51 protein-coding genes and 1 riboswitch (2 of these 52 running past the window's edge) are annotated in these 56,559 nt (G+C 71.2%); of the genes, 36 read left to right on the forward strand and 15 right to left on the reverse strand.

What is annotated here, in order from left to right; translation table 11 throughout:
- The 3 genes in view from ACZ9QC_RS30845 to ACZ9QC_RS30855 are tightly spaced (each overlapping or abutting the next) and all read left to right on the forward strand, a layout consistent with a single transcriptional unit that may run on beyond the window.
- Positions 1 to 222, forward strand: the final stretch of a protein-coding gene (locus ACZ9QC_RS30845) for a hypothetical protein (RefSeq protein WP_472916103.1). The gene continues 1,284 nt to the left of window position 1, outside the view; only the last 222 of its 1,506 coding nucleotides appear in the window; the start codon falls outside the window, past its left edge; it ends in the stop codon at positions 220 to 222.
- On the forward strand, positions 219 to 923 hold the full coding sequence (locus ACZ9QC_RS30850) for a spherulation-specific family 4 protein (protein ID WP_472916104.1): 705 nt from the start codon (positions 219 to 221) through the stop codon (positions 921 to 923). Before ACZ9QC_RS30845 ends, ACZ9QC_RS30850 begins: the two co-directional genes overlap by 4 nt.
- Positions 920 to 1,726, forward strand: a complete 807-nt coding sequence (locus ACZ9QC_RS30855; protein WP_472916105.1) for an endo alpha-1,4 polygalactosaminidase — start codon at positions 920 to 922, stop codon at positions 1,724 to 1,726. The genes ACZ9QC_RS30850 and ACZ9QC_RS30855 overlap by 4 nt, the downstream gene beginning before the upstream one ends.
- Positions 1,727 to 1,752: 26 nt before the next feature.
- On the opposite strand, the gene ACZ9QC_RS30860 is transcribed toward ACZ9QC_RS30855, so the two are convergent.
- Positions 1,753 to 2,562 carry an adenosylcobinamide-GDP ribazoletransferase gene (locus ACZ9QC_RS30860; protein WP_472916106.1) on the reverse strand — a complete coding sequence of 270 codons (810 nt, stop codon included), beginning with the start codon at positions 2,560 to 2,562 and terminating at the stop codon, positions 1,753 to 1,755.
- A gap of 70 nt (positions 2,563 to 2,632) precedes the next feature.
- On the opposite strand from ACZ9QC_RS30860, the gene ACZ9QC_RS30865 reads away from it, so the two are divergent.
- Positions 2,633 to 3,388, forward strand: a complete 756-nt coding sequence (locus tag ACZ9QC_RS30865) for a hypothetical protein (RefSeq protein ID WP_472916107.1) — start codon at positions 2,633 to 2,635, stop codon at positions 3,386 to 3,388.
- Here ACZ9QC_RS30865 and ACZ9QC_RS30870 read toward each other — a convergent pair.
- Together ACZ9QC_RS30870 and cobT are read right to left on the reverse strand one after the other, a co-directional pair.
- Positions 3,340 to 4,044, reverse strand: coding sequence for a hypothetical protein (locus ACZ9QC_RS30870; RefSeq protein WP_472916108.1), 705 nt, complete (start codon positions 4,042 to 4,044; stop codon positions 3,340 to 3,342). The genes ACZ9QC_RS30865 and ACZ9QC_RS30870 overlap by 49 nt on opposite strands.
- Positions 4,045 to 4,304: 260 nt before the next feature.
- Positions 4,305 to 5,417, reverse strand: coding sequence for a nicotinate-nucleotide--dimethylbenzimidazole phosphoribosyltransferase (gene cobT / locus ACZ9QC_RS30875; RefSeq protein ID WP_472916109.1), 1,113 nt, complete (start codon positions 5,415 to 5,417; stop codon positions 4,305 to 4,307).
- A gap of 162 nt (positions 5,418 to 5,579) precedes the next feature.
- On the opposite strand from cobT, the gene ACZ9QC_RS30880 reads away from it, so the two are divergent.
- Positions 5,580 to 6,491 carry a class I SAM-dependent methyltransferase gene (locus ACZ9QC_RS30880; protein WP_472916110.1) on the forward strand — a complete coding sequence of 304 codons (912 nt, stop codon included), beginning with the start codon at positions 5,580 to 5,582 and terminating at the stop codon, positions 6,489 to 6,491.
- Here the strand turns inward: ACZ9QC_RS30880 and ACZ9QC_RS30885 are convergent.
- Entirely contained in the window at positions 6,480 to 7,682 is a 1,203-nt protein-coding gene (locus ACZ9QC_RS30885; RefSeq protein ID WP_472916111.1) for a bifunctional adenosylcobinamide kinase/adenosylcobinamide-phosphate guanylyltransferase, read from the reverse strand. The genes ACZ9QC_RS30880 and ACZ9QC_RS30885 overlap by 12 nt on opposite strands.
- Before the next feature lie 304 nt (positions 7,683 to 7,986).
- Here ACZ9QC_RS30885 and ACZ9QC_RS30890 point away from each other — a divergent pair, with 304 nt between their 5' ends.
- Positions 7,987 to 8,199: a hypothetical protein gene (locus ACZ9QC_RS30890; protein WP_033528198.1), complete on the forward strand. Its 213-nt coding sequence runs from the start codon at positions 7,987 to 7,989 to the stop codon at positions 8,197 to 8,199.
- Between the two features lie 236 nt (positions 8,200 to 8,435).
- Here the strand turns inward: ACZ9QC_RS30890 and ACZ9QC_RS30895 are convergent, their stop codons facing one another.
- Both ACZ9QC_RS30895 and ACZ9QC_RS30900 read right to left on the reverse strand, forming a co-directional pair.
- Positions 8,436 to 9,080 (reverse strand): class I SAM-dependent methyltransferase, encoded by a 645-nt coding sequence (locus tag ACZ9QC_RS30895; protein WP_472916112.1) that lies wholly within the window; start codon positions 9,078 to 9,080, stop codon positions 8,436 to 8,438.
- Positions 9,081 to 9,238: 158 nt separating this feature from the next.
- Complete coding sequence (locus ACZ9QC_RS30900) at positions 9,239 to 9,868, reverse strand: DUF3043 domain-containing protein (RefSeq protein WP_184895086.1); 630 nt, start codon at positions 9,866 to 9,868, stop codon at positions 9,239 to 9,241.
- Between the two features lie 313 nt (positions 9,869 to 10,181).
- On the opposite strand from ACZ9QC_RS30900, the gene ACZ9QC_RS30905 reads away from it, so the two are divergent.
- The 6 genes from ACZ9QC_RS30905 to ACZ9QC_RS30930 all read left to right on the forward strand — a co-directional run bounded on the left by ACZ9QC_RS30905 (position 10,182) and on the right by ACZ9QC_RS30930 (position 19,241).
- Positions 10,182 to 10,982, forward strand: coding sequence for a PspA/IM30 family protein (locus ACZ9QC_RS30905; RefSeq protein ID WP_060884980.1), 801 nt, complete (start codon positions 10,182 to 10,184; stop codon positions 10,980 to 10,982).
- Positions 10,983 to 11,010: 28 nt separating this feature from the next.
- Positions 11,011 to 11,289, forward strand: a complete 279-nt coding sequence (gene pspAA / locus ACZ9QC_RS30910; protein ID WP_045555382.1) for a PspA-associated protein PspAA — start codon at positions 11,011 to 11,013, stop codon at positions 11,287 to 11,289.
- A gap of 227 nt (positions 11,290 to 11,516) precedes the next feature.
- Complete coding sequence (locus ACZ9QC_RS30915; RefSeq protein WP_472916113.1) at positions 11,517 to 12,758, forward strand: sensor histidine kinase; 1,242 nt, start codon at positions 11,517 to 11,519, stop codon at positions 12,756 to 12,758.
- A 57-nt stretch (positions 12,759 to 12,815) separates the two neighbouring features.
- Positions 12,816 to 13,505 carry a response regulator gene (locus ACZ9QC_RS30920; RefSeq protein WP_472916114.1) on the forward strand — a complete coding sequence of 230 codons (690 nt, stop codon included), beginning with the start codon at positions 12,816 to 12,818 and terminating at the stop codon, positions 13,503 to 13,505.
- Positions 13,506 to 13,707: 202 nt separating this feature from the next.
- On the forward strand, positions 13,708 to 16,854 hold the full coding sequence (locus ACZ9QC_RS30925; RefSeq protein WP_472916115.1) for an efflux RND transporter permease subunit: 3,147 nt from the start codon (positions 13,708 to 13,710) through the stop codon (positions 16,852 to 16,854).
- Positions 16,855 to 16,988: 134 nt separating this feature from the next.
- Positions 16,989 to 19,241: a protein kinase domain-containing protein gene (locus tag ACZ9QC_RS30930; RefSeq protein WP_472916116.1), complete on the forward strand. Its 2,253-nt coding sequence runs from the start codon at positions 16,989 to 16,991 to the stop codon at positions 19,239 to 19,241.
- A 61-nt stretch (positions 19,242 to 19,302) separates the two neighbouring features.
- Here the strand turns inward: ACZ9QC_RS30930 and nadA are convergent, their stop codons facing one another.
- The gene (nadA, locus tag ACZ9QC_RS30935) at positions 19,303 to 20,487 is read right to left on the reverse strand and encodes a quinolinate synthase NadA (RefSeq protein ID WP_472916117.1); all 1,185 of its coding nucleotides are present in this window, start codon (positions 20,485 to 20,487) and stop codon (positions 19,303 to 19,305) included.
- Between the two features lie 313 nt (positions 20,488 to 20,800).
- Between nadA and ACZ9QC_RS30940 the strand changes: the two genes are divergently transcribed.
- Positions 20,801 to 21,157, forward strand: coding sequence for a HesB/IscA family protein (locus ACZ9QC_RS30940; RefSeq protein ID WP_059080740.1), 357 nt, complete (start codon positions 20,801 to 20,803; stop codon positions 21,155 to 21,157).
- A 113-nt stretch (positions 21,158 to 21,270) separates the two neighbouring features.
- Here the strand turns inward: ACZ9QC_RS30940 and ACZ9QC_RS30945 are convergent, their stop codons facing one another.
- Positions 21,271 to 23,061, reverse strand: a complete 1,791-nt coding sequence (locus tag ACZ9QC_RS30945; protein WP_472916118.1) for a hypothetical protein — start codon at positions 23,059 to 23,061, stop codon at positions 21,271 to 21,273.
- 84 nt (positions 23,062 to 23,145) lie between these two features.
- Positions 23,146 to 23,355 (reverse strand): hypothetical protein, encoded by a 210-nt coding sequence (locus ACZ9QC_RS30950; protein ID WP_472916119.1) that lies wholly within the window; start codon positions 23,353 to 23,355, stop codon positions 23,146 to 23,148.
- Positions 23,356 to 23,490: 135 nt separating this feature from the next.
- Here ACZ9QC_RS30950 and ACZ9QC_RS30955 point away from each other — a divergent pair, with 135 nt between their 5' ends.
- On the forward strand, positions 23,491 to 24,465 hold the full coding sequence (locus ACZ9QC_RS30955; RefSeq protein WP_472916120.1) for a carbohydrate kinase family protein: 975 nt from the start codon (positions 23,491 to 23,493) through the stop codon (positions 24,463 to 24,465).
- Positions 24,466 to 24,626: 161 nt separating this feature from the next.
- On the opposite strand, the gene ACZ9QC_RS30960 is transcribed toward ACZ9QC_RS30955, so the two are convergent.
- Positions 24,627 to 26,009 (reverse strand): aminotransferase class V-fold PLP-dependent enzyme, encoded by a 1,383-nt coding sequence (locus tag ACZ9QC_RS30960; RefSeq protein ID WP_472916121.1) that lies wholly within the window; start codon positions 26,007 to 26,009, stop codon positions 24,627 to 24,629.
- 313 nt (positions 26,010 to 26,322) lie between these two features.
- Between ACZ9QC_RS30960 and ctaC the strand changes: the two genes are divergently transcribed.
- The 4 genes from ctaC to ACZ9QC_RS30980 all read left to right on the forward strand — a co-directional run bounded on the left by ctaC (position 26,323) and on the right by ACZ9QC_RS30980 (position 30,903).
- Positions 26,323 to 27,282: an aa3-type cytochrome oxidase subunit II gene (gene ctaC / locus ACZ9QC_RS30965; RefSeq protein WP_472916122.1), complete on the forward strand. Its 960-nt coding sequence runs from the start codon at positions 26,323 to 26,325 to the stop codon at positions 27,280 to 27,282.
- Positions 27,279 to 29,021: an aa3-type cytochrome oxidase subunit I gene (gene ctaD / locus ACZ9QC_RS30970; RefSeq protein ID WP_033528183.1), complete on the forward strand. Its 1,743-nt coding sequence runs from the start codon at positions 27,279 to 27,281 to the stop codon at positions 29,019 to 29,021. The genes ctaC and ctaD overlap by 4 nt, the downstream gene beginning before the upstream one ends.
- Positions 29,018 to 29,416: a cytochrome c oxidase subunit 4 gene (locus tag ACZ9QC_RS30975; RefSeq protein WP_033528182.1), complete on the forward strand. Its 399-nt coding sequence runs from the start codon at positions 29,018 to 29,020 to the stop codon at positions 29,414 to 29,416. Before ctaD ends, ACZ9QC_RS30975 begins: the two co-directional genes overlap by 4 nt.
- 143 nt (positions 29,417 to 29,559) lie before the next feature.
- Positions 29,560 to 30,903 (forward strand): L,D-transpeptidase, encoded by a 1,344-nt coding sequence (locus ACZ9QC_RS30980; RefSeq protein WP_472916123.1) that lies wholly within the window; start codon positions 29,560 to 29,562, stop codon positions 30,901 to 30,903.
- A gap of 7 nt (positions 30,904 to 30,910) precedes the next feature.
- On the opposite strand, the gene ACZ9QC_RS30985 is transcribed toward ACZ9QC_RS30980, so the two are convergent.
- Positions 30,911 to 31,312, reverse strand: a complete 402-nt coding sequence (locus tag ACZ9QC_RS30985) for a response regulator (RefSeq protein WP_472916124.1) — start codon at positions 31,310 to 31,312, stop codon at positions 30,911 to 30,913.
- A 145-nt stretch (positions 31,313 to 31,457) separates the two neighbouring features.
- On the opposite strand from ACZ9QC_RS30985, the gene ctaE reads away from it, so the two are divergent.
- The 6 genes from ctaE to ACZ9QC_RS31015 all read left to right on the forward strand — a co-directional run bounded on the left by ctaE (position 31,458) and on the right by ACZ9QC_RS31015 (position 38,768).
- Positions 31,458 to 32,078, forward strand: coding sequence for an aa3-type cytochrome oxidase subunit III (gene ctaE, locus ACZ9QC_RS30990; protein WP_033528179.1), 621 nt, complete (start codon positions 31,458 to 31,460; stop codon positions 32,076 to 32,078).
- 97 nt (positions 32,079 to 32,175) lie between these two features.
- Positions 32,176 to 32,985, forward strand: coding sequence for a cytochrome bc1 complex diheme cytochrome c subunit (qcrC, locus tag ACZ9QC_RS30995; protein WP_472916125.1), 810 nt, complete (start codon positions 32,176 to 32,178; stop codon positions 32,983 to 32,985).
- Positions 32,982 to 34,040: a cytochrome bc1 complex Rieske iron-sulfur subunit gene (qcrA, locus tag ACZ9QC_RS31000; protein ID WP_472916126.1), complete on the forward strand. Its 1,059-nt coding sequence runs from the start codon at positions 32,982 to 32,984 to the stop codon at positions 34,038 to 34,040. Before qcrC ends, qcrA begins: the two co-directional genes overlap by 4 nt.
- Complete coding sequence (qcrB, locus tag ACZ9QC_RS31005) at positions 34,037 to 35,677, forward strand: cytochrome bc1 complex cytochrome b subunit (protein WP_472916127.1); 1,641 nt, start codon at positions 34,037 to 34,039, stop codon at positions 35,675 to 35,677. The genes qcrA and qcrB overlap by 4 nt, the downstream gene beginning before the upstream one ends.
- 154 nt (positions 35,678 to 35,831) lie before the next feature.
- Positions 35,832 to 36,896, forward strand: coding sequence for an anthranilate phosphoribosyltransferase (gene trpD, locus ACZ9QC_RS31010; RefSeq protein ID WP_472916128.1), 1,065 nt, complete (start codon positions 35,832 to 35,834; stop codon positions 36,894 to 36,896).
- Between the two features lie 267 nt (positions 36,897 to 37,163).
- A riboswitch (SAM riboswitch) is annotated at positions 37,164 to 37,279 on the forward strand.
- A gap of 127 nt (positions 37,280 to 37,406) precedes the next feature.
- Positions 37,407 to 38,768, forward strand: a complete 1,362-nt coding sequence (locus tag ACZ9QC_RS31015; RefSeq protein WP_472916129.1) for an aminotransferase class V-fold PLP-dependent enzyme — start codon at positions 37,407 to 37,409, stop codon at positions 38,766 to 38,768.
- Positions 38,769 to 38,928: 160 nt separating this feature from the next.
- Here ACZ9QC_RS31015 and ACZ9QC_RS31020 read toward each other — a convergent pair whose 3' ends face one another.
- Both ACZ9QC_RS31020 and ACZ9QC_RS31025 read right to left on the reverse strand, forming a co-directional pair.
- Positions 38,929 to 39,210, reverse strand: coding sequence for an Lrp/AsnC family transcriptional regulator (locus tag ACZ9QC_RS31020; RefSeq protein WP_033528170.1), 282 nt, complete (start codon positions 39,208 to 39,210; stop codon positions 38,929 to 38,931).
- Positions 39,207 to 39,962: a rhomboid family intramembrane serine protease gene (locus ACZ9QC_RS31025; protein ID WP_472916130.1), complete on the reverse strand. Its 756-nt coding sequence runs from the start codon at positions 39,960 to 39,962 to the stop codon at positions 39,207 to 39,209. Before ACZ9QC_RS31025 ends, ACZ9QC_RS31020 begins: the two co-directional genes overlap by 4 nt.
- 197 nt (positions 39,963 to 40,159) lie before the next feature.
- Between ACZ9QC_RS31025 and ACZ9QC_RS31030 the strand changes: the two genes are divergently transcribed.
- The 5 genes from ACZ9QC_RS31030 to ACZ9QC_RS31050 all read left to right on the forward strand — a co-directional run bounded on the left by ACZ9QC_RS31030 (position 40,160) and on the right by ACZ9QC_RS31050 (position 45,873).
- Positions 40,160 to 40,399 carry a hypothetical protein gene (locus ACZ9QC_RS31030; RefSeq protein WP_033528168.1) on the forward strand — a complete coding sequence of 80 codons (240 nt, stop codon included), beginning with the start codon at positions 40,160 to 40,162 and terminating at the stop codon, positions 40,397 to 40,399.
- A gap of 71 nt (positions 40,400 to 40,470) precedes the next feature.
- Positions 40,471 to 41,814, forward strand: coding sequence for an NYN domain-containing protein (locus ACZ9QC_RS31035; protein ID WP_472916131.1), 1,344 nt, complete (start codon positions 40,471 to 40,473; stop codon positions 41,812 to 41,814).
- A gap of 259 nt (positions 41,815 to 42,073) precedes the next feature.
- The gene (locus ACZ9QC_RS31040) at positions 42,074 to 43,111 is read left to right on the forward strand and encodes a C40 family peptidase (protein WP_472916132.1); all 1,038 of its coding nucleotides are present in this window, start codon (positions 42,074 to 42,076) and stop codon (positions 43,109 to 43,111) included.
- A gap of 310 nt (positions 43,112 to 43,421) precedes the next feature.
- Positions 43,422 to 44,453 (forward strand): C40 family peptidase, encoded by a 1,032-nt coding sequence (locus ACZ9QC_RS31045; protein ID WP_472916133.1) that lies wholly within the window; start codon positions 43,422 to 43,424, stop codon positions 44,451 to 44,453.
- A 142-nt stretch (positions 44,454 to 44,595) separates the two neighbouring features.
- Positions 44,596 to 45,873 carry a Cif family virulence factor gene (locus ACZ9QC_RS31050; protein WP_472916134.1) on the forward strand — a complete coding sequence of 426 codons (1,278 nt, stop codon included), beginning with the start codon at positions 44,596 to 44,598 and terminating at the stop codon, positions 45,871 to 45,873.
- A 192-nt stretch (positions 45,874 to 46,065) separates the two neighbouring features.
- On the opposite strand, the gene ACZ9QC_RS31055 is transcribed toward ACZ9QC_RS31050, so the two are convergent.
- Positions 46,066 to 47,319 (reverse strand): glycosyltransferase 87 family protein, encoded by a 1,254-nt coding sequence (locus ACZ9QC_RS31055; RefSeq protein ID WP_472916135.1) that lies wholly within the window; start codon positions 47,317 to 47,319, stop codon positions 46,066 to 46,068.
- Positions 47,320 to 47,515: 196 nt separating this feature from the next.
- Between ACZ9QC_RS31055 and ACZ9QC_RS31060 the strand changes: the two genes are divergently transcribed.
- A complete protein-coding gene (locus ACZ9QC_RS31060; RefSeq protein ID WP_472916136.1) occupies positions 47,516 to 48,769 on the forward strand; it encodes a glycosyltransferase family 4 protein in 1,254 nt (417 codons plus the stop codon).
- 47 nt (positions 48,770 to 48,816) lie between these two features.
- Entirely contained in the window at positions 48,817 to 50,439 is a 1,623-nt protein-coding gene (locus ACZ9QC_RS31065; RefSeq protein WP_472921860.1) for a GMC oxidoreductase, read from the forward strand.
- A 31-nt stretch (positions 50,440 to 50,470) separates the two neighbouring features.
- On the opposite strand, the gene ACZ9QC_RS31070 is transcribed toward ACZ9QC_RS31065, so the two are convergent.
- Entirely contained in the window at positions 50,471 to 52,267 is a 1,797-nt protein-coding gene (locus ACZ9QC_RS31070; RefSeq protein WP_472916137.1) for an AMP-dependent synthetase/ligase, read from the reverse strand.
- Between the two features lie 354 nt (positions 52,268 to 52,621).
- Here ACZ9QC_RS31070 and ACZ9QC_RS31075 point away from each other — a divergent pair, with 354 nt between their 5' ends.
- The 5 genes from ACZ9QC_RS31075 to ACZ9QC_RS31095 form a co-directional block, all read left to right on the forward strand.
- Entirely contained in the window at positions 52,622 to 53,377 is a 756-nt protein-coding gene (locus ACZ9QC_RS31075) for a metallophosphoesterase family protein (protein WP_472921861.1), read from the forward strand.
- A gap of 107 nt (positions 53,378 to 53,484) precedes the next feature.
- Positions 53,485 to 53,928 carry an SRPBCC family protein gene (locus ACZ9QC_RS31080; protein WP_472916138.1) on the forward strand — a complete coding sequence of 148 codons (444 nt, stop codon included), beginning with the start codon at positions 53,485 to 53,487 and terminating at the stop codon, positions 53,926 to 53,928.
- A 228-nt stretch (positions 53,929 to 54,156) separates the two neighbouring features.
- Complete coding sequence (locus tag ACZ9QC_RS31085; RefSeq protein WP_472916139.1) at positions 54,157 to 55,335, forward strand: ArsA family ATPase; 1,179 nt, start codon at positions 54,157 to 54,159, stop codon at positions 55,333 to 55,335.
- A gap of 57 nt (positions 55,336 to 55,392) precedes the next feature.
- Positions 55,393 to 55,932 carry a DUF5304 domain-containing protein gene (locus ACZ9QC_RS31090; protein WP_472916140.1) on the forward strand — a complete coding sequence of 180 codons (540 nt, stop codon included), beginning with the start codon at positions 55,393 to 55,395 and terminating at the stop codon, positions 55,930 to 55,932.
- 95 nt (positions 55,933 to 56,027) lie between these two features.
- Positions 56,028 to 56,559, forward strand: partial view of an ROK family glucokinase gene (locus ACZ9QC_RS31095; protein WP_184895128.1) — the 5' portion only. 422 nt of this gene lie beyond the right edge of the window; the window shows 532 of its 954 coding nt (coding positions 1–532); it begins with the start codon at positions 56,028 to 56,030; its stop codon lies off the right edge, out of view.

Genomic DNA, 56,559 nt, shown 5'->3' on the forward strand with positions numbered 1-56,559 from the left:
CTGCTGGGCGCGGTGCTCTGGACCGGCCTGCTGCTCCAGTCCTTCGGCGCGGTCCCGGGCGCCGCGGCCGTCTGCTGTGCCACGGCCGCGGCCCAGACCTTCGCCCTGGCGACCCACCCGGGCGACCCGCACGGGATCGGCCTGCTGGTGCACGGCGTCGCCGCCGCGCTCCAAGCGGGCCTGGTCTGCGGCCTGTTGGGAAGGGCGACGGCGCACCGATGACCGCACACGCGACCGCGCGCCCGGACACCGGCCGCGCCTCCCACCCCTCCCTTTTGGTTCCCTACTACGAGCACCCCTGTGACCGCCCCGCCGAATGGCACGCCGTCGTCGACGCCGCGCCCCGCCTCTACGGCGTCGTCCTCAACCCGGCGAACGGGCCGGGCGACGCTCCCGACCCGGCGTTCATCCGGGTCGCGGGCCGGCTGCGGGCGGCCGGCGTACGGCTCCTCGGGTACGCCGACACCGGCTACGGCCGCCGACCCGTCACCGATGTCGTACGGGAGCTGACCCGCTACCACGCCTGGTACGGCACCGACGGGGCGTTCCTCGACCAAGTGGCCTCCGAACCGGACGAGTTCGACCACTACCGACGGCTCGCCGCAGCCGTCTGGGGCGCCGGCGCCGACACCCTCGCCCTCAACCCCGGCACCCCACCGCACCCCGCGTACGCCCGGATCGCCGACCTCGTCGTCACCTTCGAGGGCAGCTGGGAGACGTACCGGGACCTGCCGCCCGAGCCCTGGCGCGGCGGCAACGGGGGGCTCGGGGCGCGGGTGTGCCATCTGGTGCACGGGGTGCCGCCGGGCACCGACGTCGCGGGTGTCGCCCGCGCTCGGGGCGCCTCCGTGCACTGCGCGGTGCCCGGGGTGGGGGATCATCCGTGGGGTACGTTGCCGCACGCCTTGGAGCCCCCACGATGAGCCGCTTCCTCGCCCGCAGCGCCCTGCTGCCCCTCCTCCTGCTGATGGCGGGGTGCACGGCCTCCGACGACCGGCCCGGCACCGGACGCGCCACGGGCGAGAGCGCCCGCTGGCGACCGGAGCCGGGCACCGAGTGGCAGTGGCAGCTCAGCGGGCGCCTGGACACCTCCGTCGACGTCCCCGTGTACGACATCGACGGCTTCGACCAGTCGGCCGACACCGTCGCCGAACTGCACGACGACGGCCGCAAGGTCATCTGCTACCTCTCCACCGGTGCCTGGGAGGACTGGCGTCCGGACGCCCGCGACTTCCCGAAGTCGGTGATAGGCAAGGGCAACGGCTGGGAGGGCGAACGCTGGCTCGACATCCGCGCCACCGACGTCCTCGAACCGCTGATGGCCGCCCGTATCGACATGTGCGCGGAGAAGGGCTTCGACGCGGTCGAGCCCGACAACATGGACGGCTACCGCAACGACACCGGCTTCCCCCTCAAAGCCGCCGACCAACTCCGCTACAACCGCCTCGTCGCCCGCCTCGCCCATGAACGGGGCCTCGCGGTCGGCTTGAAGAACGACCTCGACCAGATACCCGAACTCGTCGACGACTTCGACTTCGCGGTCAACGAACAGTGCGCCCAGTTCGAGGAGTGCGAGGACCTCACCCCGTTCATCGAGGCGGGCAAGGCCGTCTTCCACGTCGAGTACGAGATGGAGACGGGCGACTTCTGCCCCGAGGCCCGCCGTCTGGAGCTGAGCTCGCTGCTGAAGAAGTGGGAACTGGGGGTGTGGCGGGAGGCCTGCTGACCCCGGGGGGAGGGGACGGGGAGGGCTCAGCCGAGGGCGAAAACCACCAGCGCCGCCGTCGCCGCCGTCTCCGCGAGACCGCCGAACACATCACCGGTGACGCCCCCGAACCGCCGGACGCAGTGCCGCAGAAGCACCTCGGCGGCCGCACAGGCGAGGACGACCGCGAGGACCGTACGGCCGATGTCGTACGGCCCGAGCAACGCGCCCGTGCCCGCCGCCACGCACCCGGTCAGCGTGGCCACGAGCAGCGCGCCGCGCACCGGCACCACCCCGGCCACCGCCGCCCCCAGCCCCTCCGGCCGGGCGGCGGGCACCCCGGCCCGCGCGGCCAGGGTCAGGGCCAGCCGGGCGGCGGTCGCGCCGACCACCGCCGCGAGCGCGCCCAGCGCCCAGGACTCGCCGTACGCCTCGGTGAGCGCGGCGACCTGGGCCAGCAGGACGAGGACGAGGGTGACGACACCGAACGGCCCGATGTCCGACTGCTTCATGATCCGCAGGGCGTCCTCGGCGGGCCTGCCGCTGCCGAGACCGTCGGCGGTGTCGGCGAGCCCGTCCAGGTGCAGGCCCCGGGTGAGCGCGGCCGGCACGGCGACGGAGGCCACGGCGGCGAGCAGCGGCCCGGCCCCCAGGAACAGCAGAAGGCCGCCGAGCAGGGCCGCGCCCAGACCGACGACCAGCCCGGCGACGGGCGCGCACAGCATCCCGGCGCGCGCCGCCTCACGGTCCCAGCGGCGCACGGTCACCGGCAGCACGGTGAGGGTGCCGAAGGCGAACCGCAGGCCGTCGGCGAGCGTCGGACGGGGCGGGGCAGGGGGCTCGGGGGTCGTGGACACCGGCGCAGGCTACCCGTCGCGGTGGACCGGCTCGGCGGCGCCCGGGAGCAGTACTGGATAAAGTTCGCATATGGGTTACTGGTGGGAGCGGAACATCATCGAGCCGGGCAAACTGCCGCTGTTGTTCGCGCTCACCGCGTTCATCCTGACGTTCCTGATCACCCGGGTCGTCACCCGGCTCATCCGCGCCGGCAAGGGGCCGTTCCGCAACATCAGCGGCAGCGGTGGCGTCCACATCCACCACGTCGTCCCCGGAGTCCTCCTCACCATCGCCGGCGGCTTCGGCGCGGTGGCCAGCGACGGGCACGGTCTCGGCGCGCTGATCTCCGCCGTGCTGTTCGGCATGGGCGCGGGTCTGGTGCTGGACGAGTTCGCGCTGATCCTGCACCTCGACGACGTGTACTGGAGCGAGGCCGGCCGCAAGAGCGTCGAGATGGTCGTGCTGACGGCCGCCCTGGTGGGGCTGATGCTGGTCGGCTTCCTGCCCTTCGGCGTCAACGACCTCAGCGAGGAGGAACTCCAGGACCGGGGAGCCGTCCTGGTCAGCATGGGCACGAACTTCCTCATCGCCCTGATCGCCCTCGCCAAGGGCAAGGCCCGCACCGCGATCTTCGGCGTGATCATCCCGATCGTCGCCGTCGTCGGAGCCGTCCGGCTGGCCCGCCCCACCTCCGCCTGGGCCCGCCGCTTCTACCGCCGCAGACCGCGCGCCCGCGCCCGAGCCTGGAAGCGCGCCTACCACCACGACCGCCGCTGGGTGATCCCCAGCCGCCGCCTTCAGGACTGGATCGGCGGCACCCCGGACGCGACCCCCGAGCGCCACTGACGGACGGCCTGCGCAGCGCACACCACCAGCACCACCGCGATGGCCGCCAGATGCTCCTTGCCCGCGAGGTTCTCCTTCACCAGCACCTCGACGGCCATCGCCACGACCACCGCGCCCGCCGTGACGTAGGCGCGGTACCGCCAGCCCACGTACACGGCGAGCCCGACCACGGCCGCCGACGGGCCGGTGTCCACGACCCGCGCGTCCGACGCGGGCAGCCCCAGGAGGGGGACGTCCGGACCGAGCGCAACGCCCACGCGCGCGTACAGCGTGCCGGCCAGCGTGGCCAGGTACGCGACCGCGAGGGTCCGCAGCCGTCCCAGACAGATCTCCGCGATACCGAACACGATCAGGATCTGCGCCAACGCGCCCCACACCGGCAGGTCCAGCGCCGGTACGAACAGGGAGAGCGGGGTGCGTGCCAGGGCCGTCCAGAGCGGGTCCTCCGCCCGTACGGCCCCGGCGTTCTCGACGAACCGGTAGCCCCAGGACTGCTGGTGCGTGACGTGGACGACGGCCGCGAGACAGACGGCCGTGACCGTCATCGGGATCGCCCGCAGCCGCCGCTGCGCGAGGGGCGGGCGCACGGTGGTGTACAGGAGCCCCCACTCGGCGCGGGCCCAGCGGGCGGCTCTGCCCGTACGCGTCTGCTTCATCCTCACGCCGTCAGAAGACGGGGCGGGGGAGTGCGAAGTTGAGCGGGGACGGAGTGATGCCGATCTCGTCGGGTTCCTGTGGGGTGCGTTGTCGGGTGCGGCTCCGGTGGGGCTTCTCGCGCAGTTCCCCGCGCCCCTGAAAAGCAGGGGCTGCGCCCCGTGCTTTTCAGGCCCGCAGGGCCTGGTCTTTCAGGGGCGCGGGGAACTGCGCGACCAGCCCCCACCGACCCGCACCCGACAACGCACCCCAGGGCCGCCCCCTAAGTCGCGTCGTACTCCTCCCCGAGGTTCTTCTCCTCGGCCTTCCCCGGCTCCACCCCCCCGGCGGCCTCCCGCTCAGGCAGCTCCGCCGCCAACGCCGCCGCCGCCCGCACCAGCGGCAGCGCCAGCAGCGCGCCCGCGCCCTCGCCGACCTTCACCCCGTGGTCGAGCAGCGGCTCGATGGCCATCCGGTCCAGCGCCTTGGCCTGCGCAGGCTCCCCGCTGCCCTGCCCGGCCAGCCACCAGTCCGGCGCCCGGAACGCGACGCGCTGGGCGACCAGCGCGCACGCCGCCGACACCACCCCGTCCAGGATCACCGGCGTCTTGCGCACCGCGCTCTGCAGCAGGAACCCGGTCATGGCGGCGAGATCCGCCCCACCCACGGTCGCCAGCAACTGCAACTGGTCCCCGAGCACCGGCCGGGCCCGCCGCAGGGAGTCCCGTACGGCCGCGCACTTGCGCATCCACGTCAGGTCGTCGATCGTCCGACCGCCGCGCCCGGTCACGACGGACGCGTCGGTCCCGCACAGTCCGGCGACGAGGACCGCCGCCGCCGTGGTCCCCCCGACACTCACATCACCGAGGACGACGAGGTCGGTACCGGAGTCCGCCTCCTCGTCCGCGAGGGCGACGCCCACCCGGAACGCGGCCTCCGCCTCCTGAGCCGTCAGGGCGTCCTCGACGTCGATACGCCCGGACCCGCGCCGCACCCGATGCCGTACGACCTCGGCGGGCAACGCCTCCGGGTCGCAGTCGAGCGCGAGGTCCACCACGCGGACGGGTACGCCGAGCTGACGGGCCAGCACCGCCACCGGGCTGCTGCCGTCCAGGACGCCCCGCACCAGCTCCACCGCCGTGCCCGCGGCCCGCGCGGAGACGCCGAGTTCGGCGATCCCGTGGTCGCCCGCGAACAGCAGCACCCGGGGCCGTTCGATCGGCCGCACCGGCACGGCCGACTGCGCCGCCGCCAGCCACTCACCCAGTTCGTCGAGGCGGCCCAGCGCCCCGGGCGGCACGATCTGCCTCTCCCGGCGCGCCTCGGCGTCGCGGCGCACCCCACCGTCGGGGCGCTCGATCAGATCGGTGAAGTCGTCGAGATTAAGCGAGCTCATTCGCCGAACAGTACCGGCAGGGATCGAACACGACCGCGCCACACCATGACCCCGCGACGCACGAACGTCCCACCGCGCCAACGGCACGTCATTGCACCGGGGACCGGGCTCACGTACGTACCTTTTTGGGGCGAATGTCCCTACGTCGCCCCAGGAGCCGCCATGTCCCCCACCCCGCGGCCGGAGCCCGGCCCACTCGCGCCGGGAGTCGACCCCTTCCATGAACCGCGCCGGGAGGACTGCCCCTGGTGCGGCTCGCGGCAGTTGCGTACCCGGGTGCGCGCGCCGGAGGGGCGGCGGCGTACGCCGGGCACGTTCGTGGTGGACGAGTGCCGGGACTGCGCGCACGCCTTCCAGAACCCCCGGCCCACGACGGACGGGCTGCTGCTGCGGTACCACCAGCACGCCGCCGAGGACGAGTTCGGCACGCACCCCCTCGGGCGGCGCCGCCGCCGGCACCTGCGGGGCGCCGCCCGCGCGCTGCTGCGGTACCCCGAACCGGAGAGCTGGCTCGACGTCGGCACCGGACACGGCCACTTCCCGGAGACCGCGCGCGAGATCCACCCGTACACCTCCTTCGACGGTCTCGACCCGACCCCGCGCGTCGACCGGGCATGGGAGGCGGGGCGTGTGGAGGAGGCGTACCGGGGCCTGCTCACCGACCCCGCGATCACCGCGCGGCTGCGCGCCCGCTACGACGTGGTGAGCATGCTCCACCACCTCGAACACACCGCGGACCCCCGCGAGGAGCTCCGTGCCGCCCGCGCGGTGCTGCGCCCCGGCGGCCTGCTGCTGCTCGAAGTCCCGGACCCGGCCCGCCCGTTGGGGCCGCTGCCCGCCAGGAACCGGCGCCTCTGGAAGCCGTGCGACCGCCCCCGTCCCCTGCACCTCGTGCCCCTGCGCAACCTGCTCGCCGAACTGCGTTCCCTGGGCTTCGAGGTCCTCACGGCCCGCCCGTGCACCCCTCTCCCGCCCCGCGCGCACCGCATTCTCGCGCGCCGTGCCACACCACCGGCCGCCCCCGCGGCCCCCCGGGCGCCGATGGTCGAACGGGCGGACCCCTCAACCCCGTAGCGACAGCGCCTGCCCCGCCACCACCAGCAGCACGTGCTCGCACTCCTGCCCGAAGGCCGCGTTCAGACGGCCGAGTTCATCGCGGTAGCGGCGGCCGGAGGCGGTGGCGGGGACGATGCCGGAGCCGACCTCGTTGGAGACGGCGACCAGTGTGCGGCGCGTGTGCCGTACGGCCTCGGTGAGCTCGGTGACACGCGCCCGGAGCGCGCGCTCCCCGCCCCCGGCCCACTCCGCGTCGTCCCACGCCCCCACCGCGTCCATGGCGTCCGTCAGCCACAGCGAGAGACAGTCCACGAGCAGCGGCGCCCCGTCGTCGTCCTTCAGCAGCGGGACGAGGTCGCAGGTCTCGACCGTGCGCCAGGAACCGGGCCGCCGCTCGCGGTGCGCGGCGACCCGCTCGGCCCACTCCCCGTCGCCGCCGCGCAGTCCGCCGGTGGCCACGTACAGGACGTCCGGGAACGCCTCCAGCCGCCGCTCGGCCTCCACCGACTTCCCGGACCGCGCCCCGCCGAGCACCAGCGTGCGCCGCGGCACATCGGGGACGTCCTCGTAGGCGCCCACCACCAGCGTCGTCCCGTCCGGCACGGTGCGCGCGCCCGCCGCCGCGAGCCGGCGCGGCAACTCGCCGTCCGCCGGCACGTCGTGGTCGATGTGCACGGCCACGACATCGGTCGTCGGGCCCACCGCCCCCGCCGCCCGCAGCCGCGCCAGCGCGTCCGGCCGCCCCAGCACGTCGAGGAGCACCATGTCGTACGGCTCCGACCGCTCCTCCACACCGGCGGGCGCGGCCCCCGGCGGCAGATACAGCAGCCGCTCACCGCCCGGACCGGTCACCGCGTACCCGGTCCCGGGCGCGTCCAGGGCCCGTGCCCGCACCCGGTGTCCGCTCAGCAGCGCCAGCTCCCGCCCGTCCGGCACCCGCACGGGCTGCGGCAACCCCGCCGGCACCTCCACGGCGGGCCCGTTGTGCGGGTGCGACAGCAGTACCTGCCGCACTCCGGTGAGCGTGCGCCCGGCGCGCGCGGCCGCGAGGGCGGCGCCCGGAGTGAGGTCGAGCAGCAGTGTGCCGTCCACGAGCAGCGCGGTCGCCCCGCGCGCGGCCACACCGAGCGCGGTCGCGCACACCGCACACGGACAGTCGGGGCGGGGCAGCCCCGCGGGGGCGCCGGTGCCGAGCAATGTCAGTTCCACATGGACGATTTTCCCGCGTCCCGATGAGTACCCGCAGATCTTGCGCGTCCGACCAGCGTCGGATCAGGTCACAGGGGGAGCCGCGGCGCCTCATAAGCGCCGGTGAGCGGGGTCCGGTGCGTGCGGCTGCAAGGCGGAGGAGGGAGTCGACGCGGAGCGTCGGCGAGCGACGACAACGCGGCAGACGTGCGTACCGGACCCCGCGTCTGGGACATGATCCGACGGACAGGCCCTAGGCTCAGAGGGAACCGGATCTTGCTCGGTGCCCGGGTGTGGCGCCGGGCCGGTACTTACGGAGGCTCACATGGCGGCATGGACGTGGCGGTTCGAGAAGGCCGACGGGACGGAGGTCCAGCCCGCGGTCCAGCCCGAGGAGTTCACGACCCAGGGGGATGCCGAGTCGTGGATCGGCGAGCACTGGAAAGCGCTGCTGGAGGGTGGCGCCGACCAGGTCCGTCTCTTCGAGGACACGACGGAGATCTATGGGCCGATGAGTCTGCACGCGCAGGACGCGTAGCGCTCCGCGGCGGGCGGGGTCCCTGTACGGGGCTCCGCCCCGATCCCGCGGAGGGATGGGGTGCGATGGGGTGCCCTGGGGTGCGTGGGCGAGCGCGGGCCCGGTGGGGCTTCTCGCGCAGTTCCCCGCGCCCCTTGGTCACCCGGGCTCACCCCATGCTTTTCAGGGGCGCGGGGAACTGCGCGACCAGCCCCCACCCACCCGCACCCGCCCACGAAACCCGCACCCCCGAGCTATCAGGCGCCCCGGCCCCGCACCCCGCACAGGTGCAGCAGCGCCGCCACCTGGCGATAGGGATCCGTCCGCCCCGCCCGTTCCTCCGCGGCGAGGAGCACCTCGAGATCCCCCGCCCCCTCCGGGAGCCCCGCGTCGTCCGCCGCCAGGTCCGTGAACACCCGCACCCCGTACCAGGCGTGCAGCGGCGCCCCGATCCCCGCGAGCGCGTCCGTCAGGGTCTCCAACCGATCCGCCCGCACATCCAGCCCGAGCCGGTTCCGGTACGCGGTGGTGTCGAACGCGGCCAGCGCCCCGGCCCAGTCCCCGGCGAGCCCCGCCCGCATCGCGAGCGCGTCCCCGTTGCGGACGAGCAGCGACAGCAGCCCACCCGGCGCCAGCATCCGCGCCAGCCCGGCCAGCAGGGCGTCGGGCTCCTCGACGTACATCAGCACCCCGTGACAGAGCACCACGTCGAAGCTGCCCGGCAGGAAGTGCACACCCGTGTCCCGGCCGTCGCCCTCGACGATCCGCATCCGCCCGCGGATGCCCTCGGGCTCGGCGGCGACCGCCTCCCGGGCCACGGCGATCAGCTTCGACTCGCGCTCGATCCCGGTCACCGCGTGTCCGGCCCTGGCCAGCCGCAGCGCCTGCGTGCCCTGCCCCATGCCCACGTCGAGCACCCGGAGCCGCTGCCCGACCGGGAAACGGCCGGCTATCTGCTCGTCGACCTGGCGCGAGACCAGCTCCTGTCGTACGACCTCACGCAGCGTGCCCAGTCGGTCCAGCCATGCCTGCGCGGCACCTTCGGAGAAAGGGGTCGTGCTCAGGGCCGCTCTCCGCGCTTGACCTGCGGCTTGGGCAGCCGGAGGCGACGCATCTGGAGCGTGCGCATCAGGGCGTAGGCCACGGCGCCCTTGGTGTTCGCGTCGGGGAAGCGCTCACGCAGCTGCTTCTTCAGACGGAACCCGAGGCTGATCGAGTCGACCACGATCAGCACGATCACGAAGAGCCACAGCAGCAGCGAGATGTTCTTCAGCGAGGCCTGCGGGAGCGCGCTCATGATGAGGATGATCACGGCCAGCGGCAGGAAGAACTCCGCGATGTGGAACCGCGAGTCGACGTAGTCACGGGCGAACCGGCGGACCGGGCCCTTGTCCCGCGCCGGTAGATACCGCTCGTCACCGGTGGCCAGCGCCTGGCGCTGCTTCTCCATCGCGGCACGGCGCTCGTCGCGGGAGCGCTTGGCGGCCTCCTTGCGCGTCGTCGGCGTATTGGCGACGCTTCGGCGCTGCCCTTGGGCCACACTCCGCTTCGGAGTGGGGCGCCCCTTGGGGGCCTGCGGGTCACGGGTCTGCTTGGAGTCGGTCACCAGCGCCTTGTCGGCGACCGATTCCTTCTCGCTCTTGGCGCGGCTACGGAACACAAAACCCAAGGGTACGGGGTGCCGGGGCATGGACCCCAGCCGAGTGGGGAACGATCCGGCAACACCCGGCGTCCGTACTGGAGACAGAGCTGGGGCGACAGTTCGGAAAAAGGGGGAGCGCGGTGACGGTTCGTCCGTGGCGGAGTTGAGGTGTTCCGGGGTCGGCCCGTACGGGACCCCGGGAGCCACCTACTCCCTACGCCGGAGCGGTGCCGCACACAGTCGTCCTTGGGGATGACCGCATCCGTCCCCGAACAGTGCGGTAATGGATGCAGGGCCCGTACTGTGGGTTCTGTCGCAGACCTGTGAGCTGGAGTCCGTCAGAAGGGGGCGCGCGAAGCCCATGAGCGGTGTCATGAAGCGTATGGGGATGATCTTCCGCGCGAAGGCGAACAAGGCCCTTGACCGGGCCGAGGACCCGCGCGAGACCCTTGATTACTCGTATCAGAAGCAGCTGGAGCTGCTCCAGAAGGTGCGCCGGGGCGTGGCCGACGTCGCCACCTCCCGCAAGCGCCTGGAGCTCCAGCTCAACCAGCTCCAGTCCCAGTCCTCGAAGCTGGAGGACCAGGGCCGCAAGGCGCTCGCGCTCGGTCGCGAGGACCTGGCCCGCGAGGCGCTCTCGCGCCGTGCCGCGCTCCAGCAGCAGGTGACGGACCTGGAGACGCAGCACTCCACGCTCCAGGGCGAGGAGGAGAAGCTCACCCTCGCCGCGCAGCGCCTGCAGGCCAAGGTCGACGCCTTCCGCACCAAGAAGGAGACGATCAAGGCCACGTACACCGCCGCCCAGGCCCAGACCAGGATCGGCGAGGCGTTCTCCGGCATCTCCGAGGAGATGGGCGACGTCGGTCTCGCGATCCAGCGGGCCGAGGACAAGACGGCCCAGCTCCAGGCCCGGGCAGGCGCCATCGACGAACTGCTGGCCTCCGGCGCCCTCGACGACCCGTCCGGGATGCACAAGGACGACATCCAGGCCGAGCTGGACCGCCTCTCCGGTGGTACGGACGTCGAGCTGGAGCTCCAGCGCATGAAGGCGGAGCTGGCGGGCGGCCCGTCCGCGCAGCAGCAGGCCATCGAGGGCGGCACCGGCCAGTCGGCGCCGCAGCAGCAGTCCCAGCGCCAGGACACCCCGCGCTTCGACAAGTAAGGGGACTCCCGTCCCCGAGGAGGGCGACATGATCGTACGGATCATGGGGGAGGGGCAGGTGAGGCTGGACGACGTCCACTTCGCCGAACTGAACAAGCTGGACGACGTCCTGCTGGCGGAGATGGAGGTCGGCGACGGCCCGGGCTTCCGCCACACCCTCCACGCCCTCCTGGACAAGGTCCGCGAACTGGGCACCCCGCTGCCCGACGACTCCCTGGAACCTTCGGAACTGATCCTCCCGTCGCCGGACGCGACACTGGAGGAGGTCAAGCAGATGCTGAGCGACGACGGCCTGATCCCGGGGTGAGGGGCATGAGAAGCAGGGGCACAGCCCCGCTTTTCAGGGGCGCGGGGAACTGCGCGACCGGCCCCCACCGGACCCGCACCCGACAACGCACGCTTTAGGGGTCGAAGGGGCAGCGCCCCTGGGGACGGGACGGGTAGGGGCGGCGGGGGCGAAAATCCCTGCCCACCCCCACAGGTACCGCCACCACCAGTTCCTCCCCCCACAACCACCCCGTACCGTAATCAACCGTGAGCACCCTCCAGCGAGCCAGGACCTGGCTGACGGCGCACCCCCTCGCGCTGGACGCCGCCCTCGCCGCGGGCGTCCTCGTCGCGATGGTCGCCGGCTCCTTCGTGGACCCCAACGCCGACCACGGCGACAAATGGGGCGCCCGCACCCCCGACGCCCTCAGCATCGCGTTCATGGTGCCGGCCGCCGCCGTGCTCGTCGCCCGCCGCCGCGCCCCCATGGCCGTCCTGGCCGCGACCTGCGCGCTCACCCTCGCCGAACTGGTGACCAGCGATCCGCGCGCCCCCGTGGCGATGTCCGCCGTCGTCGCCCTCTACACGGTCGCCTCCACCACCGACCGCCCCACCACCTGGCGCGTCGGCCTGCTCACGATGACCGTGCTGACGGGCACGGCCATGCTCGCCGGCCCGCTGCCCTGGTACGCCCAGGAGAACATCGGCATCTTCGCGTGGACCGGCATGGCCGCCACCGCCGGGGACGCGGTCCGCAGCCGCCGTGCCTTCGTGCACGCCATCAGGGAACGCGCCGAACGGGCGGAGCGCACCCGTGAGGAGGAGGCCCGCCGCCGGGTCGCCGAGGAACGGCTACGGATCGCCCGCGATCTGCACGACGTCGTCGCCCACCACATCGCCCTGGTCAACGTGCAGGCCGGAGTCGCCGCGCACGTCATGGACAAGCGGCCCGACCAGGCCAAGGAGGCCCTCGCCCACGTCCGCGAGGCCAGCCGCTCCGCGCTGGGCGAACTCCGCGCCACGGTCGGACTGCTGCGCCAGTCCGGCGACCCCGAGGCACCCACCGAACCCGCCCCGGGCCTGGTCCGGCTCGACGAACTCGTCGGCACCTTCCACAGCGCCGGCCTCGCGGTGGAGGTGGTCCGCGCCGACGAGGGGGCGAGCCTGCCGGCCGCCGTCGACCTCGCCGCGTACCGCGTCATCCAGGAGGCGCTCACCAATGTGCACAAGCACGCCGGTGAGGCTGCGAAGGCCGAGGTCAGCGTCGTACGCGTCGGCCCGGACGTGGAGATCACCGTCCTCGACAACGGCACCGGACGGACCGCGGCGGACGGCGTGAACCCCGAGCACCCCGAGGGCGGCGGGCACGGCCTGCTCGGTATGCGCGAACGCGTCGCCGCGCTCGGCGGCACCCTCACCACCGGCCCCCGCTACGGCGGCGGCTTCCGGGTCCATGCGATCCTGCCGCTCAAGACCCGAACGACCACCGCGGAAGACGTACGACCGTGATCCGCACGGTCGAGGCGGCGGCCGTACGACCGTGACCAGCGCCCCGGGGGACCCCGTATGACGATCCGTGTCCTGCTCGCCGACGACCAGGCCCTGCTGCGCAGCGCCTTCCGGGTGCTCGTCGACTCGGAGCCGGACATGGAGGTCGTCGGGGAGGCCTCGGACGGGGCGGAGGCGGTGCGGCTCGCGAAGGAGGTGCGGGCGGACGTCGTGCTGATGGACATCCGGATGCCCGGCACGGACGGGCTGGCCGCCACCCGCATGATCAGCGCCGACCCGGCGCTCGCCCAGGTCCGCGTCGTCATCCTCACCACCTTCGAGGTCGACGACTACGTCGTGCAGTCGCTGCGCGCCGGCGCCTCCGGCTTCCTCGGCAAGGGTTCCGAGCCCGACGAGCTGCTGAACGCGATCCGGGTGGCCGCCGGCGGAGAGGCACTGCTCTCGCCCACCGCCACCAAGGGTCTGATCGCCCGCTTCCTCGCCCAGCCCGACGACTCGGCCGACGGCGAGGGCGGGGGCGCCGCCCGCTCGGAACGGCTCGCCACCCTGACCGGTCGCGAGCGGGAGGTGCTCGTCCAGGTCGCCGCCGGGCTCTCCAACGACGAGATCGCCGAGCGGCTGGAGGTGAGCCCGCTGACCGTGAAGACACACGTCAACCGGGCCATGGCGAAGCTGGGCGCCCGAGACCGCGCGCAGCTGGTGGTCTTCGCGTACGAGTCGGGCCTGGTACGACCGAGGGTGGACTGACGACCGCCGGGGACTACTCCACTCGGAGTATGCGCGGCATAAGGAAATGGCCCTGAGGAGCGAGGGAACGGGGGCTTCTGTGGCCCAGGGTATGAGGTGAGCGCTCACCATCGCTTCACACGAGCGACACATGAGGGACAACAGCCGCATGTGGCAGGGGCGTTCTTCACCCGCTCACGCCACAGAAGAGAGACCCTGACCCATGTCCTGGCTGTCCCGGTTCAGCCTCGCACAACGGGCCCTCGTCGGTCTGATGTCGATCATCGCGCTCGTCTTCGGGGCGATCGCGATACCCCAACTCAAACAGCAGCTGCTGCCCACCATCGAACTGCCCATGGTGTCCGTGCTAGCCCCCTACCAGGGCGCCTCCCCGGACGTCGTCGAGAAGCAGGTCGTCGAGCCCATCGAGGACAGCCTCGAAGCCGTCGACGGCATCACGGGCGTGACCTCCACCGCCAGCGAGGGCAACGCCCTGATCATGGCGTCCTTCGACTACGGCCCCGGCACGGAGCAGCTCGTCGCCGACGTCCAGCAGGCCGTCAACCGGGTCCGGGCGCAGCTGCCGGACGCCGTGGACCCTCAGGTGATCGCGGGCTCCACGGACGACATGCCGACCGTCGTCCTCGCCGTCTCCGCGGACCAGGACCAGCAGGCCCTCGCCGACGAGCTGGACCGTACCGTCGTGCCCACGCTGGAGGGCATCGACGGTGTCGGCCAGGTCACCGTCGACGGCGTACGGGACCTCCAGGTCACCGTCACCCCCGACGACGCGAAGCTGGCGAAGGCGGGCCTGACCACGATGGCCCTCTCCCAGGCCCTCCAGGCGGGCGGCGTCACCGTCCCCGCGGGCTCCTTCGACGAGGACGGCGCCAACCGCACCGTCCAGGTCGGCGGCGGCTACACCTCGCTGGAACAGATCGAGAACCTCATGGTGCGCGGCGAGGGCGCCAAGAAGCCCGTACGTCTCGCCGACGTCGCCGCGGTCGAGGAGGAGCAGGCCAAGGCCGACTCCATCACCCGGACGAACGGTGAGCCGAGCCTCGCGGTCATGGTCACCATGGACCGCAACGGCAGCGCGGTCGCGATCTCCGAGGCCGTCGAGGAGAAGCTGCCGGACATGCGCCGCGACCTGGGCTCCGGCGCCACCGTCACCGTGGTCAGCGACCAGGGCCCGGCGGTCTCCAAGTCCATCGACGGGCTGACCACCGAGGGCGCCCTCGGTCTGCTCTTCGCGGTCCTGGTCATCCTGGTCTTCCTGGCGTCGGTCCGCTCGACCCTCGTCACCGCGGTCTCCATCCCGCTGTCGGTGGTCCTGGCGCTGATCGTGCTGTGGACCCGTGACCTCTCCCTCAACATGCTCACCCTCGGCGCGCTGACCATCGCCATCGGCCGCGTCGTCGACGACTCGATCGTGGTGCTGGAGAACATCAAGCGGCACCTCGGCTACGGCGAGGAGCGCGAGGAGGCCATCCTCAAGGCGGTCCGTGAGGTCGCCGGCGCGGTCACCTCCTCCACCCTGACGACGGTCGCCGTCTTCCTCCCCATCGGCCTCACCGGCGGCATGGTCGGCGAGCTGTTCGGCAGCTTCTCGCTGACCGTGACGGCGGCCCTGCTGGCCTCCCTCCTGGTCTCGCTGACCGTGGTGCCGGTGCTGTCGTACTGGTTCCTGCGCGCGCCGAAGGGCACACCCGAGGACGCCGACGAGGCACGCCGCAAGGCCGAGGAGACGGAGGCGAAGAGCCGCCTCCAGCGCTTCTACGTCCCGGTCCTGCGCTTCGCCACCCGCCGCCGGCTGACCAGCCTGGCCATCGCGGCCGTCGTACTGATCGGCACGTTCGGCATGGCGCCGCTGCTCAAGACGAACTTCTTCGACCCCGGCGACCAGGAAGTCCTCAGCCTCAAGCAGGAGTTGAAGCCCGGCACCAGCCTCGCGGCGACCGACGAGCAGACGAAGAAGGTCGAGAAGCTGCTCGCGGACACCGAGGGCGTCAAGGACTACCAGGTCACCGTCGGCTCCTCCGGCTTCATGGCCGCGTTCGGCGGGGGCACCGACACCAACCAGGCCTCGTACAGCGTCATGCTGGACGACTCGGCCGACGCCGCCGGCGTCCAGGACACCATCGAGAAGGGCCTCGCCGGGCTCTCCGGCATCGGTACGACGACCGTCGCGGTCGGCGACGCCTTCGGCAGCCAGGACCTCAGCGTGGTCGTCAAGGCCGCCGACGCCGAGGTCCTGCGCAAGGCCGCCGAGCAGGTCCGTGACGCCGTCTCCACCATGGACAACGTCACCGACGTCACCAGCGACCTGGCGCAGAGCGTGCCGCGCATCTCGGTGCGGGCCACCGACAAGGCCGCCGCCGCGGGCTTCGACGACCAGACCCTCGGCGCCGCCGTCACCCAGGCCGTCCGGGGCACGACGAGCGGCCGGGCCATCCTCGACGACACCGAGCGGGACGTCGTCATCAGGTCGGCGAAGCCCGCCGAGACGCTGAAGGAGCTGCGGGACCTGCCGCTGGGCGCCGTGAAGCTGGGCGACATCGCCGAGGTCGAGCTGGTGGACGGCCCGGTCTCGATGACCCGGATCGACGGCCAGCGGGCCGCGACGATCACGGCGAAGCCCAAGGGCGACAACACCGGCGCGGTCAGCACCGACCTCACCGCCAAGCTGAACGCCCTCGAACTGCCCGACGGCGCCACCGCCTCCATCGGCGGTGTCTCCGAGGACCAGGACGAGGCGTTCGCCTCCCTCGGCCTCGCGATGCTCGCGGCCATCGCGATCGTCTTCATGCTGCTGGTGGCGACCTTCCGGTCCCTGGTCCAGCCGCTGATCCTGCTGGTCTCGATCCCGTTCGCGGCCACCGGCGCGATCGGCCTGCTGATCGTCACCGGCACGCCTTTGGGTGTCCCCGCGATGATCGGCATGCTGATGCTGATCGGCATCGTGGTGACCAACGCGATCGTGCTGATCGACCTGATCAACCAGTACCGCCGCCAGGGCTACGGCACGGTCGAGGCGGTCATCGAGGGCGGCCGCCACCGTCTGCGGCCGATCCTGATGACGGCACTGGCGACGATCTTCGCGCTGCTGCCCATGGCCCTCGGCATCACCGGTGAGGGCGGCTTCATCGCCCAGCCGCTGGCCGTGGTCGTCATCGGCGGTCTGATCACGTCGACGCTGCTGACGCTCCTGCTGGTCCCGACCCTCTACACGATGATCGAGATCCGCAAGGAGCGCCGGGCGAAGAAGAAGGCCCTGAAGCGGTCCGGCACCCCGTCCGAGCCGGCGAAGCCGGAGCCGGACTCGGACTCGGACTCGGAGGCGGGCAAGCCGGAACCCGCCGGGGTCTGAAACCCCCGAAGGTCCCGGGCGGCCGGGTCGCGGAACCTCACGGTTCCGCGACCCGGCCGTCGCGCGTCGCCCTTACGTATCCTGTGCCTCGAACGGCCACTCGGGCCGCGCTTGTCGGGGGGAGGGACCTGGGCGTGCCGCTGCGCAGCGACGACCCCGGATCGGTCGGCGGGTACAAGGTGGTCGACCGGCTCGGCACCGGCGGAATGGGTGTCGTCTACCGGGCGAGATCCCGCTCCGGGCGCGAGGTCGCCGTGAAGGTGGTGCACGCCCAGTACGCGCAGGACGCCGTGTTCCGCAGCCGGTTCCGCCAGGAGATCGAGGCCGTCCGCAAGGTCAGCGGCGCCTTCACCGCGGCGGTCGTGGACGCCGACCCGGAGGCGGAGCGCCCCTGGATGGCCACCCAGTACGTGCCCGGCCGCTCGCTCGCCCAGCGGATCCGCGACCACGGCCCGCTCGACGGCACCGAGCTGCGCGTCCTGGCCCTGGGGCTGGTGGAGGCGCTGCGGGAGATCCACCGGGCCGGTGTGGTGCACCGGGACCTGAAGCCGGCCAATGTGCTGATGGCGGACGACGGCCCCCGGGTGATCGACTTCGGTATCTCACGCGCGGCGGAGAACCTCGCCCTGACCGAGACCGGCCAGATGATCGGCACCCCGCCGTTCATGTCCCCGGAACAGCTCACCGACGCCCGCACCGCGGGCCCCGCCTCGGACGTGTTCTCGCTGGGGACCCTGCTCGTCTACGCCGCCACCGGCCGGGGCCCCTTCGACGCGGACAGCCCCTACCTGACGGCCTACCGGGTGATCCACGACGAACCCGTGCTGGACGGGGTGGGCCCGCCCCTGCGTACGGCACTGGAGCGCTGCCTGGCCAAGGAGGCCGCCGACCGCCCCGGACTCGACGAACTGGCGCGGGAGTTCGAGAGCGCCCTGCCGGAGCCGGAGCCGGGGTCCCTGCCGGTGGTGCCCCGGCGCGAGGAGGTCGCGGCCGCCGCCACGGAGTTCCACCTGGAGATCGGAACGGGCCCGGAGCCGGAGTCACCCCCCGCCCGCCGACGCCGTCTGCGTCCCCTGCTCGCCGCGACCGGTACCGTCGGCGCGCTGGTCCTCGGGCTGACCGCCTATCTGCTGGGGCCGGGCGGCGTGGACACGACCGACACGGCGGCCCCCGCGCCGACCCCGACCTCCCGCTGGACGCCACCGCCCAGCGGCTGGAAGCCCTGGCAGACGACGACGTTCGCGAAGGCCGCGGCGGGCGCACGCCGACCGCTGCCCTCGGGCGACGGGGGTGCCGGCGGCGCTCCCTCCTGCCAGGTGCACGGCGGCGACGTCTACTGCGGCGGCGCGGGAGCCCTCCCGGTCCGCGTCGACGGCCGTACGGGCAGGACGGTCTGGCGCGCGGACATCGCGCCGACGACCACCGAGCGGGACCGGTACTACGCCTCGGTCCTCGGTGTCAGGGACGGCACGGTCCTCGTGCAGCAGACCGTGTTCAGCGGCGAACCCGTGGTGGACCCGGTCGATGTCGTCGCCCTCGACGCGGACACCGGCGAGCAGCTGTGGACCCGGCGGGTGGACATCACCGAGATCGACACGGCCCTGACCGGAGACCTGGTCCTCACCCCCGAACCCGACGGTGTGACGGTCACGGCGCGTTCCCCGCGCACCGGGGCCGAGCGCTGGTCCCTGCCGATGCCCGCCGGCCACCACTGCACGTTCACCACGGCCGGAGCGGGCACGTACGCGCACTGCCGGCCGGTGGCCCGGGACGCCAAGGCGGCGAACTCGGAATCCCGGGTCCTGGTCGTGGACCGCGCCGACGGCTCGACCAGGACCATGGAGGTGCCGCTGGACAGCGTCCTCCTCGGCGTCAGGCAGGGAGATCTGGTCCTGGTCGTGGACTCCACCGACTACACCGACGCGACCCGCGGCGGCGACCCGACGTACGAGACGGTCATGCTCCTGGACCTGGGGACCGGGACCAGGGTGATGACGAAGCAGGGCGAGGACGGGCGGGGCCGGGCGGCCCTGGTGGGCGGCGTGCTGGTGTTCGTCCGGTCCGGCGGCCAGGTGACCGGCGTGTCACCGCACACGGGCGAGGTGCTGTGGCGGACCAGGACCAGCCTGGAACGGCCGGGCGCGCCCGGGTACGACGCGTCCTCGAACACCCTCTACCTGGCCAGCGACACCGGCAGGGTCGCGGCGCTCGACAGGCTCAAGGGCACCCTGCTCTGGGAGACGCTGCCCCGCGCCACGCCCATCTCGTCCGTCCAGGGCGAGCCCTGGGCACTGCCCCACGCGGGAACGCTGGCCGTGGCCGTCCCGGACGGCACCCTCTTCTCCCTCGACCCCGCTCACCCCGACCGGGAGCCCGTGTCGGGGTGAGCGCGGGGCCGAGGCCCACGAGGAGGTGCCGAAGGCGCGGTACGCAGGCGCCGGAGGAGGGTTACGGCAGCGCCAGCATCCGCTCCAGCGCCAGCTTCGCGAACGCCTCCGTCTCCTTGTCGACCTCGATGCGGTTGACGAGGGTGCCCTCGGCCAGGGACTCCAGGGTCCACACCAGGTGGGGGAGGTCGATGCGGTTCATCGTCGAGCAGAAGCAGACCGTGCGGTCGAGGAACACGATCTCCTTGCCCTCGGGCGCGAAACGGTTCGCCAGCCGCCGTACCAGGTTCAGCTCGGTGCCGATCGCCCACTTGGAACCGGCGGGCGCGGCCTCCAGCGCCTTGATGATGTACTCGGTCGACCCGACGTAGTCCGCCGCCGCCACGACCTCGTGCTTGCACTCGGGGTGGACCAGCACGTTCACGCCCGGGATCCGCTCCCGTACGTCGTTCACGGACTGCAGGCTGAAGCGGCCGTGCACCGAGCAGTGCCCCCGCCACAGGATCATCTTCGCGTCGCGCAGCTGCTGGACCGTGAGGCCGCCGTTCGGCTTGTGCGGGTTGTAGAGGACACAGTCGTCGAGCGACATGCCCATGTCCCGCACGGCGGTGTTGCGCCCCAGGTGCTGGTCCGGCAGGAAGAGGACCTTCTCACCCTGCTCGAAGGCCCAGTCCAGGGCCCGCTTCGCGTTCGACGAGGTGCAGATCGTGCCGCCGTGCTTGCCGGTGAAGGCCTTGATGTCGGCGGAGGAGTTCATGTACGAGACGGGCACGACCTGCTCGGCTATACCGGCCTCGGTCAGCACGTCCCAGCACTCGGCGACCTGCTCGGCGGTGGCCATGTCGGCCATCGAGCACCCGGCGGCCAGGTCCGGCAGCACGACCTTCTGGTCGTCGCCGGTGAGGATGTCCGCCGACTCGGCCATGAAGTGCACACCGCAGAACACGATGTACTCGGCCTCGGGGCGGGCCGCCGCGTCGCGGGCCAGCTTGAAGGAGTCGCCCGTGACGTCCGCGAACTGGATGACCTCGTCGCGCTGGTAGTGGTGGCCGAGCACGAAGACCTTGTCCCCGAGCTTCTCCTTGGCCGCGCGGGCGCGCTCCACCAGGTCTGGGTCGGACGGGGAGGGGAGGTCGCCCGGGCACTCGACACCGCGCTCGCTCTTCGGGTCGGCCTCACGGCCGAGCAGCAGCAGGGCGAGGGGCGTCGGCTGTACGTCGAGCTCCTGGGTCTGGGCGGTGGTCACGACACGCACCCTTTCTGTTCTGCGGCTCGCCGCCCGGGGGAGGGTCGGCGGGACATTCGGGCTATCCTTTTCGTCGAATTGACGCTATCTATCATAACCGCTTCACGTCACTTTGACGATGTCCATAGCGTCGATGTGACATGAATCCCGGCGTGGCGCTGTCCGCAGCCATCAGCGGCTCGTGCCCGTTCCGGCGGCCATGTGCGAGCATGAAGAGAGACGCGAACGAATCCGCGCGCCCCGGAATGAATCCGGGACCCCGGCGGTTGCAATCGTCGGCAAGCAGTCTCCGTACAACCCGGGAGAGATGTAGATGTCCGTATCGGACGAGACCGGCACCGTCACCGACGGCATCATCGTGACCGACGCCGCCGCGGCCAAGGTCAAGGCCCTGCTCGACCAGGAAGGCCGGGACGACCTGGCGCTGCGCGTCGCCGTTCAGCCCGGCGGCTGCTCCGGCCTGCGCTACCAGCTCTTCTTCGACGAGCGCTCGCTCGACGGCGACGTGGAGAAGGACTTCGACGGTGTGAAGGTCGTCACCGACCGCATGAGCGCCCCGTACCTGGGCGGCGCCACCATCGACTTCGTCGACACCATCGAGAAGCAGGGCTTCACCATCGACAACCCGAACGCGACGGGTTCCTGCGCCTGCGGCGACTCCTTCAGCTGAGCCCCGCCACGCGGTAGGCCCCACGCGCCAGTCGGTACGACGAAGGCGGCGACCCCCTCCGAGGGGGTCGCCGCCTTCGTCGTACGGCGGCTGACGGGGCTACCGGGGCTGCCCTAACGGGGCTGCGACTCCGCGATCCCGCCCTCGGGGATCGCCCTGCCGTCCGACCCGACCACCTTCCGGTCGCCCAGCGGCTTCTCCAGCGGCACCGTCCGCTCCACCACCTTGGCGATCATGATGCAGACCTTGCCCTCCCACGGGGTGTCGGTCACGGTGACCCGCACCTCGCCCGACTCCTCGCCCACCGAGGCCGAGTAGTCGCTGCAGACGCCGCCCCAGAAGGACACGGTCAGCTCGTTCCCGTCGACCGTGTAGCCCTGCACCTTCACGTCGTGCGAGTCCGAGCCGGTCGGCGGAATGTCACCCGGCTCGCCGGGCCGCTCGGTCGGCTCCGAGCGCGGCTCGGGGGAGGCCAGATACTTCGGATCGACCGCCGGATGCGTCACGGTGTAGCTGTCCCCGGCACCCGCCGGCCGCACCTCGAACATCCACGACGGCACCAGCGCCGGGTGACCGTCCACCGGATGCGACGCGAGCCCGAACACCGCGTTCTCGACGGTGACCGGCTCCGGCTTCGGCAGCTCGGTCATCCGCTCGCACGGCGTCTCGTCCGCGACGACCGTCCCCTTCTCCCCGGCCGTCCCGTTCTCGCCCTCCAGCGGTACGGGGCCGGTGCAGCCGCCGATGCCGCCGCGCTCGGTGCCGACGCTCTGGCCCGAGCCGTTCAACAGCTCCAGCGCCCGTTCCGCGTCCACCACCGGGTACGTGTCGCTCTTCACCGGCGACTTCAGGTTGCCGCTGCCGCCGACCACCTGACCGTCGGCGCCGACCTGGACACCGGTCGACCAGCCGTACGTGGGCAGTCCACCCACCTCGGGATCGGCGTTCACCACCCGTACGGCGCCCATCAGCTGACCGGCGTCGAGCTTGGCGTCGTCCTGGCCGACGGCCTTGAGCACGGGTGCCGCCGCCTTCCTGGCGACCGCCTCGCTCACCGGGTCCCCGCCCTCGGCGGTGCCCGAGGTGCAGACGTCGACCTTCTGGCAGTTGTCGGTGCCCGGCGTGTACCGGTTGAAGGTCCAGGTCCCCGGCGCCTGCTTGTTCACCCGCAGCACCGGTCCCGAGCCGTCGCCGGCCGCCCCCACCTGCCAGGCCTCGCCCTCGGCGGTCGGCTTGCCCTCCACCCCGAGGGCCTTCGCCAGCCGCGCGACCTCCGCGGCCGTCACCTCGCCCCTCACCACGTGGACGGCGGCGGAGCGGGGACCGTCGGGCAGGTCGCCGTCCGCGCGATAGGTCACCCCGTTGGGGTCGGGTTCACCGGGCGCGATGCCGTTCGAACCGTCGCCGGTGTAACCGTCGAGCGCGAGGGGCGGGGGAGTGCCGTCACCGCCGGGCGAGCCGGAGCGCCCGCCGGCGCCGCCGGACCCATCGGAGGAGGATGAGGCGAGGAGCGCCCCACCACCACCGACCACCAACACGGCGGCCGCGACGGAGGCCACGACCAGCCGCGAACGCGCGGGCCGAGAGCGGGTGCGGGGGTCACTGTGTCCGGCAGCGGGATTCGGCGCCGAAGCCGGATCGGAAACGGAAGCGGAAGCCGGACTGGCGTCCGAAGCGGAGGCCGACACCGATTCGGCAGGTTCCTCGGCCTCCTCGGCCCGCCCGGTCCCCTCAGTCTCCTCGGTCCCCTCGGCCTGCTCGGTCCCCTCGGCCTGCTCGGTCCCCTCGGCCCTCTCCGTCTTCGCGGTCTTCCCGGGCGTGCCCGCAGCCCCGAGTTGCTCCGGGGCGTCGGGCTCGGGGCCCTCGTCCGGGTTCTCGGGGTTGTCGGGTCGCTCGGGGTTCACCGCATCGCTCCTTCGGCAGGTCGTACACCGCCTCCCCTATACGGGGGACAGCGATGGGACGCGGCGGAGGAGCCGATGGTTCCCTCAGTCGCCGTACACCGGCATCGCGTCCACCAGCCGCGCGGACGTCACCGGCACCGTCACCCCGTGAATGAGAGAAGGAGACACCGGAGCCGTAATGACCTTCGCGGGGACCGCCCAGTGCGGAGCCATCCGGGCGCAGTCGCCACGCAGCGCCGCGAGGTCGCCGTCCAGGTCGAACGGAACGGTGCCGTGGATCTTGGGGTTCGTCATAACGGCACCGTACGCACCGGGAACCTCGCGAAGAAAGACCTACTATCGGGTAGTTTTGCCTGCTTCAGGCTGGCTGGACGACCCGGTAGCGTGAACTGTCAATCCCCTCTCCCTTCGCAGGAGTGTGTCCTCGCCGTGCGTATCGCAGTCTCCGGCTCCATCGCCACCGACCATCTGATGACCTTCCCGGGCCGCTTCGCCGACCAACTCGTCGCGGACCAGCTGCACACGGTCTCCCTCTCCTTCCTCGTCGACCAGCTCGACGTACGTCGAGGCGGTGTCGGCGCGAACATCGCGTTCGGCATGGGACAGCTCGGCACGCGGCCGATCCTGGTCGGTGCGGCGGGCGCCGACTTCGACGAGTACCGCGCGTGGCTCGACCGGCACGGGGTGGACACGGCCTCCGTGCGCATCTCCGAGACGCTGCACACGGCCCGCTTCGTGTGCACCACGGACGCCGACCACAACCAGATCGGCTCCTTCTACACCGGCGCGATGAGCGAGGCCCGCCTCATCGAGCTCAAGACCGTCGCCGACCGGGTCGGCGGCCTCGACCTCGTCCTGATCGGCGCGGACGACCCGGAGGCGATGCTCCGCCACACCGAGGAGTGCCGCTCCCGGAACATCCCGTTCGCCGCGGACTTCTCCCAGCAGATCGCCCGCATGGACGGCGACGAGATCCGGATACTGCTGGACGGCGCCACGTACCTCTTCTCCAACGAGTACGAGAAGGGCCTCATCGAGTCGAAGACCGGCTGGTCGGACGCGGAGATCCTGGCGAAGGTGGGCCACCGGGTGACCACGCTCGGCTCGCGCGGCGTCCGCGTCGAGCGGGACGGCGAGGACCCCATCGAGGTCGGCTGCCCCGAGGAGGAGCGCAAGGCCGATCCCACGGGTGTCGGGGACGCGTTCCGCGCGGGGTTCCTCTCGGGCCTGGCCTGGGGTGTCTCGCTGGAGCGGGCGGCGCAGGTGGGCTGCATGCTCGCCACGCTGGTCATCGAGACGGTGGGCACGCAGGAGTACCAGCTGCGTCGGGCGCACTTCATGGATCGGTTCGAGAAGGCTTACGGGGACGAGGCGGCGGCGGAAGTGAAGAAGCACCTGGGCTGAGGTGGGCCGGGGCGACCACCGGGTTGCCGTGGTCGATGCGTTGTCGGCCACGGGTCCGATGTGGCTGGTCGCGCCCACGCGGCGGAGCCGCATACAAGACACAGCCCCGCGCCCCTGAGGATGAGGCCTGCGGCCTCATCCTCAGGGGCGCGGGGCGCCCGTCAGCTCACCCGGCGCACCACGTACGCCGAACCCCGCTCCACCGGCTCCTCGCCCATGTACTCCTGGCCCCGCATCTCGCACCACGCCGGGATGTCCAGGCGGGCCGCCTCGTCGTCCGACAGGACGCGGACGGTGCCGCCGACGGGGACGTCCCCGATCACCTTGGCCAGCTCGATGACGGGGATCGGGCACCGCTTGCCGAGGGCGTCCACGACGAGGGTGTCCTCCTGGACGGCCGTGACGGTGCTGGTCACCGGCGCCCCCAGCTTCTCCCGTACCGTCGCGACCGCCCCCGGCAGTACGGACAGGAACCGCTCGACGTCCTCGGCCGCCGCCCCGGCCGGCAGCGACACGCGGACGTTCCCCTCGCTCAGCACCCCCATGGCGCGCAGCACATGGCTCGGCGTCAGCGTGCTGCTGGTGCAGGAGGACCCGGAGGAGACGGAGAAGCCCTCGCGGTCCAGCTCGTGCAGCAATGTCTCCCCGTCGACATAGAGACAGGAGAAGGTGACGATCCCCGGCAGCCGGCGCTCCGGGTCGCCCACCACCTCCACGTCCGGCACCAGCGACGGCACCCGCGCCCGGATCCGCTCCGTCAACTCCCGCAGCCGCACGGCCTCCTCGTCGGCCTCGGCCCGTACGGCCCGCAGCGACGCGGCGGCCGCCACGATCGCCGGGATGTTCTCGAAGCCCGCCGCCCGCCCCGACTCCCGCTCGTCGGCGGGCCCTTGCGCCATGAAACGCACCCCCTTGCGGACGACGAGCAGCCCGACTCCGGAGGGTCCGCCCCATTTGTGGGCACTGCCGGTCAACACCGACCAGTCCCCGTTCACCCGCCCCCATCCGAGCGACTGCGCCGCGTCCACCAGCAGTGGCACGCCCGCCGCCCGGCAGACCTCCGCCACCTCGGCCACCGGCTGCTCGGTCCCCACCTCGTGGTTGGCCGACTGCAGACACGCGAGCGCCGTGTCGGGGCGCAGGGCCTCGGCGTAGGAGGACACGGCGACCGACCCCGTGCGGGCCACCGCCACCCGGGTGACCGTCCCGCCGTCGGCCTCGTGCGCCTCCGCCGTGTGCAGCACCGAAGAGTGTTCGACGGACGACACGATCAGGTGGCGGCCCACCCGCCGCCGCCCGGCCAGCACCCCCGCGATCCCCGAGTGCACCGCCCGGGTCCCCGACGAGGTGAAGACCAGTTCGTCCGCCCGGCATCCGACCGCCTCGGCCGCGGCCTCCCTGGCGGCGTCGAGCAGCATCCGGGCCCGCCGGCCCTCCCGGTACAACCGCGCGGGGTCGGCCCACCCTTCGTCCAGCGAGGCCTGCAACGCCTGCCGGGCTACGGGATGAAGGGGAGCGGAGGAAGCGGAGTCGAAGTAGGCCACACCCCAACGCTATAAGCAGGGGCCGGGGACAGCGCCCCCTCCAGGGGCGAGGGGAACTGCGCGAGAAACCACAAACCACTCGCACCCGCCAAACCACCCGAACTCCCGAGCTATTAGGCGCACCCGCCCACCCCGGCTAACCGCTCAAGTGACCCCCGGCGAGTTGGGCCCCCCTCCCCGCGCGACCCCAAAACGCGTCCAGTAGGGTTTGGTCCGCATAAACATCCAAACCCCTGCCCGTCGCAGGGCGGCGACCGACCAGCGAGAAGGCCGCAGCCATACCGCGCGGGCGAGACTCTCGGGAAGGCGCTACGTGAGTCCCAACGGCTCCGACCGCTCGCCGCGGCGCCCGATGCGGCGGAAGCTGCTGCAGGCAATGACCGCAGGCCTGGTCCTGGCAACCGCAACCGGTTGCACATGGGAGGACTTCCCCCGCCTGGGTATGCCCACCCCGACCACGGAAGAGGCTCCGCGGATCCTCTCCCTGTGGCAGGGGTCGTGGGCGGCCGCGCTCGCCACGGGCGTGCTGGTGTGGGGCCTGATCCTGTGGAGTGCTTTCTTCCACCGGCGCAGCCGCACCAAGGTCGAAGTTCCCCCACAGACCCGGTACAACATGCCCATCGAGGCGCTGTACACGGTCGTCCCGCTGATCATCGTCTCGGTGCTCTTCTACTTCACCGCCCGCGACGAGTCGAAGCTCCTCGACACGTCGAAGAAGCCCGACCTCACGGTCAACGTGGTCGGCTTCCAGTGGAGCTGGTGCTTCAACTACATCGAGAACGTCGACGGCTCGACCGGCGACGCGAAGACCGACGAGAACCTGGCCGCCATCCCGGACCGGTTCAAGAAGGACTTCCCGGCGGACGCCGGCGGTGTCTACACCTGTGGCATCCCTGGCGACAAGAACCCGCAGACCGGCAACCCCGGCCCCACCCTCTGGCTCCCTGAGGGCAAGACGGTCCGCTTCGTCCTCACCTCGCGTGACGTCATCCACTCCTTCTGGGTGGTGCCGTTCCTAATGAAGCAGGACGTCATCCCGGGCCACACCAACGCCTTCCAGGTGACCCCCAACCAGGAGGGCACCTTCCTGGGCAAGTGCGCCGAACTCTGCGGCGTGGACCACTCTCGGATGCTCTTCAACGTGAAGGTCGTCTCCCAGGAGCGCTACGAGGAGCACCTCAAGTCGCTCGTGGAGAAGGGTCAGACCGGTTACGTCCCGGCCGGCATTGAGCAGACGAGCCACGAGAAGAACCGGGAGACGAACCAACTGTGAGCATCCTCAACGAACCCCAGGGTGCTTCCGCCGAGACCGGAGGCTCGTACGAAGACGAGCTGCCGGTCCGGCGCAAGCAGCCCGGCAATGTCGTGGTGAAGTGGCTGACGACCACCGACCACAAGACGATCGGCACGCTGTACCTGGTCACGTCGTTCGCGTTCTTCTGCATCGGCGGCGTCATGGCGCTCTTCATGCGCGCCGAGCTCGCCCGCCCGGGTACGCAGATCATGTCGAACGAGCAGTTCAACCAGGCGTTCACGATGCACGGCACGATCATGCTGCTGATGTTCGCGACGCCGCTGTTCGCCGGATTCGCCAACTGGATCATGCCGCTGCAGATCGGCGCGCCCGACGTGGCGTTCCCGCGGCTGAACATGTTCGCGTACTGGCTGTACCTCTTCGGCTCGCTCATCGCGGTCGGTGGCTTCCTCACCCCGCAGGGCGCGGCCGACTTCGGCTGGTTCGCCTACAGCCCGCTGTCGGACGCGGTCCGCAGCCCGGGCATCGGCGCCGACATGTGGATCATGGGTCTGGCCTTCTCCGGCTTCGGCACGATCCTCGGCTCGGTCAACTTCATCACCACGATCATCTGCATGCGCGCGCCCGGCATGACGATGTTCCGCATGCCGATCTTCACCTGGAACGTGCTGCTGACCGGTGTCCTGGTCCTGCTCGCCTTCCCGGTCCTCGCGGCCGCGCTGTTCGCCCTGGAGGCGGACCGCAAGTTCGGTGCCCATGTCTTCGACGCGGCCAACGGCGGCGCGCTGCTCTGGCAACACCTCTTCTGGTTCTTCGGCCATCCAGAGGTGTACATCATCGCGCTCCCGTTCTTCGGCATCATCTCCGAGGTCATCCCGGTCTTCTCCCGCAAGCCGATGTTCGGCTACATGGGCCTGATCGGCGCGACCATCGCGATCGCCGGCCTCTCGGTGACGGTGTGGGCGCACCACATGTACGTCACCGGTGGTGTGCTGCTGCCGTTCTTCTCCTTCATGACGTTCCTCATCGCCGTACCGACCGGCGTGAAGTTCTTCAACTGGATCGGCACGATGTGGAAGGGCTCGCTGTCCTTCGAGACACCGATGCTCTGGGCGACCGGCTTCCTGATCACCTTCACCTTCGGTGGTCTGACCGGTGTCATCCTGGCCTCGCCCCCGATGGACTTCCACGTCTCCGACTCGTACTTCGTGGTGGCGCACTTCCACTACGTCGTCTTCGGCACCGTGGTGTTCGCGATGTTCTCCGGCTTCCACTTCTGGTGGCCGAAGATGACGGGCAAGATGCTCGACGAGCGTCTCGGCAAGATCACCTTCTGGACGCTGTTCATCGGCTTCCACGGCACCTTCCTCGTCCAGCACTGGCTGGGCGCCGAGGGCATGCCGCGCCGGTACGCGGACTACCTCGCGGCCGACGGCTTCACCGCGCTCAACACGATCTCCACGATCGCCTCGTTCGTGCTCGGTCTGTCGATCCTGCCGTTCCTCTACAACGTGTGGAAGACCGCCAAGTACGGCAAGCCCGTCGGCGTGGACGACCCGTGGGGCTACGGCCGCTCCCTGGAGTGGGCGACCTCCTGCCCGCCGCCGCGGCACAACTTCCTCACCCTGCCGCGGATCCGCAGTGAATCCCCGGCGTTCGACCTGCACCACCCGGAGATCGCCGCGCTCGAACAGCTCGCGCACGGCGGCCCGGCGGCCAACGAGCTCGCGACCAGCGGCAAGGAGGCCGGCAAGTGAAGGTCCAAGGCAAGATGTTCATCTGGCTGAGCGTCTTCGTCCTCGCCATGGCGATCGTCTATGGCGTGTGGTCGAAGGAGCCGGCCGGCACCACGGCGCTCTTCCTGGCCTTCGGCCTGTGCATCATGGTCGGCTACTACCTGGCCTTCACGGCCCGGCGGGTCGACGTGGGCGCGCAGGACGACAAGGAGGCCGACGTCGCGGACGACGCCGGTGAGCTGGGCTTCTTCAGCCCGCACAGCTGGCAGCCCCTCGCCCTGGGCGTGGGTGGCGCGCTCGCCTTCATGGGCGTCGTCTTCGGCTGGTGGCTGCTGTACTTCTCCACCCCGATCATCCTGATCGGTCTGTGGGGCTGGGTCTTCGAGTACTACCGCGGCGAGAACCAGAACCAGTAGCACGCGCCTGTAGCACGCACCGCGCGCACGGAAGCCCGGACACTCCGACAGGAGGTCCGGGCTTCCCCCTTTCGCCACGCCGTGCGTAGCCCACTCGGGTCACCCGACGCGCCACCCCCGCCGGGCGTTCCTACGTTGAACCCATGAGCACATCAGAACTTTGCAAGGGCGCCACAGCCGGTGTCGAGAGCCCGACCGTGCTCGGCCCCTCGGGCCTCCGCGCGCTCAGCCTCTCGACACCGGCGCGCCCGCGCCGTAACCGCACGGTCGTCACCGGCGCCCTGCTGGTGGTCTCCCTGGGAGCGGGCGTCACCGCCTGCGGTTCCGGTGGCCACCCCCTCTCGGGCACGCCCTACGACGCGGCCGACCACGTCTCCTTCAACACCCCCACCCGCGACGGCGAGAAGGCCGACCCGGACAAGCCTCTGGAAGTCACCGCCAAGGACGACGGACGCATCACCGACGTCACCGCCGTGGACGCCGCCGGCCGCTATGTGGCGGGCGAACTCTCCGAGGACGGGGGTCGCTGGCACTCCACGTCACCGCTCGCCGCCAACGCCCGCTACACGGTCCACGTGAGCACCGAGGACGAGGACGGCGCCCCCGGCCGGGAGACCGTCGCCTTCGACACCGGCCGCCCGCTCACCAAGAAGCGCCTGAACGTCACCTTCGGACCGAAGGAGGGCCGGTACGGCGTCGGCCAGCCCGTCACCGCCGAGCTCAGCCGGCCGGTCAAGGACAAGGCCGCCCGGTCCGTCGTCGAACGGGCGCTCAAGGTGGACTCCACGCCCGCCGCGGAGGGCGCCTGGCACTGGGTGGACGACAAGAAGCTGCACTACCGGCCCAAGGAGTACTGGCCGGCCGAGGCCACCATCCGGGTGCACAGCAACCTGGAGGGCCTCAAGATAGGCGACCGGCTCTGGGGCGGGAAGGCCGAGCCGATCCAGCTGACCACCGGCGCCAAGATAGTCGCCGTCACGGACGCCGCCTCGCACCAGATGACCGTCTACAAGAACGACGAGGTCGTCAAGCGGATACCGGTCACCACCGGCATGCCCGGCTACGACACCCGCAACGGCGTCAAGGTGGTACTGGCCAAGGAAGGTACCGTTCGCATGACCAGCGCCAGCATAGGCGCGTCCGACTTCTACGACCTGACCGTGCACCACTCCGTCAGGGTCACCAACAGCGGCGAGTACGTCCACGCCGCCCCCTGGTCCACCGGCTCCCAGGGGTACGCCAACGTCAGCCACGGCTGCACCGGCATGAGCACGGACAACGCCCAGTGGTTCTACGACACCATCAACGAGGGCGACATCGTCGAGGTCGTCAACTCCGGCGGTGACACCATGGCCCCCTTCGGCAACGGCTACGGCGACTGGAACCTCGACTGGAAGAAATGGCGCGAGGGCAGCGCCCTGGTGGGCGGCACGAAGGAAGTGCCCGGACCCCAGGTACAGGCTCGCCTGAGGCCCGAGTCGGTCTAGGAGGGCTCTAGGCGCTCATCGCCTGCCGGCTGCGGAGCAGGGAAGCCAGCGCCGCCGCGAACTCCACCGGCTCCACCGGCAGGGTCACCGCAGCGTCCGCCCGGCTCCACGTGGCGAGCCACGCGTCCTGCGGCCGCCCGATGAGCACCAGCACCGGCGGGCACTCGAAGATCTCGTCCTTGATCTGCCGGCACACCCCCATGCCCCCCATGGGCACGGCCTCGCCGTCGAGGACACAGACGTCGATCCCGCCCCTGTCCAGCTCCTTGATGACGGCGGCGGGGGTCGCGCACTCGATGAACTCCACGGCCGGCACGTCCGGAGCGGGGCGGCGCCCGGTCGCGAGCCGCACCTGCTCCCGGGTGTTGGAGTCGTCGCTGTAGACCAGCACCGTGGCGGTCGGCTGCATTGTTCCTCCGTGACGTCAGCGTCTTAAGGACAGGGCCCGATGCGCGGATGCTACTCCCTCGAACACCACGTCAGCACCGGTACGGAAGGGAGCAACACTCCGAACGGCACCCCCCGGAGTGAGGGCGGGATAAGCGACCGACATAATGTCGGTCGTGGCGACAGCAACGACAGTAGAAACCGGGCACGCGCACCCGTCGGTCAACCGGCCGAACCTCACCAGCGTCGGAACCATCATCTGGTTGAGTTCCGAGCTGATGTTCTTCGCGGCCCTCTTCGCGATGTACTTCACCCTGCGATCGGTGACCGGTCCGGAGTTCTGGTCGGAGAAGGCCGACACCCTGAACTTCCCGTTCTCGGCGACGAACACCACGATCCTGGTGCTCTCCTCCCTCACCTGCCAGCTCGGCGTGTTCGCCGCCGAGCGCGGGGACGTGAAGAAGCTCCGGATGTGGTTCATCGTCACGTTCGTGATGGGTGCGATCTTCATCGGCGGTCAGGTCTTCGAGTACACCGAGCTGGTCAAGCACGAGGGCCTGTCGCTCTCGTCCGACCCGTACGGCTCGGTCTTCTACCTGACCACCGGCTTCCACGGCCTGCACGTGACGGGCGGTCTCATCGCCTTCCTGCTGGTCCTCGGACGCACCTACGCGGCCAAGAGGTTCACCCACGAGCAGGCGACCGCGGCCATCGTCGTGTCCTACTACTGGCACTTCGTCGATGTCGTCTGGATCGGCCTCTTCGCCACGATCTACATGATCAAGTAGATCGGCGGCCGGGCCGGGCGACTGACGCGCCCGCCTCGCACCGAGAACGACCCTTCCAGAAGCACCGACGCAGAAGATCCTGACACCGGGGTAATCCGTGAAAAAGCTCTCCGCACGACGACGCCATCCGCTGGCGGCGCTCGTCGTCCTAACCATCGCGCTGGCGGCCTGCGCGGGGCTGTACACCGCCTTCGCACCCGCGGACAAGGCGGTGGCCGAAGAAACCGCGCAGACCCTCACCATCGAGGAGGGCAAGAAGCTCTACGCCGTCGGCTGCGCGAGTTGCCACGGCACCGACGGTCAGGGCACCTCCGACGGTCCCTCCCTGGTGGGTGTGGGCGCGGCGGCGGTCGACTTCCAGGTGGGCACCGGCCGTATGCCGGCCCAGCAGCCGGGCGCGCAGGTCCCGAAGAAGCCGGTCGTCTACTCGCAGGCCGAGATCGACCAGCTCGCGGCGTACATCTCCTCCCTGGGCGCCGGCCCGGAGATCCCGACCGAGAACGAGTACAACCCCGAGGGCGCGGACATCGCCGAGGGCGGCGAACTCTTCCGGACCAACTGCGCTCAGTGCCACAACTTCACCGGCAAGGGTGGTGCGCTGTCCGAGGGCAAGTACGCGCCGTCCCTTGAGGGTGTCGACCCGAAGCACATCTACGAGGCCATGCAGACGGGCCCGCAGAACATGCCGTCCTTCCCCGACACCACGCTGTCGGAGGAGAACAAGAAGGACATCATCGCTTACCTCGACGCGGTCAACAGCGACGACACCGTGGAGCCCGGTGGCCTCAGCCTCGGCGGGCTCGGCCCGGTCAGCGAAGGCCTCTTCGGCTGGGTGTTCGGGCTCGGCACGCTGATCGCCGTCGCCGTGTGGGTCGCCGCCCGGACCGCAAAGGCCAAGAAGTCATGAGTAGCCAAAAGATTCCAGAAGAGAACCTGCCCGTAGAGCAGGACGACGCGCACGGCGCTGTCGCGGTCGCGGACGAGGAGAACCCCTTCGCGGACCCCGGCCTGCCGCCCCACCAGCACCGGGTCCAGGACATCGACGAGCGGGCCGCCAAGCGGTCCGAGCGCACGGTCGCCCTGCTGTTCACGGTGTCGATGCTGGCCACCGTCGGCTTCATCGCCTCCTACGTGGCGATCCCCGTCGACAAGGCGGTCTACGTCTGGCCGATCGGTCACATCAGCGCGCTGAACTTCGCGCTGGGCATGACCCTGGGGCTGTCGCTGTTCTGCATCGGCGCCGGCGCGGTCCACTGGGCCCGCACGCTGATGTCGGACGTGGAGATCGCCGACGAGCGTCACCCGATCGAGGCCCCGCCCGAGGTCAAGGCCAAGGTCCTGGCCGACTTCAAGCAGGGTGCCAAGGAGTCCGCGCTCGGCCGCCGCAAGCTGATCCGCAACACGATGTTCGGCGCGCTGGCCCTGTTCCCGCTCTCCGGCGTCGTCCTGCTGCGCGACCTCGGTCCGCTGCCCGGCACCAAGCTGCGCCACACCCAGTGGGCCAAGGGCAAGAAGCTCGTCAACATGAACACCGGAGAGCCGCTGCGTCCCTCGGACGTCGCGGTCGGGTCGCTGACCTTCGCCATGCCGGACGGCCTCGACGAGCACGACCACGACTTCCAGAAGAACATCGCCAAGGACGCCCTGATGATCGTTCGGATCCAGCCGAACGACATCAAGGACAAGCAGTCACTGGAGTGGTCGCACGAGGGCATCCTCGCGTACTCGAAGATCTGTACCCACGTGGGTTGCCCGATCTCCCTGTACGAACAGCAGACGCACCACGCGCTCTGCCCCTGTCACCAGTCCACCTTCGACCTCGCCGATGGCGCCCGGGTGATCTTCGGTCCTGCGGGGCACGCCCTGCCGCAGCTGCACATCACCGTCGGCGAAGACGGCTACCTCGAAGCCGTGAGCGACTTCGACGAGCCCGTCGGCCCTGCCTTCTGGGAGCGCGGATGAGCACCACGACCAGCACCGAAGCGCGCGACCCGCGTGGCAAGGCACCGGCCGGCGAGCGCGTCGCCGACTGGGCCGACGGCAGGCTCGGGATCTACTCCCTGGCCAAGGCCAACATGCGCAAGATCTTCCCCGACCACTGGTCGTTCATGCTGGGCGAGATCTGCCTGTACAGCTTCATCATCATCATCCTCACGGGTGTGTACCTGACCCTGTTCTTCCACCCGTCGATGAACGAGGTGGAGTACCACGGCAGCTACGTCCCGCTGCAGGGCCAGCTGATGTCCGAGGCGTTCAACTCGACCATGCACATCTCCTTCGAGGTGCGCGGTGGTCTGCTGATCCGGCAGATCCACCACTGGGCGGCTCTGATCTTCCTCGCCGGCATGTTCGTGCACATGATGCGTGTGTTCTTCACGGGCGCGTTCCGCAAGCCGCGTGAGGTCAACTGGCTGTTCGGCTTCCTGCTGTTCGTCCTCGGCATGTTCACCGGCTTCACCGGTTACTCGCTCCCGGACGACCTGCTCTCCGGCACCGGTGTCCGCTTCATGGAGGGCGCTGTCCTGTCCGTGCCGATCGTCGGCACGTACCTGTCGTTCTTCCTCTTCGGCGGGGAGTTCCCGGGCGGCGACTTCGTGGCCCGCTTCTACTCGGTCCACATCCTGCTGCTGCCGGGCATCATGCTCGGCCTCGTGGTGGCGCACCTGATCCTGGTCTTCTACCACAAGCACACCCAGTTCGCGGGCCCCGGAAAGACGAACAACAACGTCGTCGGCATGCCGCTGCTCCCCGTGTACATGGCGAAGGCCGGCGGTTTCTTCTTCCTGGTCTTCGGTGTCATCGCGGCCATCTCGGCGATCGCCACGATCAACCCGATCTGGAGCATCGGCCCCTACCGTCCGGACCAGGTGTCGACCGGCGCCCAGCCCGACTGGTACATGGGCTTCTCCGAGGGTCTGATCCGTGTCATGCCGGGCTGGGAGATCAACTTCTGGGGTCACACGCTCGTCCTGGGCGTGTTCATTCCGCTGGTCATCTTCCCGCTGGTGCTGGCCGCGATCGCGGTCTACCCCTTCATCGAGTCCTGGGTCACCGGCGACAAGCGCGAGCACCACATCCTGGACCGCCCGCGCAACGCGCCGACCCGGACCGGTTTCGGTGTCGCCTGGATCACCTGGTACATGGTCCTGCTGATCGGTGGTGGAAACGACCTCTGGGCGACCCACTTCCACCTGTCGATCAACGCCATCACCTGGTTCGTCCGGATCGCGTTCTTCGTGGCCCCGGTCCTCGCGTTCATCATCACCAAGCGCATCTGCCTCGGCCTGCAGCGCCGGGACAAGGACAAGATCCTGCACGGTCGCGAGACCGGCATCATCAAGCGCCTGCCGCACGGTGAGTTCATCGAGGTCCACGAGCCGCTCAGCCAGGAGCAGCTGCACACGCTCACGGCGCACGAGCAGTACAAGCCGGCCGAGCTCGGCCCTGCGGTCGACGAGAACGGTGTCGCCCGCAAGGTCTCGCGCCTGGAGAAGGCCCGCGTCAAGCTGAGCAAGGGCTACTACGGCGAGGACAGCCAGATCGCCAAGCCCACCGTCGAGGAGTACAAGGAGATCACGAGCGGCCACGGCCACCACTGATCGCTTCGCTTCGCCACACACGGTCGAAGGGCCCCCGTCCGATCTTCGGACGGGGGCCCTTCGCCGTGCCCCGACCTGGATAGGGTGGGCGTATCAGTGATTTCGCGGTCCGCGTGGCACCCCCTGCTCGCGGCTACGACACCCAGGAGCGGCTATGAGCGCTGTGACCCCCGCTGGAGGCGACACCGCGGCGGGCCGTTCCTGGCCCGCCGTGCTGAACGCGCTGCTGTCCGGGCACGACCAGGACGCCGGTGCCACCTTCTGGGCGATGGACCAGATCATGCGCGGCGAGGCGACGGACGCGCAGATCGCCGGGTTCGTGGTCGCGCTACGGGCCAAGGGGGAGACCGTCGAGGAGATCACCGGTCTCGTCGAGGCGCTGTACGAGCACGCCAAGGTGATCGAGGTGTCGGGGAGGACCGTCGACATCGTCGGTACGGGCGGGGACGGCGCCAAGACGGTCAACATCTCCACGATGTCGTCGATCGTCGTCGCCGGTACGGGCGCGAAGGTCGTCAAGCACGGCAACCGGGCCGCGTCGTCGGCGTCCGGGGCGTCCGACGTGCTGGAGAAGCTGGGCGTCAATCTGGAGCTGACGCCGCAGCGGGTGGCCGAGGTCGCCGAGGAGGCCGGGATCACCTTCTGCTTCGCGGTGAAGTTCCATCCGGCGCTGCGTCATGTGGCCGCCGCGCGGGGGCAGTTGGGAATCAGGACCGTCTTCAACGCGCTCGGGCCGCTGGCCAACCCGGCGAAGGTGCGGGCCCAGGCGGTCGGTGTGGCCGACCCCCGGATGGCGCCGATCATGGCCGGCGTCTTTGCCGAGCGCGGCAACTCCTCGCTGGTCTTCCGCGGGGACGACGGGCTGGACGAGCTGACGACCACGGCGACGTCGCGGGTGTGGGTCGTGCGGGACGGCAAGGTGACCGAGGAGCGCTTCGACCCGCGTGACGTGGGGTTGGAGCTGGTGCCGGTGGAGGCGTTGCGGGGGGCGGACGCGTCCTACAACGCGGATGTCGCGCGGCGGTTGCTGGCCGGGGAGACGGGTCCCGTGCGGGACGCGGTGCTGCTGAACTCGGCGGCGGCGCTGGTGGCGCTGGAGCCGACGTCCGGGCCGCTGGCGGAGCAGTTGCGGGGCGGGATGGCCAAGGCCGCGGAATCGATCGATTCCGGGTCGGCGCGGCGGGTTCTCGAGCGGTGGGTCGCGGCGACGAACCGGTAGTTCTTCGGGTGCGGGTCGGTGGGGGCTTCTCGCGCAGTTCCCCGCCCCTGAGAAAAGCAGGGGCTTCGCCCCGTGCTTTTCAACCTGCGGCCCCGCCGCTTTTCAGGCCCGCAGGGCCTGGTCGTTCAGGGGCGCGGGCAACTGCGCGAGAAGCCCCACCGACCCGCACCCGCCAACGAATGCGCGCCCCCGAGCTATGAGGCGCCCCATCCCGTCATCCGGACAGAAGTTGCGGCCCGACGATCACCTCACGTACGTTCTGCTTCAGGTCATGAGTGACAGCCCATAGCCCCGGCTGGCTGTCCGGCAACCCTCCGTCCGTGGCGGGGTGCCCCGGGTGAGGACCGGGTCGTAGGCAGCGAGGTCTACGGCAAGCGCGGTTTCGAGGGAGTCTTCCGTGAGCAAGCGAATGCGATAGGGCCGCCGAGCCCCGCCTCCGCGCACCCCTTTCTCTTCTTTCTCTTCCTCCGCATGCCTTCTTTCGGCATGCCTCCTCACGGGAGTACCCCCATGTCTGTCTCCACCCTTGCCGCCGACCAGTCCGTTTGTGCCCCGCTGCCCGTTCTGGGGCGGGATGTCACCGTCCCGCTCGTCACCGGCGGCGAGGTCAGCTACGCCGCGCTCGACTACGCGGCCAGCGCCCCGGCCCTGCAGCGCGTCTGGGACGACGTGGCGGCGTACGCGCCCTACTACGGCAGCGTCCACCGCGGCGCCGGCTACCTCTCCCAGCTGTCGACCGACCTCTTCGAGAACGCCCGCAGGACCGTCGCGGAGTTCCTCGACTGCCGCGCCGACGACCAGCTGATCTTCACCCGGTCGACGACGGACTCGCTGAACCTGCTGGCCCAGGCGCTCCCCGCCGACTGCCAGGTCTTCGTCTTCGAGACCGAGCACCACGCCTCGCTGCTGCCGTGGCGGAACGCCCGGGTCAGCTACCTGGACGCGCCCCGCACGCCGAGGGAAGCCGTCGCCACCCTGGAGGCCGCCCTCGCCGACCGAGACCCGCACGGGCCGGCGCTGGTCTGCGTCACCGGTGCCTCCAACGTCACCGGTGAGATCTGGCCGGTGCGGGAGCTGGCCGCCGCCGCGCACGCGCACGGCGCGCGGATCGTCCTCGACGCCGCCCAGCTGGCCCCCCACCACCCCCTCTCCGTGCAGGAGTTGGACGTGGACTGGGTCGCCTTCTCCGGCCACAAGCTGTACGCGCCCTTCGGTTCGGGCGTCCTCGCCGGCCGCGCCGACTGGCTGCGCGCGGCGGACCCGTACCTCGCGGGCGGCGGTGCCAGCCGCAAGGTGACCCGGCGCACCGACGGCGGTGTGGATGTCGAGTGGCACGAGACCGCCGCCCGGCACGAGGCCGGTTCGCCCAACGTCATCGGCGCCTACTCGATCGCCTCCGCCTGCAAGGCGCTCACCGAGGCCGGGTTCGACACCCTGGTCGCCCGTGAGCGGCACCTGATCGACACCGTGCGCGCCGGGCTCGCCGAGGTGCCCGAGGTGCGGATCCTCTCGCTCTTCGGGAACGACGCCCCGCGCGTCGGCGTCATCTCCTTCGTCGTCGAGGGCTGGAACAGCTCCCACTTCGCCGCCGCCCTCTCCGCCGAGTACGGCATCGGCGTACGCGACGGCCTCTTCTGCGCCCACCCCCTCGTCCGCACCCTCCTCGGCAGCGACCCGCAGACCCAGGGCGAGTGCGGCGCCCCCGAGGCCGCGCCCGGCGAGCGCTCCCTGAACGCGATCCGGGTGAGCTTCGGCGCGGGCACCCCCGACGAGCACGTGGAGCGGTTCGTGGGCGCGGTGAAGGAGCTCGTACGGGACGGCGCACAGTGGAACTACCGTACGGAGGACGGGCGTTGCGTTCCGGCCGTGTGATCGGCGACCTCTGAGTCCGCTCCCGCGCAGCATGGCCTCGGTGAGGGCCACCGGGGCGGGCAGGATGCCGGTGTACGCGTCCACGCCGGGCACCGCGTGCGCGCCCTCGCCGAGGGCGCCCGCGAGGCGATCCCGAGCGGAAAGGGCGGCTCGCGCGAGCTCAGCCGTCCAGTCCGATGGCGAACGCGGCCTCCAGGTCGTGCTGCGAATACGTCCGGAACGCCACGTGCGTGTCGGTGCCCAGCACCCCCGGGATCTTGCTGATGGACCCGGGGATCACATCGGCCAGGTCGTCGTGGGCCTTCACCCGGACCATGGCGACCAGGTCGTAGGTACCGGTCACCGAGAACACCTCGCTCACGGATTCGAGGGCGGCGATCGACTCCGCGATCTCCGGGATCCGGTCCACGCTGGTCTTGATGAGCACGATCGCGGTGATCACGGCTGTTTCTCTCCCTCGGGGGCCGGAGCTGGGACGTCCGACGGAACATCCACGGGCGCTTTCACTCTAGCCCCACGCCCGTAGCGCCCCCACGCGTAGGCGAACCCCAGCCCGAACCCCACCAGGTGCGCCAGATAGGCGACCCCCGGACCCGCGGTCTGCCGGCCCGCGGCCAGCCACTGCAGGCTCACCCAGAACGGCAGGGTGACCCATGCCGGGAACCGCAGCGGAAGAAAGAAGAGGAAGGGCAGGAGGCTCGTCACCCGCGCCCTGGGGAACAGGAACAGAAACGCGCCGAGGACCGCGGAGATCGCCCCCGACGCGCCCACCAGCGACTGCGGGGACCCGGCGTGCGCCGCCGCGTACGCCACCAGCGCGACATAGCCGCAGCCCACGTAGAAGAGGGCGAACTCCACGTGGCCCATGCGCTCCTCGGCCATCGCCCCGAAGACGAAGAGGAAGAGCATGTTGCCGAGGAGATGCAGCCAGCTGCCGTGGACGAAGAGCGCCGTGAGGGGCGTGAGCGCCGCGCGCCCGGTGCCGTGGAACAGCTCGACCGGGACGACACCCCAGCGCCGGAAGTACGCCCGCTGCGCGGCGAGCAGTTCGTCCCCGGTGCCGTACACGGGGTTGAGGCCCGCCGCCGGTCCGATCAGGAAGAGCGCACAGCACACGGCGATCAGCCCGTACGTCACCGGCGCCGACTCGTTTCGTACGGCCCGGGCGGCCGAGGTGCTCCACTTGCCGATCATGAGCAGAGCATGACGTAACGGGACCCACCCGCACAGACCGCCTCGCCGCCGACGACGGTCGGCCCCGCCCCCGCGGGCAATCCGCGGCGCCACCGCAGGCGAACAGGCGTCCAGGACCGCTCAGGCCGTAGGGTTACGAGCCACACGCACCGGGACGCCGGTGCTACACGGAGACGGACGAAGGAAGAGCAGCCACGATGACGGTTCCCCTGCCGACGGACACCACCCGCTGGCGCTGCACGCTCTGTGGCAACCTCACGCGGTTCGACGTGACCCGCTCGTCGAAGGTCGTCGAGTACGTTCACCTCGATCTCGCCGGGAAGCCCGAGGTCGAGGAGCGCAACGTGGTCAGTGAGACCATCGAGTCGGTCCGTTGCCGCTGGTGCAACGCCGTGGACCAGGTGGAACTCGTCGACAGGCCGGGCGCCGGCTCCTGAGGATGGGGGTCCCCCCGCTCCGGCGACGCCGGGAGCGGGGGACGGCCCCGCGAAGAGATGGGGTGTGACGGATGGTGGAGAGCGCAGGCGGGGGGCCGGGCGACGGCGCCGCTGAGGTGCTCGACCGTCCGCTGCCCGAGGGCGTCCGCAAGCGCGTCGTGCAGATCGTCTCCGACGGGTTCGGCGGACTGACCGTCGCCGAACTGCCCGCCCAGCTCAGACAGTACGCCCGGTTCGCCCCGAACCGCCGGGTCAAGTTCGCCGGGAACGCCATGGCGGCCGCCGTGGAGAGCGACACGCTCTTCAGGCAGCGGATCGGGGAGCGGTTCCGGGAGGCCCATCCGGAGCTGGCCGGCGCCCTCGACACGGGCGCGCCGCCCCCGGCCGCGGATCCGCTGGACGTGGCGGCCGCGGCCTACGTGCTGCGCCCCACGGGCTGGGTGAAGCTGGTCGCCGCCGCCGGTGAGGAGGCGCTGCGGGCCGACGCCGAGCGCGCCGACGAGGAGAGCAGGGCCGAGCTGGAGCGGCTGCGCGAGCAGCTCGCCGAGGCCCGCGGCCACACGAGGACCGAGACGGAACGGCTGCGCGCGGAGCTGGAATCGGCCAAGAAGGAAGCCGACTCGCTGCACCGCAAGCTCCGCGCCGCCCTCAGCGACGTCAAGCGCGGCGAGGCCGCCCTGCGCAAGCTGCACGCCGAGATGGAGACCCTGCGCGCCGAGAGCCACGCCCAGGTGTCGGCCGCCGAGAGCGAGACCCGGCGGCTCAAGGCCCGGCTCGGCGAGGCGGAGGCCGCTCTGGAGGCCACCCGACGGGCCGCCCGCGAGGGCCGCAGCGTCGAGGACATGCGGGTACGGCTGCTGCTGGACACCGTGCTGGACGCGGCCCAGGGCCTCAGGCGTGAACTGGCGCTGCCGCCGGTCTCCGTACGGCCCGCCGAGACCGTCGACGCGGTCGAGCCGGGCCGGATGACCCCGAAGGACATCGCCGCCCGCGCGCTGTCGGAGAACGACCCGGCGATCCTGGACCAGTTGCTGGCGCTGCCGCAGGCACACCTCGTCGTCGACGGCTACAACGTCACCAAGACCGGCTATCCGCAGATGCCGCTGGAGAAGCAGCGGCTGCGGCTCCTCGGGCAGCTCTCCCAGCTCGCCGCGCAGACCGGCGCCGAGGTGACCTGTGTCTTCGACGGGGCGGAGCTGGCCGCGCCGGTGCTGCTCGCGCCGCCGCGCGGAGTGCGGGTGCTGTTCTCCAAACCGGGTGTCACCGCCGACGAGTTGATCCGCCAGCTGGTGCGCGCCGAACCCCCCGGCCGGCCGGTCATCGTCGTCTCCACCGACCGTGAGGTGGCCGACGGGATCGCCAAGGCGGGGGCCCGGCCGGTCGCCTCCGCGGTGCTCCTCAAGCGCCTTTCCTGACCATTCGATCCCGTACGCACCAAGAGCAACGTACGGGCGCAATGACCGAATTGACGGAACTGTTGCGCGACGTAGCGTCAACCGAGCGCTACGGGATGTGTGTTGAGTGTAAATTGTGCGCCCTGGGACGGGATTTTTCCTGTGGGGGATTTGAAGTGATCACCGTTGGGTCACTAGGGTCTGGGCTCAAACCTCTGAACGGGTGATCGTCGCCGGAGTCCCCGCCGGTCGGTCGCTCACATGAAGGAGTTCACCTACCGTGGCGTCCCACCGTCGACCCAAGCAGCCGAGCCGTACGCGTGTGACCGTGCTCACCACCGCTGCCGCCGCTGCCGTGGCCCTGACCTCGCAGGCCGCCAACGCCGCCCCCGGCGAGAAGCCGAGCAAGGACGACGTCCAGGCCAAGGTCCACAAGCTCTACGAGGACGCCGGGCGGGCCACCGACAAGCTCAACGGGGCCGAGGAGAAGCAGGAGAAGCTCGAAAAGGAGATCTCCACGATCCAGGACAACGTCGCCAAGGGCCAGGAGGAGCTCAACGAGCTCCGTGAGGGCATAGGCCTGGCGGCCAGCGCCCAGTACCGCTCGGGTGGCATCGACTCCTCGATCCAGCTCTTCCTCTCCGCCGACCCGGACGACTACCTGGACAAGGCCGCCACGCTCGACCAGCTGACCGGTCAGCAGGTCGAGGCGCTCAAGAAGATCCAGGAGAAGCAGCGCACGCTCGCGCAGCAGCGCCAGGAGGCCACGGAGAAGCTGGAGGACCTCGCGGACACCCGCGAGACCCTGGCGGACAAGAAGAAGGAAGTCCAGAGCAAGCTGGCCGCCGCGCAGAAGCTCCTCAACACCCTGACGGCCGAGGAGAAGGCCGCCCTGGACGAGCAGGAGACCCGCGCCAGCCGCGACGCCGGGGATCGCGTCGAACTCGGCAACGAGGCGCCCGCCTCCAGCTACGGCGCCGCCGCCCTCGCCGCCGCCGACACCCAGGTCGGCAAGCCGTACGTCTCCGGTGGCAGCGGCCCCAACTCCTACGACTGCTCCGGGCTGACCCAGTGGGCCTACGCCCAGGCCGGTGTCTCGATCAGCCGGACCACGTACACGCAGCAGAACGACGGCACGAAGATCGGGCGCGACCAGCTCAAGCCGGGCGACCTGGTGTTCTTCAACGACCTCGGACACGTCGGCCTCTACGCGGGCAACGGCATGGTCCTGCACGCTCCCTACCCGGGCAAGGTCGTCCGCTACGAGTCGATGGGCACCATCGGCAGCTTCCAGTTCGGTGTCCGCATCGGCGGCTGACACCCGCTCCGCCTCGAACAGGGCCGACCGTCACACAGTGTGACGGTCGGCCCTGTTCTGCTTCAAGATCAGGACACAGGGCCGCCCGAACGGGCGAATTCCCGCACCTCGTGCTGACCCCTTCCCCCGCCGGTGACCTGGGTCCCAGGCCGGACGTCACGCTGCGTCGCCGTGGAGGTCTTTGGCTGGGAGACCGTCACGCGGCTACTGTCGGCCGCGCTTCCCTCACCCGCCGTGAGCGCACCCTTCCGCGGGGCGACTTCCGGCCCGGGGAGTGCCCTGTCCACCGTCGAAGGGAGTGCGGCTTCCCGTGGTGTCCCACAGTCGCCTTGTACCGTCCGGGTTCGACCGGGGCGCGGCCGCCGCCCTCGGTGTGCTGTCCGCCGCTGCCGCCGCCCTCGGCGCCATCCCTGTCCAGTCGGCCGCCGCCGCGCCGCACGACACCACCCGCGCCGAAGTGGACCGGTTGTACGAGGAGGCCGAGAAGGCCACCGAGGCGTACAACAAGGCCGACGAGCGCGCCGACGAGCTGCGCGAGCAGGTCGGCACCGCACAGGACTCGATCGCCCGGCAGCAGGACCGCATCAACACCATGCGGGAGTCGCTGGGTTCGCTCGCCGGCGCCCAGTACCGCTCCGGCGCCCTCGACCCGTCGATCGCCCTGCTGTTCTCCGAGAACCCCGACGACTACCTCGACCGGGCGTCCGCCCTGGACCGCATCAGCGCCCAGCAGGCGGGCGAACTCCACGACCTCCAGCAGGCCATGCGTGACCTCGAACAGGACCGCGAGGAGGCCGGCGGCAAGCTGACCGAACTGGAGAAGAGCCGCAAGGCCGTCGCCCAGCACAAGCGGACCGTGGAGGGCAAGCTCGCGGCCGCCCGGCAACTGCTCAACTCCCTCCCGGACGAGGAGCGCGCCGAGTACGAACGCGCTTCCCGCTCCACCGCCTCGGGCCGCACCGACATGCCCGAACCCGCCGGCGCCGTCGCCCCCAACGGCCGCGCGGCCGCCGCCGTCGCCGCGGCCCGCTCGGCCCTCGGCAAGCCGTACGTGTGGGGGTCCACCGGCCCCGACGGCTTCGACTGCTCCGGTCTCATGGTCTGGTCGTACGGCCAGGCGGGCGTCGGCCTGCCGCGCACCTCGCAGGCCCAGCGGTACGCCGGCACGCAGGTCCCGCTCTCCCAGGCCCAGCCCGGCGACCTGGTCACCTACCGGCCCGACGCCAGCCATGTCGGCATGTACGTCGGCAACGGGCAGGTCATCCACGCCCCCTACCCGGGCGCCCCGGTTCGCTACGACCCCGTCGGCATGATGCCGATCGCCTCGGTCACGCGCCCCTGAGCGCAGCCGGTCCCCGGTCGCCACAGGGCGACGGCGGCCGGGAGCCGCACGTCGCCACGGCAGTTGCCCCCGCGTCGCCGCACGCGGGCCGGGACCGGCCGACCCTGCCGTACGGCGCCTGGGTCCCCGTACGATCGGGAACGTGGCTGGTCGAAGGCGCGCGACGCGTTCCCGGTCCGGGTCGGGGGTCCGGCACGGGCTCCCGGGACGCGGAGGCGTTCCCTCGGCGGTCGCCCTCGCCCTCGCCGTCCTCGTCGGCTGCGGCGCCGACGCGGAACCCGACGCCGCCCGCGCCGATGTCGAGCGGATGCTCGACCGGCGGGCCACTGCGGTCCTGGAACGGGACGGCGCGGCCTACCGCGCCACCGAGGCGCCGACCACCTCCGTCGCCGGTCAACTGGCCACCGGGGCGGCCGAGTTCACCAACCTCCGCCGCCTTCCGCTGTCCTCCTGGTCCTACCACCTCAACTCCTTCCGCCGCTCCGGCGACCGGGCCACCGCCGAGGCGGCCCTGCGCTACCGGATCCGCGGCTACGACGAGTCGCCCGTCACCGCCGTACGGACCCTGACCCTCGTCCGGGACGACGACGGGGCGTGGCGGATGGCCGCCGACGAGCCCTCGAAGAAGGGCACCGAACAGCTCTGGGAGCAGGGGCGGATCGTCGCGGTACGCGGGGAGCGCAGCCTCGTGCTGGGCGTCGGGCGGTCGGCGGACGCCCTGCGGGGGTACGCGGCGCTGGCGGACTGGGCCGTGCCCGCCGTGACGGAGGCGTGGGGGGAGGACTGGGCACGGCGGGTCGTGGTCGTCGTACCGGAGTCGCTGGACGAGATGGCGGGGCTGCTGGGGGCGCCCGCGTCCGGGTACCGGGGAATCGCGGCGGTCACCACCGGGGAGGCGGGGGGTTCGGCGAAGGCGCCGGCGGACCGGATCGTGGTCAACCCCGACGCGTACGCGGTCCTCGGCGACTTCGGCAAACAGGTCGTCCTCACGCATGAGACGACCCATGTCGCCACGCGCGCCCACACCAACGCCGCGACGCCGCTGTGGCTCTCCGAGGGCTACGCGGACTGGGTCGGCTACCGGGGCACGGGGCGCGCCGCCTCCGACGTGGCCCCCGAGCTGCGGCGGGCGGTGGCGGAGGGGCGGTTGCCGGTGGCGCTCCCCGCCGACGAGGACTTCGGCTTCGCCGACGACTCCGGGAGGCTCGCGCAGGCCTACGAGAGCGGTTGGCTGGCGTGCCGTCTGATCGCCGACCGGTGGGGTGAGGTGCGGTTGGACGAGTTCTACCGGGCGGTCGGTGCGCGTGGTGAGAGGGAGGGGGCGGTGGAGGGGGCGCTGGAGGAGGTGCTGGGGACGACGGTGGAGGGGTTCACGGGGGAGTGGAGGGAGTATGTGCGGGCGCAGCTGGGGGGAGGGTGAGGGAGGGTGGAGTGTGCTGGGGGTGCGTTGCCGGGTGCGGGTCCGGTGGGGCTTCTCGCGCAGTTCCCCGCGCCCCTGAAAAGCAGGGGCTGCGCCCCGTGCTTTTCAAGCCGCGGCCCCGTCGTCTTTCACCCCGCGGAGCTGTGGGTTTCGGGCCCGCAGCTGGTCTTTCAGGGGCGTAGTCCCTGGCTTTCAGGGGCGCGAGGAACTGCGCGACCAGCCTCCACCGGACCCGCCCCCGGCAACCGGACCCGCACCCGACAACGCACCCCTCAGCGCCACCGTGTCGCTCCACAGCTCGAACGCCGCCAGCAGCGCCGCCAGGACCAGCAGCCCGTTGCGGACGAACAGGAGCGTCACCCCCAGCCAGTCGCTCGCCACGACATGGCCGAACCAGATCGGGAACTCCAGCACGGTCACGAAGGACGCCACCAGAACCATGCCCCCCGGCAGCCCCATACGGCTCGCCCGGAAGCAGAGACAGACGGCGGCCAGCCCCACCAGCCACACCATGTACTGGGGGCTGATCACCCGACTCGTGGCCGTGAACATCAGCACCCCCACGAACGCCGCGTCCGCGAGCGTGTGCGGCGCGAACCGCCGCGCCCGCACCCGCCACAGCAGCAGCCAGGCGAACGCCACTGCGCTGAGCAGCAGGGCCGCGTCGCTGACGACGTCGACGTGCGGGCCGAGGAACTCCACCGAGCCGTAGTTGAGCAGCACCTCCCCGTCCCAGCCGAACTGCCGGGCCACATGGAAGACCAGGGCGCCCAGCGACTCCACCTCGGTGCCCCGGTCGCGCTGGAAGGTCAGGAAGGCGAAGGCGCCGGGCATGGCCAGGGCGAGGCCGGCCGCCAGCACGAGGCCGGTGGCCGCCGCCCAGACCCACGCGGCGCGCCGGCGGGCGCCCAGGAGCAGCAGCGCCGGCCACACCTTCAACAGGGCCGCGAAGGCCGTCAGCGCCCCCATCGCGCGCGGATGGCGGCTGCCGGCCAGGAGGGCCGCGACCGCCACCGCCGTCACCATCACGTCGTACCGGGCGTACGCGGTCGGACCGAGCAGGGCCAGGCCCACCACCCACACCCGGGCGCCGCGCCAGGTCCTGCCGGGGCGCGCGCCCGCGTGGAGGAGCAGGGCGAGGACCGCCAGGTCGGCGAGGAAGGCGAGGACGAAGAAGGCCGACGCGTAGTCCAGGAAGGGCAGCAGCGCGGGGGAGAGGATCGCGAGGGCGGCGGCGGGCGGATACTGCCAGGTGACGTCGTCGTGGGGGTACGTGCCCGTGCGCAGGGTCTCGTACCAGCCGTGGTAGATCACCGAGACGTCGCCGGTGACGTCCGGGCCCGGGAAGACGTACACCTTGAAGACGAACAGCAGCAGGAGCAGCCGGGTCGCGGCCCAGAGCGTGAGCAGCCCGAACGGGAGCCTTCGAGAGCCCGTCATGTCCATCCGCACCACGTGAGTCCCTGTCCCTGTCCGTCCGCGCACCGGTTCGCCGGTGAGGGACATGATCCCCCGCCGGGCTGTGAGACGGCCGTGAAGCCCGGCCGGGCTCGGCGGAGCCCTGGTGGGGGGGCGACCGCCCCGGGCCGTGGGATGTGCCTGGCGGCGGCGCGTCCGGGCCCGTTCGGTAATGTCGGCGGCGATGCACAAGACCCTGATCGTGACCAACGACTTCCCGCCCCGGCCCGGCGGCATCCAGGCGTTCCTGCACAACATGGCGCTGCGGCTGGACCCCGAGCGCCTCGTCGTCTACGCGTCGACGTGGAAGCGCGGCCGCGAGGGCGCCGAGGCGACGGCCGCCTTCGACGCCGAGCAGCCCTTCACCGTCGTGCGCGACCGGACGACCATGCTGCTGCCGACGCCCGCCGTCACCCGCCGGGCGGTCTCGTTGCTGCGCGAGCACGGCTGCACGTCGGTGTGGTTCGGCGCGGCGGCCCCCCTCGGCCTGATGGCCCCCGCGCTGCGCAGGGCGGGCGCCGAGCGGCTGGTGGCCACCACGCACGGCCACGAGGCGGGCTGGGCGCAGCTGCCCGCCGCCCGGCAACTGCTGCGGCGGATCGGCGAGGGCACGGACACGATCACCTATCTGGGCGAGTACACCCGCTCCAGGATCGCCACGGCCCTCACCCCCGAGGCGGCCGGACGGATGGTCCAACTGCCGCCCGGGGTCGACGAGAAGACCTTCCACCCGGGCTCCGGCGGCGCCGAGGTCCGCGCCCGGCTGGGCCTCACGGACCGCCCGGTCGTCGTCTGTGTCTCCCGGCTCGTGCCGCGCAAGGGGCAGGACACGCTGATCCGCGCGATGCCCGGCATTCTCGCGGCGGAGCCCGAGGCGGTGCTGCTGATCGTCGGCGGCGGACCGTACGAGAAGGAGTTGCGCCGGCTCGCCCAGGAGACCGGGGTCGCCGGGTCCGTCCGCTTCACCGGCGCCGTCCCCTGGTCCGAGCTGCCCGCCCACTACGGCGCCGGTGACGTCTTCGCCATGCCGTGCCGCACCCGTCGGGGCGGGCTGGACGTGGAGGGCCTCGGCATCGTCTATCTGGAGGCCTCGGCCACCGGCCTCCCCGTCGTCGCGGGGGACTCCGGCGGCGCCCCCGACGCCGTGCTCGACGGCGAGACGGGCTGGGTCGTACGGGGCGGCTCCCCGACGGAGGCCGCGGAGCGCGTCACCACCCTCCTTGGCGACCGGGAGCTGCGGGAACGCATGGGGCAGCGGGGCCGCGAGTGGGTCGAGGAGAAATGGCGCTGGGACCTGTTGGCAGAAACTTTGAAAACGCTGCTGCAGCCCCGTAAGGGGCGCGGGGAACCGCGCGACCAGCCACAAGACGACCGGAAGTCGCCTTCCGGGGGTACCCGGCACCCCGGTAGGCGCCGTTCGGCACGGCGGAGGCCCTAGCCGGAGCCGGGAAATCCGCACATGCTGCGCACATGACAGCAAAACTGATGCAACGTCAGCTGACGAGACGTCACATTCTCGGTATGGCCGCGCTCCAGAGCGCGGCCGCCCTCGGCCTCACCCGCATCGGCCTCCAGTCCGCCGGGGCGGCGGAGCCCGACGCCGTCGACAACGCCCCGGCGATCGTCATCGGCTCCGGCTACGGCGCCGCCGTGGCCGCCCTCCGCCTCGGCCAGGCCGGTATCCGCACCCTCGTCCTGGAGATGGGCAAGGCCTGGACCACCCCCGGCTCCGACGGCAAGATCTTCTGTTCCACCAGGGAGCCGGACGAGCGGTCGATGTGGTTCAAGACCCGCACCGAGGCCCCGCTCGCCACGTTCCTCTGGCTGGACGTCGTCAACAAGGACATCAGCCTGTATCCCGGCGTGCTGGACCGGGTGCGCTACGCCAACATGTCGGTCTTCCTCGGCCGGGGCGTCGGCGGCGGCTCCCTGGTCAACGGCAGCATGGCCGTCACCCCGCTCCGGTCGTACTTCGCCGAGCAGTTCCCGACCGTCGACGCCGCCGAGATGTACTCCACGTACTTCCCCCGGGCCCGCGCCATGCTCGGCGTCAACACCGTCGACCCCGCCTGGTTCGAGTCCACGGAGTGGTACCGCTTCAGCCGTATCTCCCGCGCCCACGCGGCGAAGGCCGGCCTGAAGACCACCTTCGTGCCCAGCGTCTACGACTTCGGCCACATGCAGCGCGAGGCGGCGGGCACCGCGACCAAGTCGGCTCTCGCGGGGGAGGTCATCTACGGCAACAACCACGGCAAGAAGAGCCTCGACAAGACGTACCTGGCCGCCGCCCTCGGCACCGGCAACGTCACCATCCACACCCTGGAACGGGCCCGGGGCATCCGCCGGCTGAGCGACGGCACGTACGTCGTCACCGTCGACCGTATCGACGGCACGGGCAAGGTCGTCGAGACCAAGGAGTACGGCTGCACCTACCTGTTCCTCGGCGCCGGCAGCGTCGGCACCACCGAACTCCTCGTCCGCGCACGGGCCAGGAACACCCTCCCCGCCCTGGACGCGAGCGTCGGCGCCGGCTGGGGCCCCAACGGCAATGTGATGCTCGGCCGGGCCAACCACCTGTGGGACACGGTCGGGGCGAACCAGTCGACCATGCCGGTCATGGGCATCGACGACTGGGCCAACACCGCCAACCCCGTCTTCGCCGAGATCGCCCCCCTGCCCACCGGCCTCGAACACTGGGTCAGCCTCTATCTGGCGATCACCAAGAACACCGAACGCGCCTCCTTCACCTACGACGCCGCCGCCGACACGGCGAAACTCGGCTGGAGCGCCGCCCAGAGCGCGGTCTCCTCGTCCATGGCCAAGAAGCTCTTCGACCGGATCAACTCCGCCAACTCCACGATGTACCGGTACGACCTGTTCGGGTCGCCCAGCAAGGTGTTCGCCGACGACTTCACGTACCACCCGCTGGGCGGCTGTGTGCTGGGGAAGGCGACCGACGGCTACGGGAGGGTGAAGGGGTACTCGAAGCTGTACGTCACCGACGGCTCGCTGGTGCCCGGCTCGATCGGGGTGAACCCGTTCGTCACGATCACCGCGCTCGCCGAACGCACGATGGCGCGGGTCCTGGTGGAGGACACCGCGCCATGAGCCGACCGGCCCGTACGGCCGGTATGCGTTGCTATTTTTGGTAGATCGCCTCGATCTCGTCCGCGTAGTCCTTCGCCACCACGTTGCGCTTGAGCTTCAGGGACGGCGTCAGGTGGCCCGACTCCTCCGTGAACTGTGAGGACAGAATGCGGAACTTCCGCACCGATTCCGCCTTCGACACCGCGGCGTTGCCGTCGTCGATCGCGGCCTGAACGGCCGCGTTCAGATCGGCGTCCGCGCTCAGCGACGCCGCGGTGGAGCCCGCCGGCTTGCCGTGCTCGGCGGCCCAACGGCCCAGGAACTCCTCGTCGATGGTGACCAGCGCGCCCACGAACGGCCGCCCGTCACCCACCACCATGCACTCCGCGACCAGCGCGTGGGCGCGGATACGGTCCTCGATCACGGCCGGGGCGACGTTCTTGCCGCCCGCCGTGACGATGATCTCCTTCTTGCGGCCGGTGATGCTGAGGTAGCCGTCCTCGTCGAGGGTGCCGATGTCACCGGTGTGGAACCAGCCGTCGGCCAGCGCCTCCTCGGTCGCGCCCGGGTTGTTCCAGTACTCCTTGAACAGGTGCTCGCCGTGCAGCAGCACCTCCCCGTCGTCCGCGATCCGGATGACGGAGCCCGGCAACGGCTGCCCGACCGTGCCGATCTTCTGCCGGTCCCAGGGGTTGAACGCGGTCGCCGCGCAGGACTCGGTGAGGCCGTAGCCCTCCAGGACCGTGAAGCCGATGCCCCGGAAGAAGTGGCCCAGACGCTCGCCCAGCGGAGCACCGCCGGAGATCGCGAACTCGCCCTTGCCGCCGAGCACCGCGCGCAGCTTGCTGTAGACGAGCTTGTCGAACACCTTGTGCTTGATCTTCAGACCGAGGGCCGGGCCCGACGCCGAGTCCAGCGCCTTGCTGTACGCGATCGCCGTGTCCGCGGCCTTGTCGAAGATCTTGCCCTTGCCGTCCGCCTGCGCCTTGGCCCGCGCCGAGTTGTAGACCTTCTCGAACACCCGAGGCACACCGAGGATCAGGGTCGGCCGGAAGGAGGCCAGCTCGTCCGTGAGGTTCTTGATGTCCGGTACGGTGCCCAGCTTGATCGGCGCCATCATCGGCGCGACCTGCACCAGCCGCCCGAAGACGTGCGCGAGCGGGAGGAAGAGCAGGACCGAGCACTCGCCCGTACGGAACAGGGGCCGCAGCCGCTCCACCACGTTCCCGCACTCGGCGAAGAAGCTGCGGTGGGTGAGCACGCACCCCTTCGGGCGGCCCGTGGTGCCGGAGGTGTAGACGATGGTCGCCGGGTCGTCGGCCTTCGCCATCGAGCTGCGCTCGTCCACGGCCGCGTCGGTGACGTCCTGGCCGAGGCGGCCCAGCTCCTCCACCCCGCCGCCCTCGATCTGCCAGACGTGCTTGAGCGCCGGCAGCTGGTCCCGCACCGACTCGACGGCGGCCGAGTGCGCGTCCAGCTCCACGATCATGGCGGTCGCGCCCGAGTCGGCGAGGATCCACTGCACCTGTTCCGGCGAACTGGTCTCGTACACCGGGACCGTGACCGCGCCGGCCGTCCAGATCGCGAAGTCGAGCAGGGTCCACTCGTACCGGGTACGGGACATCAGCCCGACCCGGTCGCCGGGCTGGACACCGGAGGCGATCAGCCCCTTCGCGGCCGTCCGCACCTCGGCGAGGAACTGGACCGCGTTCACGTCCTGCCAGTCGCCGCCCACCTTGCGGGCGATGACGGCGACATCGGGATGCTGCGCGGCGTTTCTGCGGACGATGTCGGTCAGATTGCCGTCCGTCGGGACCTCGTACAAAGCCGGAAGGCTGAACTCGCGCAAGACTGCTGCTCCTCATAGGGCGCCGGCGCCACGACTCTGTGTTGCTGCGACGGTGCGGTCCAAGGCTGGGCGAGCGCTCAGGCCCCACGTGGTTCCTTGGGCCTTACTGGTTGAAAACCTGAGCACAACTGGACTGCCCGGACGTTACCCGTCGGTATGGCCTCTCCGCGAGGGGGGTCCGGTGAGATGTTCTCCGCGTCACACATGGGGCTCTCCCCGGGAAGAATAATCCCCTCACTTACTGACTGGCCAGTAACCGCACGTGCGACCGGCTCTGTTCACGTATGCCGCGCACGCCTACGCTTGATCGTCATGGCACGCACACGGGACGGTAACGGCAGGACGCGCATCCATGTGGTCAGCGACGTGCACGGCAACGCGCACGACCTGGCCGGAGCGGGTGAGGGCGCCGACGCCCTGGTGTGCCTGGGCGATCTGGTCCTCTTCCTCGACTACGCCGACCACTCCCGCGGCATCTTCCCCGACCTCTTCGGCGCCGAGAACGCGTCCCGGCTCGTCGAACTGCGCACTGCCCGGCGGTTCGAGGAGGCGCGCGAACTGGGGGCCCGGCTCTGGGCGGGTGTGGGCGAGGACCGCTCCGCCGTGATCGAGAAGGCGGTGCGCAAGCAGTACGCCCGACTGTTCGCGGCCTTCCCCACCCCGACGTACGCGACCTACGGCAATGTCGACATGCCGCGACTGTGGCCGGAGTACGCGGGACCGGGGACGACCGTGCTCGACGGCGAACGGGTGGAGATCGGCGGCCGGGTCTTCGGCTTCGTGGGCGGCGGGCTGCGCACCCCCATGCGGACGCCGTACGAGATCAGCGACGAGGAGTACGCGGCCAAGATCGAGGCGGTGGGCGAGGTGGACGTGCTCTGCACCCACATCCCCCCGGAGGTGCCCGAACTGGTCTACGACACGGTGGCGCGCCGCTTCGAGCGGGGGAGCCGGGCACTGCTGGAGGCGATCCGCAGGACCCGCCCCCGGTACGCGCTGTTCGGGCACGTCCACCAGCCGCTGGCCCGGCGGATGCGGATCGGGGCGACGGAGTGCGTCAACGTGGGGCATTTCGCGAGCAGCGGGAAGCCGTGGGCGCTGGAGTGGTGAACGCCGGGTGGGGTGGCGAGGGTTCGGCGGGCGCGCGGTAGCCTTCACGCTGCACATACGTGCGCACCCACCTCCCTCACCGGACCGTCTCTGGAGGAGCCACGGCGATGGCGGAATTCACCAGTTCGAGCATCACGATCGAGGCCTCGGCCGCCGACGTCATGGCAGTGATCGCCGACTTCGCCCGCTACCCGGACTGGACGGGTGAGGTGAAGGAGGCGGAGGTGCTCAAGACCGACGACCAGGGCCGCGCCGAGCAGGTCCGGCTGGTCATGGACGCGGGCGCGATCAAGGACGACCAGACGCTCGGGTACACCTGGACCGGGGCGAACGAGGTCTCGTGGACGCTGGTCAAGTCCCAGATGCTCCGCTCCCTCGACGGGTCCTACATCCTCAAGCCGGTGAGCGACTCGGTGACCGAGGTGACCTACCAGCTCACCGTGGACGTCAAGATCCCCATGCTCGGCATGATCAAGCGCAAGGCGGAGAAGGTCATCATCGACCGGGCGCTGGCGGGCCTGAAGAAGCGGGTGGAGTCGGGGGCGGCGTAGGTTTTTTGCGCACCCATGGCCCGGCGGGGCGCTGCCTCCCCAACTGCGGGCAGTCGTGCCGCTGGGGCGATGGGGGCACCTCCCGCTTGAGCGAAGCCGAGAGTGGGGGGAGGGTGGGCGTAGGCGGCACCCTGTCAGCGTCGGCAAGCGCCCCCTCCCCGCTCAGCCCCGGCGCCGGGTGCCGACGCGGTAAAGGGACAGCCCGCCGCTGGGTTACCGTTCACCCCCATGCGCACCATCCTGATCACCGGGCAAGGCGGCAGCGGCCGTACGACGGTCGCCGCGGCCACGGCGCTGGACGCGGCCCGCGCGGGCACCCGCACGCTGGTCCTGAGCGCCGACCGCACGGACGGGCTGGGCGCGGCCCTCGGCACGGCCACGGGACCGGAGCCCGTGCGCGTCGCGCCGCACCTCACCGCCTGGCGCCCCGACGCCGCCGCCGGCTTCCGGGAGGACCTCGTCGCGTTCCAGGAGCGCGCCGCCTCCGTCCTCGACCTGCTGGGCGCGGCACGCCTGGACGCCGAGGAACTCACGCCCCTGCCCGGCGCCGAGGAACTCGCCCTGCTCCGGGCACTGCGCGACGCCGCGCTGTCGGAGGCGTACGACCTGCTCGTCGTCGATCTGCCCCCCGCCCCGCAGGCCCTCGCCCTGCTCGGCCTCCCGGAGGAACTGCGGCGGTATCTGCGCCGGCTGCTCCCGCCGGAACGGCAGGCGGCCCGGGCGCTGCGGCCGGTCCTCGGCCGCCTCGCCGGGGTGCCGATGCCCGCCGAGTGGCTGTACGAGACGGCCGCCCGCTGGGACGTCGAACTGGCCGCCGTCGCCGCGATCGTCGAGGACGCGGGGACGAGCGTGCGCCTGGTCGCGGAGCCCGGCCCGGCCGGCGCCGACCACACGCGCCTCGCGGGCGTCGGATTCGCCCTGCGGGCCCTCCCCGTCGACCTGCTGATCGCCAACCGGGTCCTGCCCCAGGGCACCCACGACACCTGGCTCGCCGGCCTCGTCGCGCAGCAGCGCAAGGCGTTGGAGGAGTGGGAGGAGCAGGGCGAGACCCGCCCCGTACGGGGAGTCGCCCACCTCGGACGCGACCCCCGCGGTCTCGACGACCTCGCCGCTCTGGGCGTCCCCGGTACGGGTGACACTCCCGCCCGGGTCACCTGGCCCGTCACCGACAACCTCGGGGCCGAGGGCGTGCTGGTGTGGCACATTCCGCTGCCCGGCGCGATACGGGACGAGCTGGATCTCATCCGGCGCGGCGACGAGCTGGTCGTCACGGCGGGCCAGTTCCGCCGTATCGTTCCGCTGCCGTCGGCACTGCGCCGCTGCACCGTCGACGGCGCGGCCCTGCGCGACGGCCGGCTGAGCATCCGATTCGCGCCGGACCCGCGGTTGTGGCCCCGGACCCGGTGAACCGTATACGCCCGTTCGGGTAACGTCGAAGGTACGAACCGTAGGCAGGAGCCCGCCATGAGCGAAGAGCGCCCCACGTCCGACGCCGCCGGCGAGGGCGCGGCCGCACGCAGGGACGCGGCCGACGAGGCGCGGACGGCCGAGCAGGCGCGCGAGAGCGACCGTGTGCGCGCCACCGACGCCGACGCCTGGGCGACGGCGTGCGAGGAGGATCTGAACGCGGAGAAGGCCCGCCGCCGGGCCCAGTACGGGCCGCCCCCGGGCTCGGCCGCCGAGGAACTGCGCAAGCTGGTCGACACCGTCGCGGACAAGCTGTCCGGGCTGCAGTCGCCGTTGCTCGGCGCGGTCGCCGGCGGCGCGGCGCAGCAGATGGTCAACCAGGTCGTCCGTCAGGCCAAGGCCGCCGTCGAACCCGTCATCGAACGCAACCCGGACGTCTTCGACCATCTCGCCGCCGCGGGCGGTGAACTCCTCGCCGCGTACCGCTCCGCCGTCGAGGCCCAGGAGCGCCGCTGGACCAACCGGGACACCGGCCACCAGCAAGGCCGCGACAAGGGGGACGACCAGGGCCCCAGTGAGCGCATCGACCTGGACTGACGGCGGGCCCGTCCGCCGGGCGGACGCCGGGAGTCCCGGGGCAGGGCCTCGGGTACGGTTGGCCGTAGCGGGGCTCGACCGAAACTGAGGGATTCATGGGACTCACCATCGGCGTCGACATCGGCGGCACCAAGATCGCGGCCGGTGTGGTCGACGAGGAAGGCAACATCCTCTCGACCCACAAGGTGCCGACCCCGGGCACGCCCGAGGGGATCGTGGACGCCATCGCCGCCGCCGTCGAGGGCGCGCGAGCGGGACACGAGATCGTCGGTGTCGGCATCGGCGCGGCCGGTTACGTCAACCGGCAGCGGTCGCAGGTCTACTTCGCCCCCAACATCGACTGGCGCAACGAGCCGCTCAAGGAGAAGGTCGAGGCCCGCGTGGGCCTGCCGGTCGTCGTGGAGAACGACGCCAACGCCGCCGCCTGGGGCGAGTACAGGTTCGGCGCGGGCAAGGGCCACCGCAACGTCATCTGCATCACCCTCGGCACCGGTCTCGGCGGCGGCATCATCATCGGCAACAAGCTGCGCCGCGGGCACTACGGCGTGGCCGCCGAGTTCGGTCACATCCGGATGGTCCCCGACGGTCTGCTCTGCGGCTGCGGCAGCCAGGGCTGCTGGGAGCAGT

It is taken from the genome of Streptomyces sp. HUAS MS02 (genome assembly GCF_055702265.1).

Bases quoted from the DNA above. Each gene is read 5' to 3' on its own strand.
- ACZ9QC_RS30850 (WP_472916104.1), top strand. From the start codon at position 219: ATGACCGCACACGCGACCGCGCGCCCGGACACCGGCCGCGCCTCCCAC.
- ACZ9QC_RS30855 (WP_472916105.1), top strand. From the start codon at position 920: ATGAGCCGCTTCCTCGCCCGCAGCGCCCTGCTGCCCCTCCTCCTGCTG.
- ACZ9QC_RS30865 (WP_472916107.1), top strand. From the start codon at position 2,633: ATGGGTTACTGGTGGGAGCGGAACATCATCGAGCCGGGCAAACTGCCG.
- ACZ9QC_RS30870 (WP_472916108.1), bottom strand. From the start codon at position 4,044: ATGAAGCAGACGCGTACGGGCAGAGCCGCCCGCTGGGCCCGCGCCGAG.
- cobT (WP_472916109.1), bottom strand. From the start codon at position 5,417: ATGAGCTCGCTTAATCTCGACGACTTCACCGATCTGATCGAGCGCCCC.
- ACZ9QC_RS30880 (WP_472916110.1), top strand. From the start codon at position 5,580: ATGTCCCCCACCCCGCGGCCGGAGCCCGGCCCACTCGCGCCGGGAGTC.
- ACZ9QC_RS30890 (WP_033528198.1), top strand. From the start codon at position 7,987: ATGGCGGCATGGACGTGGCGGTTCGAGAAGGCCGACGGGACGGAGGTC.
- ACZ9QC_RS30895 (WP_472916112.1), bottom strand. From the start codon at position 9,080: ATGGGGCAGGGCACGCAGGCGCTGCGGCTGGCCAGGGCCGGACACGCG.
- ACZ9QC_RS30900 (WP_184895086.1), bottom strand. From the start codon at position 9,868: ATGCCCCGGCACCCCGTACCCTTGGGTTTTGTGTTCCGTAGCCGCGCC.
- ACZ9QC_RS30905 (WP_060884980.1), top strand. From the start codon at position 10,182: ATGAGCGGTGTCATGAAGCGTATGGGGATGATCTTCCGCGCGAAGGCG.
- pspAA (WP_045555382.1), top strand. From the start codon at position 11,011: ATGATCGTACGGATCATGGGGGAGGGGCAGGTGAGGCTGGACGACGTC.
- ACZ9QC_RS30920 (WP_472916114.1), top strand. From the start codon at position 12,816: ATGACGATCCGTGTCCTGCTCGCCGACGACCAGGCCCTGCTGCGCAGC.
- ACZ9QC_RS30925 (WP_472916115.1), top strand. From the start codon at position 13,708: ATGTCCTGGCTGTCCCGGTTCAGCCTCGCACAACGGGCCCTCGTCGGT.
- ACZ9QC_RS30940 (WP_059080740.1), top strand. From the start codon at position 20,801: ATGTCCGTATCGGACGAGACCGGCACCGTCACCGACGGCATCATCGTG.
- ACZ9QC_RS30950 (WP_472916119.1), bottom strand. From the start codon at position 23,355: ATGACGAACCCCAAGATCCACGGCACCGTTCCGTTCGACCTGGACGGC.
- ACZ9QC_RS30980 (WP_472916123.1), top strand. From the start codon at position 29,560: ATGAGCACATCAGAACTTTGCAAGGGCGCCACAGCCGGTGTCGAGAGC.
- ACZ9QC_RS30985 (WP_472916124.1), bottom strand. From the start codon at position 31,312: ATGCAGCCGACCGCCACGGTGCTGGTCTACAGCGACGACTCCAACACC.
- ctaE (WP_033528179.1), top strand. From the start codon at position 31,458: ATGTCGGTCGTGGCGACAGCAACGACAGTAGAAACCGGGCACGCGCAC.
- qcrA (WP_472916126.1), top strand. From the start codon at position 32,982: ATGAGTAGCCAAAAGATTCCAGAAGAGAACCTGCCCGTAGAGCAGGAC.
- qcrB (WP_472916127.1), top strand. From the start codon at position 34,037: ATGAGCACCACGACCAGCACCGAAGCGCGCGACCCGCGTGGCAAGGCA.
- trpD (WP_472916128.1), top strand. From the start codon at position 35,832: ATGAGCGCTGTGACCCCCGCTGGAGGCGACACCGCGGCGGGCCGTTCC.
- ACZ9QC_RS31015 (WP_472916129.1), top strand. From the start codon at position 37,407: ATGTCTGTCTCCACCCTTGCCGCCGACCAGTCCGTTTGTGCCCCGCTG.
- ACZ9QC_RS31025 (WP_472916130.1), bottom strand. From the start codon at position 39,962: ATGATCGGCAAGTGGAGCACCTCGGCCGCCCGGGCCGTACGAAACGAG.
- ACZ9QC_RS31030 (WP_033528168.1), top strand. From the start codon at position 40,160: ATGACGGTTCCCCTGCCGACGGACACCACCCGCTGGCGCTGCACGCTC.
- ACZ9QC_RS31035 (WP_472916131.1), top strand. From the start codon at position 40,471: ATGGTGGAGAGCGCAGGCGGGGGGCCGGGCGACGGCGCCGCTGAGGTG.
- ACZ9QC_RS31055 (WP_472916135.1), bottom strand. From the start codon at position 47,319: ATGGACATGACGGGCTCTCGAAGGCTCCCGTTCGGGCTGCTCACGCTC.
- ACZ9QC_RS31060 (WP_472916136.1), top strand. From the start codon at position 47,516: ATGCACAAGACCCTGATCGTGACCAACGACTTCCCGCCCCGGCCCGGC.
- ACZ9QC_RS31065 (WP_472921860.1), top strand. From the start codon at position 48,817: ATGCAACGTCAGCTGACGAGACGTCACATTCTCGGTATGGCCGCGCTC.
- ACZ9QC_RS31080 (WP_472916138.1), top strand. From the start codon at position 53,485: ATGGCGGAATTCACCAGTTCGAGCATCACGATCGAGGCCTCGGCCGCC.
- ACZ9QC_RS31085 (WP_472916139.1), top strand. From the start codon at position 54,157: ATGCGCACCATCCTGATCACCGGGCAAGGCGGCAGCGGCCGTACGACG.
- ACZ9QC_RS31090 (WP_472916140.1), top strand. From the start codon at position 55,393: ATGAGCGAAGAGCGCCCCACGTCCGACGCCGCCGGCGAGGGCGCGGCC.